The 56,758-nt window shown below is 59.3% G+C and carries 53 protein-coding genes, 6 tRNA genes and 1 riboswitch (2 of these 60 cut by a window edge); of the genes, 46 read left to right on the forward strand and 13 right to left on the reverse strand.

The genetic code is table 11. The features are described from left to right. From ACJ8M3_RS12050 to seqA, 3 genes are all read right to left on the reverse strand, one after another. On the reverse strand, positions 1 to 324 hold the 5' portion of the coding sequence (locus ACJ8M3_RS12050; protein ID WP_033642180.1) for a PadR family transcriptional regulator. It extends 315 nt beyond the left edge of the window; only the first 324 of its 639 coding nucleotides appear in the window; the start codon lies at positions 322 to 324; the stop codon falls past the left edge of the window. A 191-nt stretch (positions 325 to 515) separates the two neighbouring features. Next, entirely contained in the window at positions 516 to 2,159 is a 1,644-nt protein-coding gene (pgm, locus tag ACJ8M3_RS12055; RefSeq protein ID WP_033638690.1) for a phosphoglucomutase (alpha-D-glucose-1,6-bisphosphate-dependent), read from the reverse strand. 77 nt (positions 2,160 to 2,236) lie between these two features. Beyond that, a complete protein-coding gene (gene seqA, locus ACJ8M3_RS12060; protein ID WP_033651164.1) occupies positions 2,237 to 2,779 on the reverse strand; it encodes a replication initiation negative regulator SeqA in 543 nt (180 codons plus the stop codon). Positions 2,780 to 3,003: 224 nt separating this feature from the next. On the opposite strand from seqA, the gene ybfF reads away from it, so the two are divergent. The 4 genes from ybfF to fur all read left to right on the forward strand — a co-directional run bounded on the left by ybfF (position 3,004) and on the right by fur (position 5,899). Next, a complete protein-coding gene (gene ybfF, locus ACJ8M3_RS12065; protein ID WP_096242007.1) occupies positions 3,004 to 3,777 on the forward strand; it encodes an esterase in 774 nt (257 codons plus the stop codon). Positions 3,778 to 4,033: 256 nt separating this feature from the next. Beyond that, the gene (ybfE, locus tag ACJ8M3_RS12070; protein ID WP_004939936.1) at positions 4,034 to 4,321 is read left to right on the forward strand and encodes a LexA regulated protein; all 288 of its coding nucleotides are present in this window, start codon (positions 4,034 to 4,036) and stop codon (positions 4,319 to 4,321) included. 262 nt (positions 4,322 to 4,583) lie between these two features. After that, a complete protein-coding gene (fldA, locus tag ACJ8M3_RS12075) occupies positions 4,584 to 5,123 on the forward strand; it encodes a flavodoxin FldA (RefSeq protein ID WP_004939938.1) in 540 nt (179 codons plus the stop codon). A 329-nt stretch (positions 5,124 to 5,452) separates the two neighbouring features. Continuing rightward, complete coding sequence (fur, locus tag ACJ8M3_RS12080; RefSeq protein WP_019454058.1) at positions 5,453 to 5,899, forward strand: ferric iron uptake transcriptional regulator; 447 nt, start codon at positions 5,453 to 5,455, stop codon at positions 5,897 to 5,899. A 249-nt stretch (positions 5,900 to 6,148) separates the two neighbouring features. On the opposite strand, the gene ACJ8M3_RS12085 is transcribed toward fur, so the two are convergent. The 5 genes from ACJ8M3_RS12085 to nagE form a co-directional block, all read right to left on the reverse strand. Continuing rightward, on the reverse strand, positions 6,149 to 8,806 hold the full coding sequence (locus ACJ8M3_RS12085; RefSeq protein ID WP_047572350.1) for a beta-N-acetylhexosaminidase: 2,658 nt from the start codon (positions 8,804 to 8,806) through the stop codon (positions 6,149 to 6,151). Positions 8,807 to 8,819: 13 nt separating this feature from the next. Continuing rightward, positions 8,820 to 9,146, reverse strand: coding sequence for a ChiQ/YbfN family lipoprotein (gene chiQ / locus ACJ8M3_RS12090; protein ID WP_046686572.1), 327 nt, complete (start codon positions 9,144 to 9,146; stop codon positions 8,820 to 8,822). 45 nt (positions 9,147 to 9,191) lie between these two features. Continuing rightward, positions 9,192 to 10,595 carry a chitoporin ChiP gene (gene chiP, locus ACJ8M3_RS12095; RefSeq protein ID WP_033642176.1) on the reverse strand — a complete coding sequence of 468 codons (1,404 nt, stop codon included), beginning with the start codon at positions 10,593 to 10,595 and terminating at the stop codon, positions 9,192 to 9,194. A gap of 576 nt (positions 10,596 to 11,171) precedes the next feature. Further along, positions 11,172 to 12,836 (reverse strand): glutamine--tRNA ligase, encoded by a 1,665-nt coding sequence (glnS, locus tag ACJ8M3_RS12100; protein WP_033642175.1) that lies wholly within the window; start codon positions 12,834 to 12,836, stop codon positions 11,172 to 11,174. Positions 12,837 to 13,076: 240 nt separating this feature from the next. Further along, positions 13,077 to 15,113, reverse strand: a complete 2,037-nt coding sequence (nagE, locus tag ACJ8M3_RS12105) for an N-acetylglucosamine-specific PTS transporter subunit IIBC (RefSeq protein ID WP_442514686.1) — start codon at positions 15,111 to 15,113, stop codon at positions 13,077 to 13,079. A 334-nt stretch (positions 15,114 to 15,447) separates the two neighbouring features. Here nagE and nagB point away from each other — a divergent pair, with 334 nt between their 5' ends. The 12 genes from nagB to ACJ8M3_RS12165 all read left to right on the forward strand — a co-directional run bounded on the left by nagB (position 15,448) and on the right by ACJ8M3_RS12165 (position 23,872). After that, positions 15,448 to 16,248: a glucosamine-6-phosphate deaminase gene (gene nagB, locus ACJ8M3_RS12110; protein ID WP_004939952.1), complete on the forward strand. Its 801-nt coding sequence runs from the start codon at positions 15,448 to 15,450 to the stop codon at positions 16,246 to 16,248. A gap of 18 nt (positions 16,249 to 16,266) precedes the next feature. Beyond that, positions 16,267 to 17,406: an N-acetylglucosamine-6-phosphate deacetylase gene (gene nagA, locus ACJ8M3_RS12115; protein ID WP_033642173.1), complete on the forward strand. Its 1,140-nt coding sequence runs from the start codon at positions 16,267 to 16,269 to the stop codon at positions 17,404 to 17,406. A 27-nt stretch (positions 17,407 to 17,433) separates the two neighbouring features. Further along, positions 17,434 to 18,654: a DNA-binding transcriptional regulator NagC gene (gene nagC, locus ACJ8M3_RS12120; protein ID WP_019454064.1), complete on the forward strand. Its 1,221-nt coding sequence runs from the start codon at positions 17,434 to 17,436 to the stop codon at positions 18,652 to 18,654. A gap of 67 nt (positions 18,655 to 18,721) precedes the next feature. Then, entirely contained in the window at positions 18,722 to 19,474 is a 753-nt protein-coding gene (locus ACJ8M3_RS12125; RefSeq protein WP_004939957.1) for an HAD-IIA family hydrolase, read from the forward strand. Positions 19,475 to 19,664: 190 nt separating this feature from the next. After that, positions 19,665 to 21,107 (forward strand): carbohydrate-binding protein, encoded by a 1,443-nt coding sequence (locus ACJ8M3_RS12130; protein WP_122004338.1) that lies wholly within the window; start codon positions 19,665 to 19,667, stop codon positions 21,105 to 21,107. Positions 21,108 to 21,390: 283 nt separating this feature from the next. Beyond that, a complete protein-coding gene (asnB, locus tag ACJ8M3_RS12135; protein ID WP_033642171.1) occupies positions 21,391 to 23,055 on the forward strand; it encodes an asparagine synthase B in 1,665 nt (554 codons plus the stop codon). Positions 23,056 to 23,273: 218 nt separating this feature from the next. Continuing rightward, positions 23,274 to 23,350 (forward strand) — tRNA-Met (locus ACJ8M3_RS12140). A 16-nt stretch (positions 23,351 to 23,366) separates the two neighbouring features. Further along, positions 23,367 to 23,451 (forward strand) — tRNA-Leu (locus ACJ8M3_RS12145). Positions 23,452 to 23,481: 30 nt separating this feature from the next. After that, a tRNA-Gln gene (locus ACJ8M3_RS12150) sits at positions 23,482 to 23,556 on the forward strand. Between the two features lie 44 nt (positions 23,557 to 23,600). After that, positions 23,601 to 23,675 (forward strand) — tRNA-Gln (locus ACJ8M3_RS12155). Positions 23,676 to 23,716: 41 nt separating this feature from the next. After that, positions 23,717 to 23,793, forward strand: a tRNA-Met gene (locus tag ACJ8M3_RS12160). A 4-nt stretch (positions 23,794 to 23,797) separates the two neighbouring features. Continuing rightward, positions 23,798 to 23,872, forward strand: a tRNA-Gln gene (locus ACJ8M3_RS12165). An 88-nt stretch (positions 23,873 to 23,960) separates the two neighbouring features. Here the strand turns inward: ACJ8M3_RS12165 and ubiF are convergent. Further along, positions 23,961 to 25,142 (reverse strand): 3-demethoxyubiquinol 3-hydroxylase, encoded by a 1,182-nt coding sequence (ubiF, locus tag ACJ8M3_RS12170; protein ID WP_033642170.1) that lies wholly within the window; start codon positions 25,140 to 25,142, stop codon positions 23,961 to 23,963. Positions 25,143 to 25,339: 197 nt separating this feature from the next. On the opposite strand from ubiF, the gene miaB reads away from it, so the two are divergent. The 12 genes from miaB to ACJ8M3_RS12230 all read left to right on the forward strand — a co-directional run bounded on the left by miaB (position 25,340) and on the right by ACJ8M3_RS12230 (position 37,029). Next, on the forward strand, positions 25,340 to 26,764 hold the full coding sequence (miaB, locus tag ACJ8M3_RS12175) for a tRNA (N6-isopentenyl adenosine(37)-C2)-methylthiotransferase MiaB (RefSeq protein ID WP_033642169.1): 1,425 nt from the start codon (positions 25,340 to 25,342) through the stop codon (positions 26,762 to 26,764). 119 nt (positions 26,765 to 26,883) lie between these two features. Next, positions 26,884 to 27,219, forward strand: a complete 336-nt coding sequence (locus tag ACJ8M3_RS12180; protein ID WP_004939967.1) for a zinc ribbon domain-containing protein YjdM — start codon at positions 26,884 to 26,886, stop codon at positions 27,217 to 27,219. 261 nt (positions 27,220 to 27,480) lie between these two features. Next, positions 27,481 to 28,512: a PhoH family protein gene (locus ACJ8M3_RS12185; RefSeq protein WP_170853105.1), complete on the forward strand. Its 1,032-nt coding sequence runs from the start codon at positions 27,481 to 27,483 to the stop codon at positions 28,510 to 28,512. Beyond that, positions 28,509 to 28,982, forward strand: a complete 474-nt coding sequence (ybeY, locus tag ACJ8M3_RS12190; RefSeq protein ID WP_016928766.1) for an rRNA maturation RNase YbeY — start codon at positions 28,509 to 28,511, stop codon at positions 28,980 to 28,982. The genes ACJ8M3_RS12185 and ybeY overlap by 4 nt, the downstream gene beginning before the upstream one ends. An 85-nt stretch (positions 28,983 to 29,067) precedes the next feature. Further along, positions 29,068 to 29,946 (forward strand): CNNM family magnesium/cobalt transport protein CorC, encoded by an 879-nt coding sequence (corC, locus tag ACJ8M3_RS12195; RefSeq protein ID WP_025301851.1) that lies wholly within the window; start codon positions 29,068 to 29,070, stop codon positions 29,944 to 29,946. A 7-nt stretch (positions 29,947 to 29,953) separates the two neighbouring features. Next, entirely contained in the window at positions 29,954 to 31,483 is a 1,530-nt protein-coding gene (gene lnt / locus ACJ8M3_RS12200; RefSeq protein ID WP_047572360.1) for an apolipoprotein N-acyltransferase, read from the forward strand. A 395-nt stretch (positions 31,484 to 31,878) separates the two neighbouring features. Continuing rightward, on the forward strand, positions 31,879 to 32,775 hold the full coding sequence (locus ACJ8M3_RS12205) for an amino acid ABC transporter substrate-binding protein (protein WP_033642166.1): 897 nt from the start codon (positions 31,879 to 31,881) through the stop codon (positions 32,773 to 32,775). 216 nt (positions 32,776 to 32,991) lie between these two features. Beyond that, positions 32,992 to 33,732 carry an amino acid ABC transporter permease gene (locus ACJ8M3_RS12210; protein WP_004939979.1) on the forward strand — a complete coding sequence of 247 codons (741 nt, stop codon included), beginning with the start codon at positions 32,992 to 32,994 and terminating at the stop codon, positions 33,730 to 33,732. Then, a complete protein-coding gene (gltK, locus tag ACJ8M3_RS12215; RefSeq protein ID WP_015376945.1) occupies positions 33,732 to 34,406 on the forward strand; it encodes a glutamate/aspartate ABC transporter permease GltK in 675 nt (224 codons plus the stop codon). Before ACJ8M3_RS12210 ends, gltK begins: the two co-directional genes overlap by 1 nt. Continuing rightward, on the forward strand, positions 34,406 to 35,131 hold the full coding sequence (locus tag ACJ8M3_RS12220; RefSeq protein WP_004939983.1) for an amino acid ABC transporter ATP-binding protein: 726 nt from the start codon (positions 34,406 to 34,408) through the stop codon (positions 35,129 to 35,131). The genes gltK and ACJ8M3_RS12220 overlap by 1 nt, the downstream gene beginning before the upstream one ends. A 113-nt stretch (positions 35,132 to 35,244) precedes the next feature. Continuing rightward, positions 35,245 to 36,177, forward strand: coding sequence for a pyrimidine-specific ribonucleoside hydrolase RihA (gene rihA / locus ACJ8M3_RS12225; RefSeq protein ID WP_089194384.1), 933 nt, complete (start codon positions 35,245 to 35,247; stop codon positions 36,175 to 36,177). A gap of 147 nt (positions 36,178 to 36,324) precedes the next feature. Beyond that, complete coding sequence (locus ACJ8M3_RS12230; protein ID WP_033651152.1) at positions 36,325 to 37,029, forward strand: FMN-dependent NADH-azoreductase; 705 nt, start codon at positions 36,325 to 36,327, stop codon at positions 37,027 to 37,029. Positions 37,030 to 37,069: 40 nt separating this feature from the next. Here ACJ8M3_RS12230 and ACJ8M3_RS12235 read toward each other — a convergent pair whose 3' ends face one another. Beyond that, a complete protein-coding gene (locus ACJ8M3_RS12235; RefSeq protein WP_025301844.1) occupies positions 37,070 to 37,552 on the reverse strand; it encodes a zinc ribbon-containing protein in 483 nt (160 codons plus the stop codon). A gap of 285 nt (positions 37,553 to 37,837) precedes the next feature. Between ACJ8M3_RS12235 and leuS the strand changes: the two genes are divergently transcribed. The 13 genes from leuS (at position 37,838) to lipA (ending at position 51,339) form a co-directional block, all read left to right on the forward strand. Then, entirely contained in the window at positions 37,838 to 40,420 is a 2,583-nt protein-coding gene (gene leuS, locus ACJ8M3_RS12240) for a leucine--tRNA ligase (RefSeq protein ID WP_089196720.1), read from the forward strand. 14 nt (positions 40,421 to 40,434) lie between these two features. After that, on the forward strand, positions 40,435 to 40,995 hold the full coding sequence (gene lptE, locus ACJ8M3_RS12245) for an LPS assembly lipoprotein LptE (RefSeq protein WP_089196719.1): 561 nt from the start codon (positions 40,435 to 40,437) through the stop codon (positions 40,993 to 40,995). Further along, positions 40,992 to 42,026 carry a DNA polymerase III subunit delta gene (gene holA / locus ACJ8M3_RS12250; protein WP_089196718.1) on the forward strand — a complete coding sequence of 345 codons (1,035 nt, stop codon included), beginning with the start codon at positions 40,992 to 40,994 and terminating at the stop codon, positions 42,024 to 42,026. Before lptE ends, holA begins: the two co-directional genes overlap by 4 nt. After that, positions 42,016 to 42,678, forward strand: a complete 663-nt coding sequence (gene nadD, locus ACJ8M3_RS12255; RefSeq protein WP_015376938.1) for a nicotinate-nucleotide adenylyltransferase — start codon at positions 42,016 to 42,018, stop codon at positions 42,676 to 42,678. The genes holA and nadD overlap by 11 nt, the downstream gene beginning before the upstream one ends. Positions 42,679 to 42,872: 194 nt before the next feature. Next, positions 42,873 to 43,190: a ribosome silencing factor gene (gene rsfS / locus ACJ8M3_RS12260; protein ID WP_004940001.1), complete on the forward strand. Its 318-nt coding sequence runs from the start codon at positions 42,873 to 42,875 to the stop codon at positions 43,188 to 43,190. Between the two features lie 3 nt (positions 43,191 to 43,193). Beyond that, positions 43,194 to 43,664 carry a 23S rRNA (pseudouridine(1915)-N(3))-methyltransferase RlmH gene (rlmH, locus tag ACJ8M3_RS12265; protein WP_004940002.1) on the forward strand — a complete coding sequence of 157 codons (471 nt, stop codon included), beginning with the start codon at positions 43,194 to 43,196 and terminating at the stop codon, positions 43,662 to 43,664. A 38-nt stretch (positions 43,665 to 43,702) separates the two neighbouring features. Next, positions 43,703 to 45,598 carry a peptidoglycan DD-transpeptidase MrdA gene (gene mrdA / locus ACJ8M3_RS12270; RefSeq protein WP_089196717.1) on the forward strand — a complete coding sequence of 632 codons (1,896 nt, stop codon included), beginning with the start codon at positions 43,703 to 43,705 and terminating at the stop codon, positions 45,596 to 45,598. Between the two features lie 8 nt (positions 45,599 to 45,606). Then, a complete protein-coding gene (mrdB, locus tag ACJ8M3_RS12275; RefSeq protein WP_004940006.1) occupies positions 45,607 to 46,719 on the forward strand; it encodes a peptidoglycan glycosyltransferase MrdB in 1,113 nt (370 codons plus the stop codon). A gap of 10 nt (positions 46,720 to 46,729) precedes the next feature. Further along, positions 46,730 to 47,815: an endolytic peptidoglycan transglycosylase RlpA gene (gene rlpA / locus ACJ8M3_RS12280; protein WP_033642159.1), complete on the forward strand. Its 1,086-nt coding sequence runs from the start codon at positions 46,730 to 46,732 to the stop codon at positions 47,813 to 47,815. A 180-nt stretch (positions 47,816 to 47,995) separates the two neighbouring features. Then, entirely contained in the window at positions 47,996 to 49,207 is a 1,212-nt protein-coding gene (gene dacA, locus ACJ8M3_RS12285; protein ID WP_004940010.1) for a D-alanyl-D-alanine carboxypeptidase DacA, read from the forward strand. Positions 49,208 to 49,311: 104 nt separating this feature from the next. Then, positions 49,312 to 49,578, forward strand: coding sequence for a DUF493 family protein YbeD (ybeD, locus tag ACJ8M3_RS12290; RefSeq protein WP_004940012.1), 267 nt, complete (start codon positions 49,312 to 49,314; stop codon positions 49,576 to 49,578). Between the two features lie 134 nt (positions 49,579 to 49,712). After that, entirely contained in the window at positions 49,713 to 50,381 is a 669-nt protein-coding gene (gene lipB / locus ACJ8M3_RS12295; RefSeq protein ID WP_033651147.1) for a lipoyl(octanoyl) transferase LipB, read from the forward strand. Then, the gene (gene lipA / locus ACJ8M3_RS12300) at positions 50,374 to 51,339 is read left to right on the forward strand and encodes a lipoyl synthase (protein ID WP_004940018.1); all 966 of its coding nucleotides are present in this window, start codon (positions 50,374 to 50,376) and stop codon (positions 51,337 to 51,339) included. Before lipB ends, lipA begins: the two co-directional genes overlap by 8 nt. Before the next feature lie 93 nt (positions 51,340 to 51,432). On the opposite strand, the gene tatA is transcribed toward lipA, so the two are convergent. Beyond that, positions 51,433 to 51,648: a Sec-independent protein translocase subunit TatA gene (gene tatA / locus ACJ8M3_RS12305; RefSeq protein ID WP_004940019.1), complete on the reverse strand. Its 216-nt coding sequence runs from the start codon at positions 51,646 to 51,648 to the stop codon at positions 51,433 to 51,435. 218 nt (positions 51,649 to 51,866) lie between these two features. Here tatA and ACJ8M3_RS12310 point away from each other — a divergent pair, with 218 nt between their 5' ends. Then, positions 51,867 to 52,934, forward strand: coding sequence for a diguanylate cyclase (locus tag ACJ8M3_RS12310; protein ID WP_089196715.1), 1,068 nt, complete (start codon positions 51,867 to 51,869; stop codon positions 52,932 to 52,934). A gap of 1 nt (position 52,935) precedes the next feature. On the opposite strand, the gene ACJ8M3_RS12315 is transcribed toward ACJ8M3_RS12310, so the two are convergent. Further along, entirely contained in the window at positions 52,936 to 53,364 is a 429-nt protein-coding gene (locus tag ACJ8M3_RS12315; RefSeq protein ID WP_033651145.1) for a GNAT family N-acetyltransferase, read from the reverse strand. An 83-nt stretch (positions 53,365 to 53,447) separates the two neighbouring features. Then, positions 53,448 to 53,510: riboswitch (Fluoride riboswitch) on the forward strand. Positions 53,511 to 53,588: 78 nt separating this feature from the next. Here ACJ8M3_RS12315 and crcB point away from each other — a divergent pair. From crcB to ACJ8M3_RS12330, 3 genes are all read left to right on the forward strand, one after another. Continuing rightward, positions 53,589 to 53,972 carry a fluoride efflux transporter CrcB gene (crcB, locus tag ACJ8M3_RS12320; RefSeq protein WP_004940022.1) on the forward strand — a complete coding sequence of 128 codons (384 nt, stop codon included), beginning with the start codon at positions 53,589 to 53,591 and terminating at the stop codon, positions 53,970 to 53,972. A gap of 289 nt (positions 53,973 to 54,261) precedes the next feature. Continuing rightward, on the forward strand, positions 54,262 to 54,858 hold the full coding sequence (locus tag ACJ8M3_RS12325; protein WP_033642155.1) for a TetR/AcrR family transcriptional regulator: 597 nt from the start codon (positions 54,262 to 54,264) through the stop codon (positions 54,856 to 54,858). Between the two features lie 6 nt (positions 54,859 to 54,864). Next, positions 54,865 to 56,055, forward strand: a complete 1,191-nt coding sequence (locus tag ACJ8M3_RS12330) for a multidrug effflux MFS transporter (protein ID WP_089194379.1) — start codon at positions 54,865 to 54,867, stop codon at positions 56,053 to 56,055. Positions 56,056 to 56,112: 57 nt separating this feature from the next. Here ACJ8M3_RS12330 and cspE read toward each other — a convergent pair whose 3' ends face one another. Next, positions 56,113 to 56,322: a transcription antiterminator/RNA stability regulator CspE gene (cspE, locus tag ACJ8M3_RS12335; protein ID WP_004940030.1), complete on the reverse strand. Its 210-nt coding sequence runs from the start codon at positions 56,320 to 56,322 to the stop codon at positions 56,113 to 56,115. Between the two features lie 346 nt (positions 56,323 to 56,668). Here cspE and ACJ8M3_RS12340 point away from each other — a divergent pair, with 346 nt between their 5' ends. Next, positions 56,669 to 56,758: the beginning of a M20 peptidase aminoacylase family protein gene (locus tag ACJ8M3_RS12340; protein ID WP_069100251.1), read on the forward strand. It continues 1,074 nt past the right edge of the window; only the first 90 of its 1,164 coding nucleotides appear in the window; the start codon lies at positions 56,669 to 56,671; its stop codon lies beyond the right edge, outside the window.

The following is a 56,758-nucleotide window of genomic DNA, read 5'->3' on the forward strand; positions in this document are numbered from 1 at the left end:
CGGTTCGAGGAAATCCTGCTCTTCCAGCAGCGTCAGCGTGGGGTAAATCACCCCCGGGCTCGGCACGTACAGGCCGGATGACGCTTCCTCGATCGCCTTGATCAATTCGTACCCGTGGCTGGGCTTGCGCGCCACCAGCGCCAGCAGCACCAGGCGCAGATCGCCGTGTTCGAACAGACGATGACGCCCGCCCCGGCCGCCGCGCCCACCCCGGCCGTGCTCTTCGCCTTCGCCGCCGAAGTGATGGCGCCCGCCGCGATGACGACGACCCTCTTCGCATTCATGGTGATGATGATGCCGGTGTAAGCCTAATCGATGAAACATAAGGTGAGACCTCGCTTTAGTAGGGAACATCAATACGAGGTTGTTTAGATATATCTAAACAGCATCGATAGCGCTAATCTAGATCGATATATCTAAATGCGCAAGCGCGTGCCGTGAAAAAGATATATCTAAATAGCGCCCATAAAAAAAGCGCTGTAAAAACAGCGCTTTTTATCAATCAAGAAAAGTGATTACTTGGCGGAAGCCAGCACTTCGCTGACGATCTCGACCGCTTCGTGCTCAATCTTCTCGCGGTGCTCCGCCCCGAGGAAGCTCTCGCAGTAGATCTTGTAAGCCTCTTCGGTGCCGGAAGGACGAGCCGCGAACCAACCGTTGTCGGTCATCACTTTCAGGCCGCCGATCGACGCGCCGTTGCCCGGCGCTGCGGTCAGACGTGCGGTAATCGGGTCCCCGCCCAGCGTACTGGCCTTGACCATCTCCGGCGACAGCTTGGACAGCGCCGCTTTCTGCGCATGGGTTGCCGGCGCCTGGATGCGGTTGTAGCTTGGCGCGCCGAAACGCTTGGCCAGATCGTCATAGTGATGCTGCGGGTTCTCACCGGTTACCGCGGTGATTTCAGCCGCCAGCAGGCACATGATGATGCCGTCTTTGTCGGTCGACCACGGCTGGCCGTTGAAGCGCAGGAACGAGGCCCCGGCGCTCTCTTCGCCGCCAAAGCCCAGGCTGCCGTCGAACAGACCGTCCACGAACCACTTGAAGCCGACCGGCACTTCCACCAGCTTGCGGCCCAGATCGGCCACCACGCGATCGATCATCGCGCTGGACACCAGCGTTTTACCCACCGCAACATCGGCGCCCCACTGCGGGCGATGCTGGAACAGGTAGTTGATGGCTACCGCCAGATAGTGGTTCGGGTTCATCAGACCCTTCGGCGTGACGATGCCGTGGCGGTCGTAATCCGGATCGTTGGCGAACGCCAAATCGAATTTGTCGCGCAGCGCCAGCAGGCCGGCCATCGCCGACTCCGACGAGCAGTCCATGCGGATGATGCCGTCGTGATCCAGGTGCATAAAGCGGAACGTCTGATCGATGGAATCGTTCACCAGCGTCAGATCCAGCTTGTAGTGTTCCGCCACCCGCTGCCAATAGGCGATGCCGGAACCGCCGAGCGGATCCACGCCCAGCTTCAGGCCGGCGCGTTGGATGGCCGGCATGTCGACCACCTCCACCAACCCTTCGACGTAAGGCTGCACCAGATCTTTGGCGTGCAGGTGGCCGCTGTTCCAGGCCTTGTCCAGCGACTGACGCTGCACGCCTTTCAGCTGCTGCGCCAGCAGTTCGTTGGCGCGCTTTTCGATCACCGACGTCAGGTTGGTGTCAGCCGGGCCGCCGTTCGGCGGATTGTATTTGATGCCGCCGTCTTCCGGCGGGTTGTGGGACGGCGTAATGACGATGCCGTCGGCCTGCGCGCCGCCGCGGCGGTTGTGGCACAGAATGGCGTGCGATACCGCCGGCGTTGGCGTGAAGCCGTTGTTTTCCTGCACGATCACATCGACGCCGTTGGCGGTCAGCACTTCCAGCACGGAAATGAAGGCCGGCTCGGACAGTGCATGGGTGTCTTTGCCCACGTAGCACGGGCCGGTAGTGCCTTGCTGATGACGAACTTCGGCGATCGCCTGAGCGATGGCGAGAATGTGCGCTTCGTTGAAGCTGTGGCGCTGCGCGCTGCCGCGGTGGCCGGAGGTGCCAAACTTCACCGCATGTGCGGCATTGCCGGCTTCCGGTTGCAGCACATAGTACTGCGACGTCAGCTGGGCTACGTTGATCAGATCGCTTTGACGGGCGGGCTGCCCGGCACGTGGATTATTCGCCATCGACATATCTCCCTCATCCCTGTCGGTGACCGGGCAAATACGTCGCGCACGGCCATCATGACGGGCTGTTCGCTAAATTAGACGGTACCGCAAACTTTCTCGATCAGTTCCGCCGGGAACTGCATCGCCTGCATGATGTGTTCGATCATGCTGCGTTTGCGGCCGGTATTGGTATTGGTGATCACCCAGTAAGGGGTGCCCGGCACATGCTTCGGCTTGGTATGCGTGCCGTTGGCCAGCAGGGTCTGCTGATCGCCGGCGAAATAGGTGCGGGTACGGCCGGTCAACGCCTCGGTGGCGGCGGCAAAACCGGCGGCATCGAGGGTGTACAGCGTGGACAGCACCAGCATGAAACGGTTGACCGCTTTGTTCTGCTCGGCGTATTCATCCGACAGCAGCAGTTCACGCACGGCGCGTACGCGATCGCGCGGGCGCTGAACCGGCGCCGCTTTTTCCGCTTCGACGGACGGCGACGCACTGGCGGCAGGCAACGCGCGCACCGGCTGACCGGCGGTGAATTTCAACATGCGGCGTAAAATATCGGACGCGCTTTCACCGATGTGTTGCGTGTGGCTGGCAATATAACGGTAAAGCTCTTCGTCGACTTCAATAGTTTTCATCTTTATCCAATACTGTTTTTTCTACTTAGAACCTGAAGCCAGATCCTGCATTCAAGCCATGGGATTATAAGGTTAAAAGCGCTGGGGCGAACACAACAATGTGCCTCCGGACGGCAAATGCAGACTAATACCTATAGCCGGCACTGCCAAGCCCGCGCCGCGAAAATTCCGCATGATTCATCGTGCGATTCAATCATGATACCCTAATCTGAATCTCTCTCAGTATGAACTTCGCCATGAAATTACATTATCAACTGCTGGCCGCCGAGTCAGACGCGCTGCCGGTGCTGCTGATCCACGGGCTGTTCGGCAATCTGGACAACCTGGGCGTGCTGGCGCGCGATCTGCATCAGCGTCACAGCGTAATTAAGGTCGATCTGCGCAACCACGGCCTCTCCCCGCGCGCCGACGAGATGAACTACCCCGCGATGGCGCAGGATCTGCTGGAGCTGCTCGACGAACTGCGGCTTGAGAAAGCGATCGTCATCGGCCATTCGATGGGCGGCAAAGCGGCGATGGCGCTGACCGCCATCGCGCCCGAGCGCGTCGCCAAGCTGATCGTCATCGACGTCGCGCCGGTGAATTACCAGACCCGACGTCACGACGAGATTTTCGCCGCCCTGAAGGCCGTCAGCGCCGCCGGCATCACCCAGCGCCAGGCCGCCGCCCAGCTGATGCGTGATTACCTGCAGGAAGAAGGCGTGATCCAGTTCCTGCTGAAGTCCTTCCATAACGGCGAATGGCGCTTCAACCTGCCGGTGCTGATTGAACGCTATGATGACATCACCGGCTGGCAGGACGTGCCGGCCTGGCCGCACCCGACCCTGTTCATTCGCGGCGGCCTGTCGCCGTACGTGCAGGACAGCTATCGTGCGGACATCGCCCGCCAGTTCCCGCGGGCCCGCGCGCACGTCGTTGCCGGCACCGGCCATTGGGTGCACGCCGAAAAACCGGAGGCGGTGCTGCGCGCCATCCACCGTTTCCTCGACGAAGCCTGAAAAATACGCTCACCTGGTGAAAAAACGCGCTAAAGATAACGGCTTAGCGCGTTTAGCCCGCAGTTAGGCATTGTCGCCGCTCCATCTGCTGGGGTAATATGGCGCGCTATAATTTTGCCGCCGCGCCAGCGCGTTCGCGAACGCCGGGTCGGGGGTGAATTTGGGTTAGGGTTTATTGGCCCGAAGTGTGTTAACCGATGCCTCCGGAAGCGTGCGAGCGCTTTTTGATGCAAACTCCCTTGCAGTACCGCTACCTATGGCAAAAGAACAAACGGATCGCACGACGCTGGATCTGTTCGCAGATGAACGCCGTCCGGGGCGCCCGAAAACCAACCCGCTTTCCCGCGATGAACAGCTTAGAATCAATAAGCGCAATCAGTTACGGCGCGATAAAGTGCGTGGATTGCGGCGCGTAGAGCTGAAAATCAACGCGGATGCGGTGGACGCCCTGAACAAACTGGCGGAACAGCGCAACATCAGCCGCAGCGAACTCATCGAGCAGATGCTGTTGGCGCAACTGGCGGAAGAACAGCCGGAACATTGATCTCTTCGGCCGCACGCGCGGCGCGGCGTTAAGGACAACGCCGGATCGACACGCTTTTCTTCATCTCCGGCATCGCATAAATGCGATAAAACCCCGGCGCCACTTTCTGGCATGATACGCATTTACCGGTAAGAGACTGCGCCTGTCGGCGCCCGCCCCCGCGGCGAACGGCTCTTGCCATGGCATCATTTTAATCGGCGTCAGCGGCGGCAGTGCTGGCATCGAGTAATGCAATTACTTGAATTTAAAGGTTATACGCGATATGGCTACTGTAGGCATTTTCTTTGGCAGCGACACTGGCAATACCGAAAACATTGCCAAAATGATCCAGAAAATTCTCCAGAAACAGTTTGGCGACGACGTCTCTGAAGTGCATGACATCGCTAAAAGCAGCAAAGAAGACCTGGAAGGGTTCGATATCCTGCTGCTGGGCATCCCGACCTGGTACTACGGTGAAGCGCAGTGTGACTGGGACGATTTCTTCCCGACGCTGGAAGAAGTCGATTTCAACGGCAAACTGGTGGCGCTGTTCGGCTGCGGCGACCAGGAAGACTACGCGGAATATTTCTGTGACGCGATGGGTACCATCCGCGACATCATCGAACCGCGCGGCGCGGCCATCGTGGGCCACTGGCCGACCAAAGGCTACCACTTCGAAGCCTCCAAAGGCCTGGCGGACGACAACCACTTCATCGGTCTGGCGATCGACGAAGACCGTCAGCCGGAGCTGACCAACGAGCGTGTCGACGCCTGGGTCAAACAGATCGTCGAAGAGCTGAGCCTGGCCGATATCGTCGGCTAAACGCCGGGACTGGCGAAAGGTTGAACAAAGGCCCTGTAAAGTGCATAGTGTGCCGACAGGGCCGTCATCGGCAACAGGGATTGCTGCGATAGAAGCTACAGATTTGTAACTTCCCACCCCGTCACGGTAGACTGAGATATCGGTTTATCCCATCCATCAAGGCGTTGCATGCAAAACATGCAATAGTGCAATTATATCTTTGTTAACAACCGGCGGTTTCCATTTAGTACAACCGGTTCTATAATGAGACGCATTAACTCTTTGTGCCGACCGATGCCACAGGCGAGTACGCCTCAACTTGATTAGCATAGTAACAGGACTGAATTCGCATGACCGACAACAACATCGCATTGAAGAAGGCCGGCTTAAAAGTCACGCTTCCGCGACTCAAAATCCTGGAAGTACTGCAAAATCCGGAATGCCATCACGTCAGTGCGGAAGATTTGTACAAAAAACTGATTGATATGGGCGAAGAGATCGGGCTGGCGACGGTTTATCGCGTACTGAACCAGTTTGACGATGCGGGCATTGTGACACGTCACAATTTCGAAGGCGGCAAGTCCGTGTTCGAGCTGACCCAACAGCATCACCACGATCACCTGATTTGCCTGGATTGCGGCAAAGTGATCGAATTCAGCGACGAATCCATCGAAGTGCGCCAGCGTGACATCGCCAAGCAGCACGGCATCAAGCTCACCAACCACAGTCTGTACCTGTACGGCCACTGTGAAACCGGTGACTGTCGCGAAGACGAAACGCTGCACGACAAGAAATAAGCCCTGACCGGCTATGAAAAACCGCCTCATTTTGAGGCGGTTTTTTTATGCCCGCCGTACAGCGGGAAAAAAAATCCCCGGACCAGCCGGGGAAAATCATGTCATGAAATACCACAATTGCAGCGGCACAGCGACTCCACGTACTACTCTCACTACAACGTCCGCCTTGCGCCGACACGCGCGGGCGAACGCATTCCCCCTTCGTTATGATGCGGCCCGCCGCCAAAACTGCGGGCCGCACCGCCCTTCTTAGACCTTCTCGGCGCGGCTGTAGCGTTTGCCGTCCGGGCTGACCGAGCGCACCTGTACTTCGCCGGAAACCGCAGGTTTAGCCTTGGCATCATAGCGCTGCCACTGCTTACCGCCGTCGGTGGAGTACTCGATGCCCAACCCCGGCAGCGCGATATTCGCCTCCAGCTTGCCGCCCGCCACGCGAGCGCCCGGCACCGGCAGACGATAAGCCACGCCGCCTTTGTCCAGCTTGGCCAGTTCACGCTGGCCCAGAATATTGGCGAAGCGCAGCCAATCTTTCTCCAGCGTCTTGGTATCGACAAAGTGGGTTTCCCCGCCTTTGTATTCGCGGCCGGCGCGATAGTCCTGCTCCCAACCGGCGCGATGCCAGGCGCGCTCCGCCACCGACAGCGCGCGTGGGAAGATCATGTATTCCATCTGCGGGTCGGTGCGCTGGGTTTCGCTCCACAGCTGAGCGGAAAGTCCATATGCCCCCGGCCACGGCTTGTCGCTCTTGGCGTTGAAGTGGTTGCCGTCTCGGTCAACCGAGGTTTCCGCGTTCTGCGGCATGTTGTCCGGCGCGAAGCTGAACACCTTGCGCTCGTCGCTGAAGCGGGTGCCCCAGTAGTAACCGCGCTCGTCCGGGTTCACCTCGTAAGGGAAGTCCATATAGACGTAGTCCGGGTTGGAGACCACCACTTCATACCCTTTGTTGGCCCAGTCGTTGACGCTGTCGAAACCGCCCCAGTACAGGGTGTCCCAGAAGTTGACCCCCACGCGCGAGGTGGCGAACGCCTTCGAACTCTCGGCGTCTTTCAGGCCGTCTTGCCAGGCCTGCATTCTGTCGATGCCGTGCGCCTTCACCAGCTTGCTGACCTCTTGGCCGAAGTAGCTCGGCAGGTGCTCCATGTCGGCCACTTTGCCCTCTTTGATCATCACCTGGCACACCTGAGACTTGGCCCACGGCTTGTCTTCATTGCTCTGGTCAATGATGCCTTTACCCGGTTCCGGTTTCGCCTTGTCGGTGTAGCCGGCGCCCAGGCGGATGTTTTTCGCTTCGTCGCCGCCAAAGTGCCAGGTCTTAATCGGCTGGCCGGCTTCTTTATGCATCTGGGCAATCTCGCCAATCACCTTGTCGACAAAGCGCTGGGAGGAATCCAGGCACGGGTTCAGGTAACTCTGACGGTTAAAGAACTGCACCGAGGTGGTATTGGAGGTATCGGTCGGATCCACCAGGCGGAACTCGTTGGCCTCCTGCTCTTTGCCGGCGGCATGCAGTTTCTTGTAGCGCGCTTCCATCGAGACCACCGCCGCGCGGGCGTGCGCCGGCATGTCGATCTCCGGGATCACCTCAATCTGGCGCGCCTGGGCGTATTTGATGATGTCGATGTAGTCCTGACGAGTGAAGAAACCGCCGTAGACATCCGGCCCCTGGCCGTACTGCGGCAGCAGGCAGGTGGTTTCGCTCAGATCGTGGCAGCGCTGGCCGCCGACTTCCGTCAACTCAGGCAAGCCGGGAATTTCGATTCGCCAACCTTCGTCATCGCTCAGGTGGAAGTGGAATTTGTTGAGCTTGTAAGCCGCCATCTGATCCAGCAGGCGCAGCACCGCATCCTTCTTATGGAAGTTGCGCGCCACGTCGAGGAAAATACCGCGATACTGGAAGCGCGGCGCATCGCTGGCGTCGAGCGTGGCGATCTTGCCGCTGCCGTCGGTCGGCACTAACGACAGGATAGACTGCAACCCGTAGAACACCCCGGCCTGATCGAAGCCGATCACCCGCGCCTCTTTCTTGCCGATCTTCAGCTCATAAGCGCCCGGCACCGCCATCGCGCCTTTAAACTTGCCCGGCTGGATGTCGGTCTTGATCGGGTAACCGTTGGCCTGAACCGGCACGCCCAGCAGCGCGAAGCGCTGGTTGACGACATCCGCCGCCGGCTTGACCAACGTGCTCAGATCCGGCGATACCCCTTTGCGCAGATCGGCGTCCTGCGCGTGCACTTTCACCTGCATCGGCGTCGGCACGATCTGGCCGCGCAGCGCGCCGGCGGGCAGCGTCTGCAGATCGGCGTTGCTGACAAAACGCGAAGCCGGCGTCATCAGAATATTTTTGTCGTCCTTGGTGCGCTTCCACTGATCGCCGGTAAACGGCGCCACAAACTGATCCAGATTTTCGGTGTCGGTATTCGCCAGCATTTTCGGCTTGGCGTCGCCGGAAGTGGCATACCAGCGGGGCAGGAAGTCGTTTCTGAACAGCTGCCAGTATTCGGCGACCACCGGGATTTCCACCGCCTTACCGGCCGGGAAACCGCTGAATTTGGCGGTCGGCTCCAGCTTGTACAGATCGCCGGTGAGGTGAGCGATCTTGAACTGATCGTTGTCTACCCGCAGAGTCTGGCGCGGGCTGTGGAAATAAATGATCCAGTCTTTGCCGTCGATCGCCTGCCCGTCGTTGCTCAAGGTGAACAACACCCGGTTGCATGAGGCCCAGTCTGCGCCCAGCGCCGCGCAATCCACGCCGTTTTCCCCGGCGCGGTTATCCAGCATTTTCACGTTCAGCTTCAGTTGGCTCAGCTGATCCACCAGCTGTTGATCGGCCATGGCGCTCCCCATGCCGCCCAGGAATCCCATCGTTGCCGTCAAGGCGGCCAGTGCGCTCAGTTTGAATGCGTTCATCTTCTCGTCCTTCTTAATTATTGTTATCGCGAATTTCTTGCCACAGCTTGCCGCACTTGGCGTCGTAAGCCTGACCGTTGCCGCTGTGAACCGCCATAATGCAGTTCTGATAATCCATCACCCGTACCGTTTCCTGCGCGGCGAACTGCTGGTGCTGTTTCTCTTGTTTCAGCACGTTCAGCACCGCCTTGCACGGCTGCAGACGCTCCGGCGAGCCTTCCGCGGTATTGATGCAGGCGCTGTAAGCCTGTTTCAACCTGGCGTCTTCCGGCGGCGCGGCGGGTTGCGCACAGGCGCTCAGGGCCGCAGCGGCCGCCAACATCAGCATGATTTTTTTCATCGTTGAATTCCCTTAACTGCCCCGGCGGCAAGGCCGGGGAACGCATCAGAAGATGGTGAATGGCGCGATGACCATGAACTTGACGTCTTTCTCGTCCTGGAAGATGTTGCCGTAACCGCCGCCCCAGCTCGGAATGTTGGTGTGGTTGTCATACTGGGTGTAATGCAGCTTGAGCAGCGTGCCCTTGGCTCGCCCTTCCTGGATGGTGTACATCGCGTCCAGACTCCAGGCGCTCTCTTTCAGGCGCTGGCTCTGATCGTAGATCGGGTTGGTGCTCGGCTTGGCGTCCCACGCGTAAACGTAAGAGCCGCCGACCGCCATACCCGGAAGGTTCCAGTTGCTGAGGTCATACATCACGCCGGCATACACCGCTTTTTCGCCGTTGGCGTTAAAGTCGGAGCGGTTATCCCACCACACGTCCAGGCGACCGTTTGACGAGGCGTAGGTCGGGGTCATACGTTGCAGGAAGAAGCCCTGATTGCCTTCCGCCTTGACCATGGTGCCTTCCAGACGCCAGTTGAACTGGCCGGTGGTGTAACCGAAGGTCAACGCCTGCAGCCAGGCCAGGCCGTCATAAATGCTGTTCGGATCGTTCTTGTTGCTGATGCGGTCTTCCGCGCCATAGAACTGGTAACTGGTGGTCAGCGGGTTGCCCAGCAGATCGAATTTGTAAGACGCCTTGGTGAAGTACTGATTCACGTACCCCTGGGCCTGGCCGTAAGCGGCTTCCAGCACCAGATCGTTTTTGAAATCGTACTTGGCGCCCAGCGAGTGCAGGTAGGAGACGCGGGTTTTCTTGTCGTTCTGACGGAAGTCGTCCATCTCGATATGCCACGGCGCTTTGTATTTGTCGGCCCACATGTAGGAGAAGCTCAACGCGCCGGCATCGCCGTAGTCGAACTTGGCGCCGGCTTCAGCCCCCTGATAAGTGCCCGGCATAAAGCTCCAGTGCGGCGCCAGCAGGGTTTGGCCGCTCGGCTGAATATAGCCGGCGCGCGCCCAGACCGGGCCGTATTTGAATTTGGCGGCGGCTTTGTACAGGCTGATACCGCCTTTATCACCGGAGTAGTCTTCGTCGTAGGTACGGTTCTTCGAGGAGAACGCGATTTCGTTCGGGTGACCGCTGGCGCTGGATTCAGCCAGTTCGATGGCGGTAAAAGTGCCGACATCCAGACCGAACATGTCCCAGGCGTAGCCCGACGCGAAATCCAGGCTCAGGTTGGCGGTAGAGTGGGACAGGTTGGTGGTGTATTGATTGTAATCCTTGCTGTCCGGATTGAGATCTTTACGGTCACGCTCACGTTGCCAGTAATAAATGCCGCCGGTCAGCGTGGAATCCTCGATAAACCCTGCGGCTTTCGCCTCAGGCGCCATGGCAAACCCTGTTCCCAACAGCGCGCCCGCGACTGCGAGCGCCAGCGTTTTACGCTGAGCACCGTGCGTACCCATATTGAAATTCCTCTTTGACTTAACTTAAAAGTTGCAGCCGCCTGTGTTCACCACTGCCCTGCACGACTGCCAATAAAAAACCCGAACGGGTAAAAAATATTGCCGACGAGATGTTATTCCCACAGCACTAATTGCTACAGACAGACTATTTTTCGCGACGCGAATTATCAAATGAAAAATGCGGAAGATTTGTCAAAGTATGACAAGGAGCACATATCGGTGATAATTTGTTACGCTGGCATTCATGGAAGGTGTCGAATAAAAAATTCAATTAAATCAGAATAAAGACGGATACCAGGTCAACCAGAGACGATTAATGGTTTCAGCCTGACTAAATCCGTCAGTCAGGAGATAAAATTTGAGAGCGCTCTCTAAATGAAATTAATTCGCATCACGAATATATAAGTAAAGATTAAGACTACTAAGCCCAATTAAGAAAACTTATTGATTAACGCACCGCAGTTAATTAAACGCAGCCCGGAAAAACGTGGCGGGAATAGATGATTTACTCAATAGCAGGCATAAAAAAGCGCGGCCTGAGCCGCGCTGATACATTAATTTTCGAGGCGATTAAGATTAGCCTTCGATTTTCGCCCAGGTGTCACGCAGACCGACGGTGCGGTTAAACACCAGGTGCTCAGCCGAAGAGTAATGGCTGTCGGCGCAGAAGTAGCCTTCACGCTCGAACTGATAGGCTTTCTCCGGCTGTGCAGCCGCCAGACTCGGCTCAACGAAACCGTGCTTGATCACCAGCGATTCCGGGTTAATGGTGGAGAGGAAGTCCTCCGCCGCGCCCGGGTTAGGCACGCTGAACAGGCGATCGTACAGGCGAATTTCCGCCGGCAGCGCGTGCGCCGCAGACACCCAGTGGATCACGCCCTTCACCTTGCGGCCGTCGGCAGGATCTTTGCTCAGCGTTTCCGCATCGTAGCTGCAGAAGATGGTGGTGATCTCGCCAGCTTCATCTTTCTCGACGCGCTCGGCCTTGATCACGTACGCGTTGCGCAGACGCACTTCCTTACCCAACACCAGACGCTTGTACTGCTTGTTGGCTTCTTCGCGGAAGTCGGCGCGATCGATATAGATCTCACGGCTGAACGGCACATCGCGGTTGCCCATTTCCGGCTTGTTCGGGTGGTTAGGCATGCTGACCATTTCCACCGCATCGCCCATGTTCTCGATTACGATTTTCACCGGATCCAGCACCGCCATGGCGCGCGGCGCGTTCTCGTTCAGATCGTCGCGGATGCAGGATTCCAGCGCCACCATTTCGACGTTGTTGTCTTGCTTGGTTACGCCGATGCGCAGGCAGAACTCGCGGATCGAGGCGGCAGTATAACCGCGGCGGCGCAGACCGGAGACGGTCGGCATGCGCGGATCATCCCAACCTTCGACGATTTTCTCGGCCACCAGCTGGTGCAGCTTGCGCTTCGACATGATGGCGTATTCGAGGTTGAGACGCGAAAACTCGTACTGGCGCGGGTGGCAAGGAATGGTGATGTTATCCAGCACCCAATCATACAAACGGCGGTTATCCTGGAATTCCAGGGTGCACAGCGAATGGGTGATCCCTTCCAGCGCATCGGAAATGCAGTGGGTGAAATCGTACATCGGGTAGATGCACCATTTATTGCCGGTCTGGTGGTGTTCGGCGAACTTGATGCGGTACAGCACCGGATCGCGCATCACGATAAACGGCGAGGCCATATCGATCTTGGCACGCAGGCAGGCAGCGCCTTCGGCGAATTCGCCGTTGCGCATCTTCTCGAACAGCGCCAGGTTCTCTTCCACGCTGCGACCGCGGTACGGGCTGTCTTTGCCCGGCGCAGTCAGGGTGCCGCGGTATTCACGGATCTGCTCCGGCGACAGTTCGTCGACGTAGGCCAGCCCTTTGCTGATAAGCTCCACCGCATACTGGTGCAGCTGATCGAAATAGTCTGAGGAGTAACGAACGTTGCCGCTCCACTCAAAGCCCAGCCACTCCACGTCGTGCTTGATAGACTCGACGAACTCGATGTCTTCTTTCACCGGGTTGGTGTCGTCGAAACGCAGGTTGCACTGGCCCTGATAGTCCTTGGCGATGCCGAAGTTCAGGCAGATGGACTTGGCGTGGCCGATATGCAGATAGCCGTTAGGCTCCGGCGGGAAACGGGTATGTACCGACGTGTGTTTCCCCGACGCCAGATCTTCATCGACGATCTGACGGATAAAATTGGTTGGGCGGGCTTCAGCCTCACTCATTTCACTGTTCCTCAATGCAAAGCGCTACACATAACCGCCTATGATCCAACAAGCCACGTCTGGAAACAACCGTTTGTTTCATGAAAAATGCGGCGCGTTGCACCATCGGCGCGCAGCGCACCGCCGTGGGGCGAAACGGGATAAAAAAAGCGGGAAGAGATCGCTCTCTTCCCGCCAAGTCGGGGCAAACTCCGCCATGATGCGTGTTCGGCCCCAGGCACTACTCAGGTAAAAACAGCCTTATTTCTGGATCTCATACAGCTTGGTCTGACCGGCGACTACAGAGCCGCTGGCCAGCGCCGCCAGGCCGGCGTACTCGTCAGAGTTGCTGACTACCACCGGGCTTATCATCGAACGCGCATTGGCATTCAGGTAATCCAGATCCAGTTCCAGAATCGGTTGACCGGCTTTCACTTCCGCGCCCTCTTCCACCAGGCGTTTGAAGCCCTGGCCTTCCAGCGCGACGGTGTCGATCCCCATGTGCACCACGATCTCGGCGCCCTTGTCGGTTTCCAGGCAGAATGCGTGGTTGGTATTGAAGATTTTCACCACGGTGCCGTCAGCCGGCGCCACCACGATCTTGTCGGTCGGGCGAATCGCCAGGCCGTCGCCTACCGCCTTGCTGGCGAAAGCTTCGTCCGGCACCTGTTCGAGCGCCACCACTTCGCCGGTCACCGGCGCCAGCAGCGTTTCAAACGCGGCTTTCGGCGCGTTCGGCACCGCCTGCGGTTTGGCTTCCGCGGCAGGCGCCGCCGCCGGGGCCACCGCTGCCGCTACCGGGCCGGCCGCAATCACGTTGCGCATTGCGCTGGCGATAAGTTCGGCACGGGTGCCGACGATCACTTGCACGCTCTGCTTGTTCAGGCGGATAACGCCCGACGCGCCGAGGCGTTTCGCCAATGCGTCGTTCACCAGCGCGGAGTCTTTCACGTTCAAACGCAGGCGGGTGATGCAGGCGTCGATGCCGGTCAGGTTGTCGGAACCGCCGATCGCGCCGACGTAACGACGAGCCAGGGTGGTGGTTTCGTTCTCGTCTTTACCGGCGTTGCTGTCGACGTTGACGTCGTAGCCGTCGGTTTCGTCACCGGCAACCGCCAGCTCGCGGCCCGGGGTCATCAGGTTGAATTTTTTGATGGTGAAGCGGAACACCACGTAGTAGATGACGAAGAACACCAGGCCTTGCGGGATCAGCATGTACCAGTGGGTCGCCAGCGGGTTGCGAGACGACAGCACCATATCCACCAGGCCGGCGCTGAAGCCGAAACCGGCGATCCAATGCAAGCTGGCGGCGATGAACACCGAGATACCGGTCAGCACGGCGTGGATCACGTACAGCACCGGCGCCACGAACATGAAGGAGAATTCCAGCGGTTCGGTAATACCGGTAAAGAAGGCGGCGAAAGCGGCCGCCAGCATGATGCCCGCCACTTTGGCTTTGTTCTCAGGACGCGCGCAGTGGTAAATGGCCAGCGCCGCCCCCGGCAGACCGAACATCATGATCGGGAAGAAGCCCGCCTGATAACGGCCGGTGATGCCGACAACCGCTTTACCGGCTTCGATCGACTGCTGGCCGCCAAGGAAGTTAGGAATATCGTTGATGCCGGCCACGTCGAACCAGAACACCGAGTTCAGCGCGTGGTGCAGGCCGACCGGGATCAGCAGGCGGTTGAAGAAGGCGTAGATGCCCGCGCCGACCGAGCCCATTTTCTGAATGTGTTCACCGAAGTTCACCAGACCGTTGAAGATCACCGGCCAAATGTACATCAGGATGAAAGCCACCAGGATCATCAGGAAGGAAATGAGGATCGGCACCAAACGGCGGCCGCTGAAGAACGACAGCGCCTTGGGCAGCTCGACGCCGCTGAAGCGGTTGTACACTTCGGCGGAGATGATGCCCACCAGAATACCGACGAACTGGTTCTGGATCTTGCCGAACGCGGCGGGCACCTGATCGAGCGGGATCTTCTGAATCATCGACACGGCGGCCGGGGAACAGAGGGTGGTCAGCACCAGGAAGCCGACGAAGCCGGTCAACGCGGCGGCGCCGTCCTTGTCTTTGGACATGCCGTAGGCCACGCCGATAGCGAACAGCACCGACATGTTGTCGATGATAGCGGAGCCGGATTTAATGAAGAAAGCGGCGAGCGCGTTGTCGCCGCCCCAACCAACAGGGTCAATCCAGTACCCGACGCCCATCAAGATGGCGGCGGCGGGCAGCGTGGCGACCGGCACCATCAGCGCCCGTCCCACCTTTTGCAAATAACTAAGAATGTTCACCTTTTCCCCCTATGTTGTCCGCGGACGGACCCTATTAGTAGTTTATTTGAAGCTCTCACTACCTTTTTAGAAACAGCGCTTGGCACGTATCACTCATGCCGAGTGTAAAAAATTTATTTTGTATCGCAAATTAAAACCTCCCTTTTTGTGATAAATATCACCAAAAAGTAGTCTTCACCTCCCAGATTGCTGGCCATCACACAAAACTTATTTTATCATTCAAAAAATCAACCGGACGGACGATTCACGCGAGAATCATAAAGCTGGGTTACGCTTACGACTCCCGCAGGCCCGTACAGTATAGCTTTAGTTTACTTATCCCAAGAGGTGTTAGATGAGACTTATCCCACTGAAAGATACCGCACAAGTCGGCAAATGGGCCGCGCGTCATATCGTTCAACGCATCAACGCATTCAAGCCAACCGCAGAGCGCCCGTTTGTTCTCGGCCTGCCCACCGGCGGCACGCCGCTGGAAGCCTACAAACATCTGATTGCGATGCACAAAGCAGGTGAAGTAAGCTTTAAGCATGTTGTGACTTTCAACATGGACGAGTACGTTGGCCTGCCGCAGGAACACCCGGAAAGCTATCACACCTTCATGTACCGCAACTTCTTTGATCACGTTGATATCCCTCGCGAAAATATCAACCTGCTGAACGGCAACGCCGCGGATGTCGACGCCGAGTGCCGCCAGTACGAAGAGAAGATCAAGTCTTACGGCAAAATTAACCTGTTCATGGGCGGCGTGGGCATCGACGGCCATATCGCGTTCAACGAGCCGGCTTCGTCCCTGGCTTCGCGCACCCGCATCAAAACGCTGACCGAAGACACCCGCATCGCCAACTCGCGCTTCTTCGGCGGTGACGTCAGCCTGGTGCCGAAATATGCGCTGACCGTCGGCGTGGGCACGCTGCTGGACGCGGAAGAAGTAATGATCCTGGTCACCGGCCACGCCAAGGCGCAGGCGCTGGAAGCCGCAGTGGAAGGCAATATCAACCACATGTGGACCATCAGCTGTCTGCAGTTGCACGCCAAAGCGGTAGTGGTGTGCGACGAACCGGCCACCATGGAGCTGAAAGTCAAAACCGTCAAATATTTCCGCGAGTTAGAAGCGGAAAGCGTTAAAAGTCTTTAATCTTTGCAGGGGGCTACGATGTTCGCTTTAACCCACGGCCGAATCTATACCGGCCACGACGTACTTGATGACCATGCAGTCATTATCGCTGATGGGCTGATCGAGAAAGTCTGCCCGGCGGCTGAATTGCCCGCCGGCATCGAAACGCGCGACCTGGGTGGCGCCATCCTGGCCCCCGGGCTTATCGACGTGCAGCTGAACGGCTGCGGCGGCGTACAGTTCAACGATTCGCTGGAAGCGATCTCGGAAGAAACGCTGGAGATCATGCAGCGCGCCAACGAGAAATCCGGCTGCACCAGCTATCTGCCGACGTTGATCACCAGCAGCGACGAATTCATGAAGCACAGCGTCGACGTGATGCGCGCTTATCTGAAAAAGCACCAAAACCAGGCATTGGGCCTGCACCTGGAAGGGCCATACCTCAGCCCGGTGAAAAAAGGCACCCACAATCCGGCGTTCATTCGCAAGCCGACCCAGGAAATGATCGATTACCTGTGCGCCAACGCCGACGTGATCACCAAGGTGACGCTGGCGCCGGAAATGGTTGAACCGCACTTTATCAAGCAGCTGACCGAGGCCGGCATCGTGGTCTCCGCCGGCCACTCGAACGCCACCTACGATCAGGCTCGCACCGGTTTCGCCGCCGGCATCAGCTTCGCCACCCACCTGTACAACGCCATGCCTTATATCACCGGCCGCGAACCGGGGCTGATGGGGGCAATCTTCGATACGCCGGAGGTCTATACCGGCATCATCGCCGACGGCCATCACGTGGCCTGGGCGAGTATCCGTAACGCCAAACGCCTGAAAGGTGATAAATTGGTCTTGGTCACCGATGCCACCGCGCCGGCGGGTGCAGATATTGACCAATTTATTTTCGCCGGTAAAACAATATACTATCGGGATGGGCTGTGCGTGGATGAGAACGGCACTCTGAGCGGTTCCGCGCTGACCATGATCGAAGCGGTGCGAAACAGCGTCGAGCATATCGGCATCGCGCTGGACGAAGCGCTGCGCATGGCGACGCTGTATCCGGCGCGCGCCATCGGCGTCGATCACCGTCTGGGCACCCTCGAAGCCGGCAAGGTGGCTAACCTGACCGCCTTCACCCGTGATTTCAAGATCACCAAAACGCTCGTTAACGGTAACGAGGTTTAATTCAATGAACAGCGAGTAAAATTATTGATGAGCACTGGCGGACAAGCACAAATAGGGAACGTTGACTTAGTCAAACAACTTAACGGCGCGGCAGTTTACCGCCTGATCGACCAGCAGGGCCCGATCTCGCGCATTCAGATTGCCGAACTCAGCCAGCTCGCCCCCGCCAGCGTCACCAAAATTACTCGCCAGCTGCTGGAGCGCGGGCTGATCAAAGAAGTCGATCAGCAGGCCTCCACCGGCGGCCGCCGCGCGATCTCCATCGTGTCGGAAACCCGTCATTTCCATACCGTCGCGGTGCGTCTCGGCCGCCACGACGCCACCATCACCCTGTATGACATGAGCGGCAAGTCGCTCAGCGAAGAACACTATCCGCTGCCGGAACGCACTCAAGAAACGCTGGAGAATGCGCTGTTCGCCGCCATCGCCCAATTCATCGACGCTAACCAGCGCCGCCTGCGCGAGCTGATCGCCATCGCGGTGATCCTGCCCGGCCTGGTGGATCCGGCGCTGGGCGTGGTGCGCTACATGCCGCACATCAGCGTCAGCAATTGGGCGCTGGTGGACAACCTGCAGCAGCGCTTTAACGTCACCAGCTTCGTCGGCCACGACATCCGCAGCCTGGCGCTGGCGGAGCACTACTTCGGCGCCACCCGCGACTGCGAAGACTCGATTCTGGTGCGCCTGCACCGCGGCACCGGCGCCGGCATCATCGTCAACGGGCAGATTTTTCTCGGCAACAACGGCAACGTCGGCGAGATCGGCCATATCCAGATCGATCCGCTGGGGGAACGCTGCCACTGCGGCAACTTCGGCTGCCTGGAAACCGTGGCCGCCAACGCCGCGATCGAACAGCGCGTGCGCCAGCTGCTGAGCCAGGGCTATCCGAGCAAACTGACGCTGGAAGACTGCGGCATCAACGCCATCTGCAAGGCCGCCAACCGCGGCGATCTGCTGGCCAGCGAAGTGATCGAACACGTAGGCCGCTATCTGGGCAAAGCGGTGGCCATCGCCATCAACCTGTTCAATCCGCAGAAGGTGGTGATCGCCGGTGAGATCACCGAAGCGGACAAGGTGCTGCTGCCGGCGATCCAGAGCTGCATCAATACCCAGGTGCTGAAGGACTTCCGCAAAAATCTGCCGGTGGTGACCTCCGAACTCAATCATCGCTCGGCGATCGGCGCTTTCGCCCTGGCCAAACGCGCGATGCTCAACGGCGTGCTCTTGCAGCGATTGCTGGAAAGCTGATCCGCCGCTTCTGGCAGGCGTGTTATCGTCACCCTTCGCCTGCCGTAATCATGAGAAACAGCGACAAATGAAAATCAAAAACGTTATATGCGATATCGACGGCGTGCTGCTGCATGACAATACGCCGGTTCCCGGCGCCGACCTGTTCCTGGCGCGCATCCAGGAACAAGGCATGCCGCTGGTGGTGCTGACCAACTACCCATCACAGACCGCACAGGATCTGGCGAACCGCTTCGCCGCCGCCGGGCTGGAAGTGCCGGAGAGCGCGTTCTACACCTCGGCGATGGCCACCGCCGATTTCCTGCGCCGTCAGGAAGGCAAAAAAGCCTATGTGGTCGGCGAAGGCGCCCTGATCCATGAGCTGTACAAAGCCGGTTTCACCATCACCGACATCAACCCGGACTTCGTGATCGTCGGAGAAACCCGCTCTTACAACTGGGACATGATGCATAAAGCCGCCTACTTCGTGAGCAACGGCGCGCGCTTTATCGCCACCAACCCGGATAGTCACGGCCACGGCTTCTCGCCGGCCTGTGGCGCGCTGTGCGCCCCCATTGAGAAGATCACCGGCCGCAAGCCGTTTTACGTCGGCAAGCCCAGCCCGTGGATCATTCGCGCCGCACTGAACAAAATGCAGGCGCACTCGGAAGAGACGGTGATCGTCGGCGATAACCTGCGCACCGACATTCTGGCGGGCTTCCAGGCCGGCTTGGAAACCGTGCTGGTGCTGTCCGGCGTCTCCACGCTGAGCGACATCGAAACCATGCCGTTCCGCCCGAGCTACGTCTACCCTTCCGTCGCCGATATCACCATCTTCTGATGCGGCCATGGCGGCCGCCCGGCCGCCATTATTTCCTTCTCCCTCAGCGTCAGTTTGAATTTAATTCGTTCATGGCCGTAAAAGGTTTCAGCCTGCCTGCGTTAAAAATCCTCATTATAACGTTACGCCCCGCCAATAGCTGATATTGCCGGCGAGCGGAAAACCCTTACCCCTAATTAATGAGGCTACCATGAGCACAAATAACACGATTAATGCCATCGCCGCCGATGACGCGGCCATTATGCCGTCTATCGCCAATAAAAAGATCCTGATGGGTTTCTGGCACAACTGGGCCGCCGGCGCCAGTGACGGCTATCAGCAGGGCCAGTTCACCAATATGAACCTGACCGACATTCCCGCCGAGTACAACGTGGTGGCCGTCGCCTTTATGAAAGGCCAGGGCATCCCGACCTTCAAGCCTTACAACCTGTCCGATGCCGAGTTCCGCCGCCAGGTGGGCGTGCTGAACAGCCAGGGCCGCGCGGTGCTGATCTCCCTCGGCGGCGCAGACGCGCATATCGAGCTGAAAACCGGCGACGAAGACAAGCTGAAAGACGAGATTATTCGCCTGGTGGAAGTCTATGGCTTCGACGGACTGGATATCGATCTGGAACAGGCGGCGATCGGCGCCGCCAATAATAAAACCGTCTTGCCTGCGGCGCTGAAAAAAGTAAAAGACCATTACGCCGCCCAGGGGAAAAACTTTATTATCAGCATGGCGCCGGAATTCCCATACTTACGTGAAAATGGCACCTACCTGGATTATATCAGCGCCCTCGAAGGCTATTACGACTTTATCGCGCCGCAATATTATAACCAGGGTGGCGATGGCCTTTGGGTTGAAGAAATTAAAACCTGGCTGACCCAAAACGACGATACCAAGAAGGAAGACTTCCTCTACTACCTGACGGAAAGCCTGGTTACCGGCACCCGCGGCTATGCGAAGATCCCGGCGGCGAAATTCGTCATCGGCCTGCCGAGCAACAACGACGCCGCCGCCACCGGCTACGTGATCGATAAACAGGCGGTGTATAACGCTTTCTCACGTCTCGACGCCAAAAACCTGTCGATCAAGGGCCTGATGACCTGGTCAATCAACTGGGATAACGGCAAGAGCAAAGCCGGCGTCGCCTACAATTGGGAGTTCAAAACCCGCTATGCGCCGCTGATTCAGGGCGGCGTCACCCCGCCGCCGGGAAAGCCTAATGCGCCGACGGCGCTGACGGTCGCCGAGCTGGGCGCCACCTCGCTGAAACTGAGCTGGGCCGCCGCCACCGGCGCCTCACCGATCGCCAGCTACACCGTCTACCGCAACGGCAACCCGATCGGCCAAACCGCCGGTCTGTCGCTGGCCGACAGCGGTCTGACGCCGGCAACCCAGTACAGCTACTTCGTTACCGCGACCGACACCCTGGGCAATACCTCCCTGCCGAGCAGCGCGCTGGCGGTCAAAACCGCCAATGACGGTACGCCGCCCGATCCGGGCGCGCCCGAGTGGCAGAACAACCACAGCTACAAAGCCGGCGACGTCGTGAGTTATAAAGGCAAGAAATACACCTGTATTCAGGCGCACACCTCCAATGCCGGCTGGACGCCGGATGCCGCGTTCACCCTCTGGCAGCTCATCGCCTAATCGCTAATCGATTGCCGGTCAAACTGGCCGGCAATCCCGCCATCACGCTAAAAATTGCATAATCGATAATTTTTCACGCCGATAACTGAAAATCCGTTAAAAACCTCAGCTACGCAAACAACTATTTCTCAGCGCAGGGCTAAAACGCTTGCATCCTCTGCAGCTTTTGGCGCATTTTCATAACCACAGCGCAGCAAAACCGCGTTATCGCTGATAAATCGGCAATGCTGCCCATAACAGTAAAAACAACATCACAGTCATAAAAGCCCGTTAGGAGAGTTGTATGTGTTCTATTTTCGGTGTGCTCGATCTGAAGTCCGATCCCGTTGAACTGCGTAAGAAAGCGCTGGAGCTGTCACGTCTGATGCGCCACCGCGGCCCGGATTGGTCCGGCGTTTACGCCAGCGACAAAGCCATTCTGGCTCACGAACGCCTGTCGATCGTCGACGTCAACAACGGCGCTCAACCACTGTACAACGCTGCGCACACCCACGTTCTGGCGGTCAACGGCGAAATTTACAACCACCAGGCGCTGCGCCAACAGCTGAGCGACCGCTATGCCTTCCAGACCGGCTCCGACTGTGAAGTGATCCTGGCGCTGTATCAGGAGAAAGGCCCGGAGTTCCTCGACGATCTGCAAGGCATGTTCGCCTTTGCCCTGTATGACACCGAAAAAGACGCCTACCTGATCGGCCGCGATCACCTGGGAATCATCCCGCTGTATATGGGCCATGACGAACACGGCAACCTGTACGTTGCCTCGGAAATGAAAGCGCTGGTGCCGGTGTGCCGCACCATCAAGGAATTCCCGGCCGGCAGCTACCTGTGGAGCCAGGACGGCCAGATCCGCGAATACTATCGCCGCGACTGGTTCGATTACGACAGCGTCAAGGACAACGTGACCGACGCCGCCGCCCTGCGCACCGCGCTGGAAGAGTCGGTGAAAAGCCACCTGATGTCCGACGTGCCTTACGGCGTGCTGCTCTCGGGCGGGCTGGATTCCTCGGTCATTTCGGCGATCACCAAGAAGTACGCCGCGCGCCGCGTGGAAGATCAGGAACGCAGCGAAGCCTGGTGGCCGCAGCTGCACTCCTTCGCCGTCGGGCTGGAAGGCTCGCCGGATCTGCGCGCCGCGCAGGAGGTGGCCAACCATCTGGGCACCGTGCACCATGAGATCCACTTCACCGTGCAGGAAGGGCTGGACGCCATCCGCGACGTGATTTACCACATCGAAACCTATGACGTCACCACCATCCGCGCGTCGACGCCGATGTACCTGATGTCGCGCAAAATCAAGGCGATGGGCATCAAGATGGTGCTTTCCGGCGAAGGCGCGGACGAAGTGTTCGGCGGCTACCTGTACTTCCATAAGGCGCCGGACGCCCGCGAATTCCACGAAGAGACCGTACGCAAACTGCTGGCGCTGCACATGTTCGACTGCGCGCGCGCCAACAAGGCGATGTCCGCCTGGGGCGTCGAAGCCCGCGTGCCGTTCCTGGACAAGAAATTCCTCGACGTGGCAATGCGCATCAACCCGAAAGATAAAATGTGCGGCAACGGCAAAATGGAAAAACACATCGTTCGCGAATGTTTCGAGTCCTATTTGCCCGCCAGCGTGGCCTGGCGCCAGAAAGAGCAGTTCTCCGACGGCGTCGGCTACAGCTGGATCGACACGCTAAAAGAGGTGGCTGCGCAGCAAATTAGCGATCAACAGCTCGAAACCGCGCGTTTCCGCTTCCCGTACAACACGCCGACGTCGAAAGAAGGCTACCTGTACCGCGAAATCTTCGAGGAGCTGTTCCCGCTGCCGAGCGCCGCCGAATGCGTGCCGGGCGGCCCATCCGTCGCCTGCTCGTCCGCCAAGGCCATCGAGTGGGATGAATCGTTCAAGAAGATGGACGATCCTTCCGGCCGCGCCGTCGGCGTGCACCAGGCCGCCTATAAATAATCGTGCGGCATTTTCCCCGAGGCGGGCCTTTTGGCCCGCCTTTTTGTTGCCTTTTCCGCCCGCCAACTGCCTGAATTGCCGATTTTATCGCCATAATGTTCACAACCCAGACAAACGGCGCTTCCGGGCGCTTTTTCGGGAAAAAACTTGTTGACGCAAATCGGTCATATACGCATAATGCGCCCCGCAACGCCGATGAAGGCAAAGCAAAAAAAGAGGGCTACGTAGCTCAGCTGGTTAGAGCACATCACTCATAATGATGGGGTCACAGGTTCGAATCCCGTCGTAGCCACCATCTCTTTTTTGTATTTGCGGGAGTGGCGAAATTGGTAGACGCACCAGATTTAGGTTCTGGCGCCGCAAGGTGTGCGAGTTCAAGTCTCGCCTCCCGCACCATTTCTCTTCATCGTCGGCGCAGTATGTTGATGGGGTATCGCCAAGCGGTAAGGCACCGGTTTTTGATACCGGCATTCCCTGGTTCGAATCCAGGTACCCCAGCCATATTCTTTCGGGAACGGGGTTTCAACATAAGATTTGTTTGCAGGTGGGGTATCGCCAAGCGGTAAGGCACCGGTTTTTGATACCGGCATTCCCTGGTTCGAATCCAGGTACCCCAGCCATAACAAACTGCTTGCAAATCAAAGAAGTAAAAAGTAACATCGGCTACGTAGCTCAGCTGGTTAGAGCACATCACTCATAATGATGGGGTCACAGGTTCAAATCCCGTCGTAGCCACCATAATTGGGGTGTCGCCAAGCGGTAAGGCTCTGGTTTCTGATACCAGCATACCCAGGTTCGAATCCTGGCACCCCAGCCATATTTAGAAAAGCCCGCTTCGGCGGGCTTTTTGCTGTCTGCCGTTCAGCCAACCTTAAATAGGCCCAGCCACCGCTGAGCCCTGTCGGTTACAATCCCAAAGCGTACTTCAACGCATGCTCTTTCAGCTTACCCGCCCGCTGCGCGGCCATCAGCGCCAGATTGCGCGCCACGGTCAGCGGCGCCAGGTTATTGCTGAAGGCGGTATAGAACAGATCCATGCCGCTCTGCATCAACAGATTGTCGGTACGGCGGCGGCGTTGATAGCGCAGCAGCACCGCCTCGCCGCTCCAGTCTTCTCCCTGCTCCCGCGCCTCGCTCAGCACGTTCAGCAAGGCATCCACATCGCGATACCCCAGATTGACGCCCTGCCCGGCCAGCGGGTTGATGGTATGCGCCGCATCGCCCAGCAGCGCCAGGCCCGGCAGCACGTAGCGCTGCGCATGGCGGCGCGTCAACGGGAACGATCCGGCGGCATGCACCTTGACCGGGCCCAGTCGCGCCGGAAAAGCGGCGGCGATCTCGCGCTCCAGCTGCGCCGGCGGCATCGCCTGCAGTTGGCGAATGCGCTGCGGGCTGTCATACCACACCAGCGACGCCCAGCTGTCGTACAGCGGCAGGAAAGCGCGCGGCCCTGACGGGAAGAAGCGCTGCCAGGTCACATCCTGCTGCGGCGCGCCGGTATCGACGGTGATCAACATGCACGCCTGACGATACTGCCAGCCGTTGGTGCCGATCGCCGCCAGCTTGCGCACCTGCGAGTTGGCGCCGTCGGCGCCGACAACCAGCCGCGCCTGCAGCGTTTCACCGCTGTCCAGCGTCAGTTGCCAGGCCTTGTCCGCCCGCTGCAGCGATTGCAGCCTGGCGGGGCACAGCAGCGTCAAATTGGCGCACTGTGCGAACTGCTGCCACAGCGCCAGCTGCAAAATGCGGTTTTCCACCATAAAGCCCAACTCCGGCAGCCCCAGCGATAGCGCATCGAACGCCACGCGCGACGACGCCCATTCCCAGGTCTCCAGCCGGCGATACGGCACCGTGCGCATCGCCGTCACGGCGGGCCAGGCGCCGAGCTGTTTCAGCAGCCCCACCGAGGTGCAGCCGATAGCGGAAATGCGCAGGTCCGGCGGGCTTTGCGCCTCGAACGCCTGCGGCGCCTGATGTTCCAGCAACGCCACCGACCAGCCCGCCTGCGCCAGGCCCAGAGCCGCCGCCGCGCCGACCATGCCGCCGCCCACCACCACCGCGTCGTACCGATTTTGAGATGTCTTCATATTGGCTATGTTTTCTATGTGAATGCTCGCCATCCCACCCGACATGGCGTTTTGCGCAGTGTACCGGATTTTCGCTTCGGCTTCAGGTTGCATGCCATTTTCCCCCGCGCTGGTCACAACGGCGGCAAATGATTACAATACGCGCCCTGCATGTCGCGTAACGCAACTTTCGCTCCGCACTGAGTAATGGCAAGTCAATGACGAAAAAACTACATATCAAAACCTGGGGCTGCCAGATGAATGAGTACGATTCATCGAAAATGGCCGACCTGTTGAACAGCACGCACGGCTTCGAGTGGACCGACAACGCCGAGGAAGCTGACGTGCTGTTGCTGAATACCTGCTCGATCCGTGAAAAAGCGCAGGAAAAAGTTTTCGCCATGCTGGGGCGCTGGCGCTTGCTGAAAGAGAAGAACCCGTCTGTCATCATCGGCGTCGGCGGTTGCGTGGCCTCGCAAGAAGGCGAACTGATCCGCAGCCGCGCGCCTTGCGTCGACGTGGTATTCGGCCCGCAGACCCTGCACCGCCTGCCGGAAATGATCAACCACGTTCAGGGCACCCGCAGCCCGGTGGTCGATATCAGTTTCCCTGAGATCGAAAAGTTCGACCGCCTGCCGGAGCCGCGCGCCGAAGGCCCGACCGCGTTCGTGTCGATCATGGAAGGCTGCAACAAATACTGCACTTTCTGCGTGGTGCCATACACCCGCGGCGAGGAAGTGAGCCGCCCGAGCGACGACGTGCTGTTCGAAATCGCCCAACTGGCGGCGCAGGGCGTGCGCGAAGTCAACCTGCTCGGGCAAAACGTCAACGCGTACCGCGGCGCCACGCATGACGGCGATATCTGCTCGTTCGCCGAACTGCTGCGCCTGGTGGCCGCCATCGACGGCATCGATCGCATTCGCTTCACCACCAGCCACCCTATCGAGTTCACCGACGACATCATCGCGGTGTACGAAGACACGCCGGAGCTGGTCAGCTTCCTGCACCTGCCGGTGCAGAGCGGTTCGGATCGCATCCTGACCATGATGAAACGCGCCCATACCGCGCTGGAGTATAAGGCGATTATCCGCAAGCTGCGCAAGGCGCGTCCGAACATCCAGCTCAGCTCCGACTTCATCGTCGGTTTCCCGGGCGAGAGCCAGGCCGACTTCGAACAAACCATGAACCTGATCGCCGACGTCAACTTCGACGTCAGCTTCAGCTTCATCTATTCGTCTCGCCCCGGTACGCCGGCGGCAGACATGGTTGACGACGTCAGCGAAGAAGAGAAAAAACAGCGGCTGTATATTCTGCAGGATCGCATCAACCAGCAGGCGCTGCAGTTCAGCCGCCGCATGCTCGGCACCGTCCAGCGCATTCTGGTGGAAGGCACCTCGCGCAGAAGCGTGATGGAGCTGGCCGGGCGCACGGAGTGCAACCGTGTGGTAAACTTCGAAGGCACGCCCGACATGATCGGCCAGTTTGTCGACGTGGAAATTACCGAGGTGCTGACCAACACCCTGCGTGGCGCAGTGGTGCGCACCGAACAGCAGATGGATCTGCGCGTACATGAATCCCCGCAGTCGGTGATCGCCCGTACCCGCAAAGAAAACGCGCTGGGCGTCGGCATTTACCAGCCCTGACGCCGCGGCGGCTCGCATTATCGCCGCCCGTTCGCGCTACTCCTTACCGTTTCTCCGCCGGGCGTCCGCGCCCGGTGATGTTCTTTTTTTATTTTTTATTGTTGAAGAGGCGACATAACATGCAACTCCCACACTGCCCGAAGTGCAACTCCGAATACACCTACCAGGACAATGCCCTGTTCATCTGCCCTGAGTGCGCCCACGAGTGGAGCGACAGCGCCCCGGCGGAAGATCAGGACGCGCTGATCGTCAAAGACGCCAACGGCAACCTGCTGGCGGACGGCGACGCGGTCACCGTGATCAAGGACCTGAAGGTTAAAGGCAGCTCCTCGATGCTGAAGATCGGCACCAAGGTGAAAAACATTCGTCTGGTGGAAGGCGATCACAACATCGACTGCAAAATCGACGGCTTCGGCCCGATGAAACTGAAATCCGAGTTCGTGAAAAAGAACTGATTCTCGGCGGCCTTGTCCTATGATGACGCGGCGGGCTTTGCGCCCCGCCGCGTTTTTTCCTTATCTTCCCTTGAATTCCGCCGACGGCGCACAGATAGATCAGCGGTAAACTTGCGCCGTTGCGGCGCACCATGAATAATTCAAGAAAGAGAGTATTCAGGCTCGCCCTGAACGCGCGCGTCCCGGACGCGCTATGTGACATCAACAACCAGGCCCGATGTGACCTAGAGGAATAGTTTGAACGTCGCAACACAAGAAATTATGTTGGAGCCCGCAGACAACAAGCGTTTGCTCAGCCTGTGCGGCCCGTTTGATGACAACATCAAGCAACTCGAGCGCCGATTGGGCATCGAAATCAATCGTCGCGATAACCGCTTCAAGCTGGTCGGCAAAAACCTGTGCGTGGTCGCCGCCGCCGATATCCTGCGCCATCTGTACGTGGATACCGCGCCGATTCGCGGCGTGATCCCGGATATCGATCCGGAGCAAATCCATCTGGCTATCAAAGAGAGCCGGGTGCTGGAACAGGTGGCGGACAGCGTGCCGGATTACGGCAAGGCGGTCACCATCAAAACCAAGCGCGGCATGGTGAAACCGCGCACGCCTAACCAGGCGCAGTACATCGCCAACATTCTCGATCACGACATCACCTTCGGCATCGGCCCGGCCGGTACCGGCAAAACTTACCTGGCGGTCGCCGCCGCGGTGGATGCGCTGGAACGCCAGGAAATTCGCCGCATTCTGCTGACCCGTCCTGCGGTCGAAGCCGGCGAAAAGCTGGGCTTCCTGCCGGGCGATCTGAGCCAGAAGGTTGATCCTTATCTGCGCCCGCTGTACGACGCCCTGTTCGAAATGCTGGGCTTCGAGCGCGTGGAGAAGCTCATTGAGCGCAACGTGATCGAAGTCGCGCCGCTGGCCTATATGCGCGGCCGTACGCTGAACGACGCCTTTATCATTCTGGATGAGAGCCAGAACACCACCATCGAGCAGATGAAGATGTTCCTGACGCGCATCGGTTTCAACTCGAAGGCGGTCATCACCGGCGACGTCACCCAGATCGACCTGCCGCGCAACCAGAAATCCGGCCTGCGCCACGCGGTGGAAGTGCTGTCGGACGTGGAAGAACTGAGCTTCAACTTCTTCCACAGCGAAGACGTGGTGCGCCACCCTGTGGTGGCCCGCGTGGTCATCGCCTATGAGGCCTGGGAAGCCGCCGAACAGAAACGCAAAGACGCAATTGCCGAACAACGTAAGCGCGAGGCGCTCGCCGCCTCCGAGCAGGAGACACCATGAGTCAGGTGATTTTGGATCTGCAGATTGCCTGTGAAAGCAGCGACGGCCTGCCGGATGAAGCCACGTTCCAGCGCTGGCTGGAAGGCGTGCTGCCGCAATTTCAGGAAGAGGCCGAGGTGACCGTGCGTCTGGTGGACGAAGCGGAAAGCCACGAGCTGAACCTGACCTACCGCGGCAAAGACAAGCCGACCAACGTGCTCTCTTTCCCGTTCGAGGCCCCGCCGGGCATCGAGCTGCCGCTGCTCGGCGATCTGATCATCTGCCGCCAGGTGGTTGAACAGGAAGCGATTGAGCAAGGCAAAACGCTGGAGGCCCACTGGGCGCATATGGTTGTCCACGGCAGTCTTCATCTGCTAGGGTATGACCACATCGAAGACGATGAAGCCGAAGAAATGGAGTCTTTGGAAACCGAAATCATGCACGGACTGGGTTATCCTGATCCGTACCTGGCGGAAAAAGACCCCGTCTGACGTCAGCCGTTTACCCCACAGCCCCCATGCGGGGCTGTCGCTGACGCCCCTTAACTCTGACATGAGTGACAGTAACGAAAACGCCATGAGCGACGACCATTCACAAAGCAATGACAGCCCCAGTCCCAAGAAGGGGTTCTTTACTCTTATCCTTAACCAGCTGTTCCACGGCGAGCCCAAAAACCGTGGCGATCTGGTCGAGCTGATCCGTGATTCCGAACAAAACGACCTGATCGATCCCGATACCCGCGACATGCTGGAAGGCGTGATGGATATCGCCGAACAGCGCGTGCGCGACATCATGATCCCCCGCTCCCAGATGGTGACGCTCAAGCGCAACCAGACGCTGGAAGAGTGCCTAGACGTGATTATCGACTCCGCCCACTCGCGCTTCCCGGTGATCAGCGAAGACAAAGATCACATCGAAGGCATCCTGATGGCCAAGGATCTGCTGCCGTTCATGCGCGCAGACTCCGAGCCGTTCAGCATCGACAAGGTGCTGCGCACCGCAGTGGTGGTGCCGGAAAGCAAGCGCGTCGACCGGATGCTGAAAGAGTTCCGCTCCCAGCGCTATCATATGGCGATTGTCATTGACGAATTCGGTGGCGTGTCCGGCCTGGTCACCATCGAAGATATCCTGGAACTGATCGTCGGCGAGATCGAAGACGAATACGACGACGAAGACGATCTGGATATCCGCCAGCTCAGCCGCCACATGTACACCGTGCGCGCGCTGGCCCCGATCGAAGACTTCAACGACGCGTTCGGCACCCATTTCAGCGACGACGAGGTCGATACCATCGGCGGTTTGGTGATGCAAGCCTTCGGCCATCTGCCTGCGCGCGGGGAAACCATTGAAATCGAAGGTTACCTATTTAAAGTTGCCATGGCAGACAGTCGACGTATCATCCAGGTTCATGTAAAAATTCCGGACGACTCTCCACCACCGAAACTGGAAGATTAAATCCAACATGGCTAAAGCCTCATTACTTGAACGCCAGTGGGTTCGCGCCCTGCTGGCGCTGTTGTCAGGTGCCGGCGGGACGCTGGCGTTCTCGCCCTACGATTTCTGGCCCGCGGCCATCGTCTCCCTGTTCGGCCTGCTGGCCGTTACCCTCAATCGCACCACCAAACAGTCCGCCCTGCTCGGCTTTGTCTGGGGCTTCGGGTTGTTCGGCAGCGGGATCAACTGGGTGTATGTCAGCATCGCCGATTTCGGCGGCATGCCCTTCGCCGTCAACGTCTTCCTGGTGGCGCTGCTCGCCGCTTACCTGTCGCTGTATACCGGGCTGTTCGCCGGGCTGCTGACCCGCCTGTGGCCGGCGACCCGCTGGTGGCGGCTGGCCATCGCCGCGCCGGCGCTGTGGCAGGTCACGGAATTCCTGCGCGGCTGGGTGCTGACCGGCTTCCCATGGCTGCAGTTCGGCTATAGCCAGATCAACGGCCCGCTGAAAGGCATCGCGCCGCTGCTGGGCGTCGACGCCATCACCTTTGTGCTGATGGCCATCGCCGGCCTGCTGGTGTACGCCGTCAATCAGCGCCGCCTCTCGGCGGCGGTGATCGCCGCCGCGCTGCTGTTGTTGCCATGGCCGCTGCGCCAGCTGCAGTGGTTTACTCCGCAGACGGATAAAGCGGTGAATGTCGCCATGGTGCAAGGCAACATCGCTCAATCGATGAAATGGGATCCGAAAGCGCTGGTCAGCACGCTGCAAACCTATCTGGACGAAACCCGTCCCTACATGGGCAAGGCGCCGATCGTCATCTGGCCGGAATCCGCCATCCCGGATTATGAAGCCAATCAGAACGGCTTCCTGACGATGATGGACGACCTGATGCGGGCGAAGAACAGCAGCCTCATCACCGGCATCGTCGACGTGCGCGCCACGCCGCAGGGCCAGCAAATCTACAACAGCGCCATCGTGCTCGGTGAACCGACGCCGTACAGGTACCCGGCCAACGATCGCTACAACAAGCACCACCTGGTGCCGTTCGGCGAGTTCGTGCCGCTGGAGACGCTGCTGCGGCCGCTGGCGCCGTTCTTCGACCTGCCGATGTCCTCCTTCAGCCGCGGCGACTACGTACAACCGCAGCTCAGCGTACGCGGCTACAACCTGACGGCGGCCATTTGCTACGAAATCGTGTTGGGCCAGCAGGTGCGCGATAACTTCCGCCCGGACACCAACTTCCTGCTGACCATCTCCAACGACGCCTGGTTCGGCCACTCCATCGGCCCATGGCAGCACTTCCAGATGGCGCGCATGCGGGCGCTGGAACTGGGCCGGCCGCTGCTGCGCAGCACCAACAACGGCGTCACCGCCGCAGTGGACGCGAACGGCGACGTGATCGCCGAGATCCCGCAGTTCACTCGTCAGGTGCTTGAAGTGAAGGTCACACCGACCACCGGCGTCACGCCTTACGCGCGTTTCGGCGCCACGCCGCTGTGGGTGATCACCCTGTTGCTGGGCGGTTGGGCGCTGATGTTGGGCCTGCGCCGCAAATAGTCCTCTTCGCCGGGGCGCGCCCGCCGCGCCCCGCGTTTGCGTAAACGTTCCCCCACCTCGGTCAGAAAACGTCGTTAAATCAACGCGACTGGCACACTCCTTGCTTTATCTAAGGTGACATCGCACGTCGGCTAACTTTTGCTGACGTTTTGTCGCACCCGTGCACATTTTGGAGGCACCGAACGCACCATGCAGGTGCGTCGGGGTTTGATTGCATTGATTTGGTGCGCGCGGCGTCTCAAAAAATGAAACATTTTAGTTTCAAGATATTCACAATCGGTTATTTTTTAACGGCTATCCGTTCTAAGACTATCTTTATAACCTGAGCAATAAATAGTCGATTTAAACCTGACGCTCTTTAGTCAGAGCCACCACAACAGCAAAGGAGTTGGACCATGCAAATGCGTAAATTGGCGTTATCGTTACTGCTGCTCGGTATGGCAGGTAGCGTGGCGCACGCGGAAGACCTGACCGGTACGCTGAAGAAAATCAAAGACAACGGCGTTATCGTTGTCGGCCACCGCGAATCGTCTGTGCCCTTTTCCTACTACGACAACCAGCAAAAAGTTGTGGGCTACTCTCAGGACTACTCCAACCAAATCGTTGAAGCCGTTAAGAAAAAGCTGAATGCACCGAATCTGCAGGTGAAAATGCTGCCGATTACCTCGCAGAACCGCATCCCGCTGCTGCAAAACGGCACCTATGACTTCGAATGCGGCTCTACCACCAATAACGTAGAGCGCCAGAAACAGGCCGCCTTCTCCGACACCATCTTTGTGGTCGGCACCCGCCTGCTGGTGAAGAAAGGCTCCGACATCAAAGACTTTAAAGACCTGGCCGGCAAACCGGTGGTGGTCACCTCCGGCACCACGTCCGAAGTGTTGCTGAACAAACTGAACGACAGCGACAAAATGAACATGCGCATCATCAGCGCCAAAGACCACGGCGACTCCTTCCGCACCCTGGAAAGCGGCCGCGCGGTGGCCTTCATGATGGATGACGCCCTGCTGGCGGGCGAGCGCGCCAAAGCCAAGAAGCCGGATCAATGGGAAATCATCGGCACGCCGCAGTCGAAAGAAGCCTACGGTTGCATGCTGCGTAAAGACGATCCTGAGTTCAAGAAACTGGTCGATGACACTATCGCCCAGGCGCAAACCTCCGGTGAAGCGGCCAAGTGGTTTGATAAATGGTTCAAGCAGCCTATCCCACCGAAAAACCTCAACATGAACTTCGAGCTGTCGGACGACATGAAGCAACTGTTCAAAGCGCCTAACGACAAAGCGTTGAACTGACTCAATAGAATAAAGCCGGGGCGGCCGCCAAGCCAAACCGGCCCAGTTGATGACTGGGACAGACAGGAATGAGGGGGGCCGTTCCCCTCCCTCATTTTCCCCAAGGCGCGTCACCGATCTCCGCACACAACAAGCCAGCCCGACTGGCCGCGCGGCGATCGGCGCCTATCAAGTCATCACTTTTCGGCGCCCTGCGCCCGTTTATCGGAGTTTGTTATGTCAATAGATTGGAACTGGGGTATCTTCCTGCAGCAGGCCCCGTTTGGGAACACCACTTACCTCGGCTGGATCTGGTCCGGCTTTCAGGTCACGGTGGCCCTCTCCGTCTGTGCATGGATTATCGCTTTCTTCGTCGGTTCGCTGTTCGGTATCTTGCGTACCGTGCCCAACCGCTTTCTTTCCACTCTCGGCACCTGTTACGTCGAACTGTTCCGCAACGTGCCGCTGATCGTGCAATTCTTTACCTGGTATCTGGTGATCCCCGAGCTGCTGCCGGCCAATATCGGCACCTGGTTCAAGACCGAGCTGGATCCCAACGTGCAGTTCTTCGTCTCTTCCATGCTCTGTCTGGGGCTATTTACCGCCGCCCGCGTTTGCGAGCAAGTGCGCGCCGCCATTCAATCCCTGCCGCGCGGCCAGAAAGCCGCCGGGTTGGCGATGGGCCTGACGCTGCCGCAAACCTACCGCTACGTGCTGTTGCCGAACGCCTACCGGGTTATCGTGCCGCCGATGACCTCGGAGATGCTCAACCTGGTCAAAAACTCCGCCATCGCCTCCACCATCGGCCTGGTGGACATGGCCGCACAGGCCGGCAAGCTGTTGGATTACTCCGCACACGCCTATGAATCCTTTACCGCCATTACGCTGGCTTATATCGGCATCAACGCCGTGATCATGCTGTTTATGCGTCTGGTCGAAAAGAAAGTGCAGTTGCCTGGCAACCTGGGGAGTAAATAATGTACGAATTTGACTGGGCGTCGATCGTCCCAAGCTTCCCTTATCTGCTGCAGGGCATGGCGATCACGCTGAAGATCACCGTGACCGCCATCGTGGTCGGCATTCTGTGGGGCACTGTGCTGGCGGTGATGCGTCTGTCGCCGTTCAAGCCCATCAGCTGGTTCGCCACCCTGTATGTCAACCTGTTCCGCTCGGTGCCGCTGGTGATGGTGCTGCTGTGGTTCTATCTGGTGGTTCCAAGCTTATTACAACAGGTTCTAGGCCTGTCGCCGAAAACCGATATTCGCCTGATCTCGGCTATGGTAGCCTTTTCCCTGTTTGAAGCGGCCTATTACTCGGAAATCATCCGCGCCGGTATCATCAGCATCTCGCGCGGCCAATCCTCCGCCGCGTTGGCGCTGGGCATGACGCATTGGCAATCCATGCGGCTGGTGATCCTGCCGCAGGCGTTCCGCGCCATGGTGCCACTGCTGCTGACCCAGGGCATCGTCCTGTTCCAGGATACCTCGCTGGTTTACGTACTGAGCCTGGCCGACTTCTTCCGCACCGCATCGACCATCGGCGAACGCGACGGCACCCAGGTTGAAATGATCCTGTTCGCCGGCTTTGTCTATTTTGTTATCAGCCTCGCCGCCTCGGCGCTGGTAAGCTATTTGAAGAAAAGGACTGTTTGATGATATCCCTGAAAAATGTTTCCAAGTGGTACGGTCACTTTCAAGTGTTGACCGATTGCACCACCGAAGTGAAAAAAGGCGAAGTGGTCGTCGTCTGCGGTCCTTCAGGCTCCGGCAAGTCCACCCTGATCAAAACCGTCAACGGCCTGGAGCCGATCCAGCAGGGAAGCATCCTGGTGAACGGCACGCCCGTCAACGACAAGAAAACCAACCTGGCGCAGCTGCGCGCCAAGGTCGGCATGGTGTTCCAACACTTTGAACTGTTCCCGCACCTGTCCATTATCGACAACCTGACGCTGGCGCAGGTAAAAGTGCTCAAGCGCGACAAGACCGCCTCACGCGAGAAGGGCCTGAAGCTGCTGGAACGCGTCGGCCTGTCCGCCCATGCCAACAAGTTCCCCGGTCAGCTCTCCGGCGGCCAGCAACAGCGCGTCGCCATCGCCCGCGCGCTGTGCATGGATCCGATCGCCATGCTGTTCGACGAACCGACCTCGGCGCTCGATCCGGAAATGATCAACGAAGTGCTGGACGTGATGGTCGAGCTGGCGAACGAAGGCATGACCATGATGGTGGTGACCCACGAAATGGGCTTCGCCCGCAAGGTGGCGAACCGCGTGATCTTTATGGACGAAGGCAAAATCGTCGAAGACCGCAACAAAGACGATTTCTTCAACAACCCCGAGTCCGATCGCGCCAAGGACTTCCTCGCCAAGATCCTGCACTAAGTTCTCGCTATGCGCCCCGCCAGGGGCGCATCTTTTCTCCCGGCACGAAAAGCGCTTGTATCTCCTCGTTTTTGATCCGATGCTCGCCGGATAACAAACAGAGGAGAAAGAACATGCCCCGCCCTATTATCATAGATTGCGATCCCGGCCTCGACGACGCCATCGCGCTGGCTATGGCGCTGCGCTCGCCGGAGCTGGACATCAAAGCCATCACCACCTCCGCCGGCAACCAGACGCCGGAAAAAACCCTGCACAACGCGCTGGGTCTGTTGACCCTGATGCAGCGCGAGGACATCCCTGTCGCCGCCGGCGCCGCTCGCCCGCTGATGCGCGAGCTGGTGATCGCCGACTATGTCCACGGCAAAACCGGCATGGGCAACACCCACCTGCCGACGCCGACAATCAAACCCGATCCCCGCGGCGCCGTCGAGCTGATCGCCGACCTGCTGCGCGCCAGCCCGCAGCCAATCACCCTGGTGGTGACCGGCCCGATGACCAACATCGCCCTGCTGTTGGCCCAGCATGCCGAGCTGAAAAGCCGTATCGAGCGCATCGTATTTATGGGCGGCGGCATGAATGCCGGCAATACCACGCCGGTGGCGGAATTCAATATCTTCGTCGATCCCGAAGCCGCCGAGATGGTGTTGAAATCCGGCGTGCCGCTGACCATGGCCGGGCTGAACGTCACCCATCAAGCGCTGGTGCTGCCGCAGGATATCGAGCGCATTCGCCAGATAGACAATCCGGTCGCGCAGGCGGTGGCGGAGATGCTCGATTTTTACCTGCCGCTGTACCTCAGCCATCCGCGCGGCCTGCCCGGCGCTGCGATGCACGATCCCTGCACCATCGCCTGGCTGCTGGCGCCGCAGCTGTTTACCGGCGTTGAACGCTGGGTCGGTGTGGAAACCAAAGGGGAGTACACCGTCGGCATGACGGTGGTGGACTATTTCCAGCAAACCGGCAACGCGGCCAACGTGGAAGTGCTGACCGGCATCGATCGCGCAGGCTTTATCGATCTGCTGGCCGAGCGCGTCGCGCGTTATTAATCCTCTCGGGGCGCGCTCGCGCCCTCATTCAACTTTTTTGATTTAACTCAGCGAATTTTTGCGCTATCACTGTTGATGGCTTGCCTCTACCATGCGTTTACACCGATTGACATCGTTACCGATTACACTTCGCCTGGAGATAAGCCAATGAGCCGCGTACTGGTCCTGAAATCAAGTATTCTGGGTGAATATTCCCAGTCTGGAAAATTAGTCGATTTTTTTGTTGAACAATGGCGAGAAGCTCACCCGGAAGACACCTTCACCGTGCGCGACTTGGCTAACCCAACGCTGCCGGAGCTGGATGGCGAAGTGATGGCCGGCTTTACCGCAGGCGACAACCCGCTGACGCCGCATCAGCAAAGCACCCTGGCGCTGTCCGATGAGCTGATTGCCGAGCTGAAGTCGCACGACACGCTGATCATCAGCGCCCCGATGTACAACTTCAACATCCCGACGCAGCTGAAGATCTACTTCGATCTGATCGCCCGCGCCGGTCAGACGTTCCGCTACACCTCCGCCGGCGCCGAAGGGCTGGTGACGGGCAAAAAAGCGATCGTCATCTCCAGCCGCGGCGGCATCCACGCCGACACGCCGACGGATCTGATCACCCCGTACGTGAAGCTGTTCCTGGGCTTTATCGGCATCACCGACGTTGAATTCGTGCTGGCGGAAGGCTTCGCCTACGGCCCGGAAGCGGCGGAGAAAGCCGCACAGGACAGCCGCATCGCGGTCGCGCAGAAAATCCCGGCCGGCGTCGCCGTCCCGGCCAGCGCACCGGCGCCGGCAAACGTCGCCCAAGAAGCCGTCAGCGGCGGTTTCCTGAGCAACCTGCTGAAGAAACTGTTCCGTTAACGGTAAACGTCAGCGTTCCCTGCCGTGGCGGGGGACGTCATCAGGGTTCAAATGGCCGACGCTGGAACTGGTCGTGACCGCATTTCGGGCAGAGCGGCAGCACTTCCGGCGTGTAAAACGCCAGGTGGTAGTGACACTGCTCGCAGACCAGATTGCCCAGCCCCACCACTTCACCGCTGTGATACACGCCGTGGTGGCTGACATCCTTGAACACCTCGCGCCACTCCAACTGGGTTTTATCGGTGATATCCGCCAGTTCCTGCCACAGGCTCTCCTTAATCACCCGCATAAACACGCTGTCGGTAAACTCGTCCCGGCTTTCCTGATAGCTGCGGGCGAACTCTTCCAGATCGCGCCTCACCGCCTGCGTCACCTGCCGCACCTCGTCGCGCGTCAGATCTTCGGCCTCGTTCAACCGCCGCTCCGCGCTGGCCACAAGTTCGTCGATATCGCGTTCGCCGTTTTTCAGACGTTCGGTCAGCGATGCCACCAATTCGCGGTAATACTGAGCAACCTTGTTCATAGACTCTCCTCGATAAACGCTGCGCCGGACTTGGCCATGGGGATACCCTTAAGCTACTTGTTCTTATTTTAGCCGTAAATGACTGATGTCACTTGGCAAGACGCGGGATCCGCAGGTTGTGAGCCGCGTCATGGCGGCGTTTTTTTTAAATGCGCCGAGTCAGGCGCTTGGAGTTGTTGCCGGGAGGTCTTATCAGCTATGCTATGCGGATCTACGAATACTAAATGTTCATTGCGTTGCCTCTGACCGGGGCAACGGTTTACACCTACAGGACCACCGGCCGCCATGCAAGAGCAATACCGTCCAGAAGACATAGAATCGAACGTACAGCTTCACTGGCAAGAGAAGCAGACTTTCAAAGTTACCGAAGACGACAGCAAGGAAAAGTACTACTGCCTATCCATGCTGCCTTACCCGTCCGGCCGACTGCACATGGGCCACGTTCGTAACTACACTATCGGCGACGTGATCTCGCGCTATCAGCGCATGCTGGGCAAAAACGTACTGCAGCCGATCGGCTGGGATGCGTTCGGCCTGCCGGCGGAAGGCGCGGCGGTGAAAAACAACACCGCGCCGGCCCCGTGGACCTACGACAACATCGAATACATGAAGAACCAGCTGAAACTGCTGGGCTTCGGCTACGACTGGGATCGCGAAATCGCCACCTGCCAGCCGGAATACTACCGCTGGGAACAGTGGTTCTTCACCAAGCTGTATGAAAAAGGCCTGGTCTACAAGAAGACCTCGGCGGTGAACTGGTGTCCGCACGATCTGACCGTGCTGGCCAACGAACAGGTTATCGACGGCTGCTGCTGGCGCTGCGACACCAAGGTCGAGCGTAAAGAGATCCCGCAGTGGTTCATCAAAATCACCGCCTACGCCGATCAGCTGCTGAACGATCTGGACACGCTGGAAAGCTGGCCGGAGCAGGTGAAAACCATGCAGCGCAACTGGATTGGCCGCTCCGAAGGCGTGGAAATCACCTTCGACGTGGCTGGCAGCGAAGAGAAGCTGACGGTTTACACCACCCGTCCCGACACCTTCATGGGCGCCACCTACGTGGCGGTCGCCGCGGGTCACCCGCTGGCGCAACAGGGCGCGCGCAACAACCCGGCGCTGACCGACTTCATCGACGAATGCCGCAACACCAAAGTGGCCGAAGCCGAAATGGCGACGATGGAGAAGAAAGGCATGCCGACCGGCCTGTTCGTTGTCCATCCGCTGAGCGGCGAGAAGCTGCCGGTGTGGGTCGCCAACTTCGTGCTGATGGAATACGGCACCGGCGCCGTGATGGCGGTGCCGGCGCACGACCAGCGCGACTGGGAATTCGCCACCAAATATGATTTGCCGATCAAACCGGTGATCCTGAACCTCGACGGCAGCCAGCCTGACGTGAGCGCCGAAGCGATGACCGACAAAGGCGCGCTGTTCAACTCCGGCGAGTTTGACGGTCTGGACAACGAAGCGGGCTTTAACGCCATCGCCGACAAACTGGTCGCCAAAGGCGTCGGCCAGCGCAAGGTCAACTACCGTCTGCGCGACTGGGGCGTTTCCCGTCAGCGTTACTGGGGCGCGCCAATCCCGATGGTGACCCTGGAAGACGGCACCGTGATGCCGACGCCGGAAGACCAACTGCCGGTGATCCTGCCGGAAGACGTGGTCATGGACGGCATCACCAGCCCGATCAAGGCCGACCCTGAGTGGGCGAAGACCACCGTCAACGGCCAGCCGGCGCTGCGCGAAACCGACACCTTCGACACCTTTATGGAGTCCTCCTGGTACTACGCGCGCTATACCTGCCCGCAGTACGACCAGGGCATGCTGGATCCGGCCGCCGCCAACTACTGGCTGCCGGTCGATCAATATATCGGCGGCATCGAGCACGCCATCATGCACCTGATGTACTTCCGCTTCTTCCACAAGCTGATGCGCGATGCGGGCCTGGTGGATTCCGATGAGCCGGCCAAGCGCCTGCTGTGTCAGGGCATGGTGCTGGCCGACGCCTTCTACTACACCGGCAACAGCGGCGAGCGCGTCTGGGTATCCCCGGTTGACGCCACCGTCGAGCGCGACGACAAAGGCCGCATCATCAAGGCCACCGATCCGCAAGGCCGTGAACTGGTCTATGCTGGCATGAGCAAAATGTCGAAGTCGAAGAACAACGGCATCGACCCGCAGGAGATGGTGGAAAAATACGGCGCGGACACCGTGCGTCTGTTCATGATGTTCGCTTCACCGGCAGAAATGACGCTGGAGTGGCAGGAATCCGGCGTGGAAGGGGCTAACCGCTTCCTGAAACGCGTATGGAAACTGGCCTACGATCACATGGAAAAAGGCGCGGTGCAGCCGCTGGACGTGGCGTCGCTGAACGAAGAGCAGAAAGCGCTGCGCCGCGATCTGCATAAAACCATCGCCAAAGTGACCGACGATATCGGCCGCCGCCAGACCTTCAACACCGCGATCGCCGCCGTGATGGAGCTGATGAACAAACTGGCCCGCGCGCCGCAGGAGAGCGAGCAGGATCGCGCGCTGCTGCAGGAAGCGCTGCTGGCCGTCGTTCGCATGCTGTATCCGTTCACCCCGCACGTGTGCTTCGCCCTGTGGCAGGCGCTGGGCGGCGAAGGCGACGTGGACACCGCGCCATGGCCGGTTGCCGACGAGCAGGCGATGGTCGAAGACTCCAAGCTGGTGGTGGTGCAGGTGAACGGCAAGGTTCGCGCTAAAATCACCGTATCTGCCGATGCGACCGAAGAGCAAGTGCGCGCGCGCGCTGCCGAAGAGCATCTGGTGGCTAAATATCTGGACGGCGTCACGATTCGCAAAGTGATCTATGTTCCGGGCAAACTGCTTAACCTGGTTGTGGGTTAACACAAGGAGGAGTTGTGCGACAACGTATTCTGACGCTGTTGCTGGGGTTGGCGGTGCTGGTCACCGCCGGCTGCGGTTTTCACCTGCGTGGCACCACGCAGGTGCCTAATGAAATGAAAACGCTGATCCTGGACAGCGCCGACCCTTATGGTCCGTTGACGCGCGCGGTGCGTGAGCAATTGCGTCTGAACGACGTGACCATCGTCAGCGATCCGAAGCGTAAAGACGTGCCTTCTCTGCGCATCCTCGGCGCGACGGAAAGCCAGGATACCGCCTCGATCTTCCAGGACGGTAAAACCGCCGAGTATCAGCTGGTGCTGACCGTGCAGGCCCAGGTGCTGCTCCCGGGCCACGACCTGTATCCGCTGTCGGTGAAAGTGTTCCGTTCGTTCTTCGACAACCCGCTGACCGCGCTGGCCAAAGACTCCGAGCAGGAGATCATTCGCCAGGAAATGCGTGAGCAGGCGGCGCAACAGCTGGTGCGCAAACTGCTGACCGTGCACGCGGCGGAAGAAGAAAACCGGCAGAAAGCCGCTGCCGTCGGCGAACGAGCGGCAAGCCAAACCGCACAATGATCCGCATTTATCCGGAACAACTTGCCGCGCAGCTCCGAGAGGGGCTGCGCGCTTGTTATTTATTGAGCGGCAATGAACCGCTGCTGCTGCAGGAAAGCCAGGATCTGCTCCGGCAGGCCGCGCAACAGCAGCAGTTCAGCGAGCACTACAGCATTTCCCTCGACGCCCACACCGACTGGGACGCCATCTTCGGCATCTGCCAGGCGATGAGCCTGTTCGCCAGCCGCCAGACGCTGCTGCTGATTTTCCCGGAAAACGGCCCGACGGCGCCGATCGGTGAACAGCTGACCAAGCTCGCCACCCTGCTGCACGACGACATCCTGCTGATCTTGCGCGGCCCGCGCCTCACCAAAGCGCAGGAAAACAGCGCCTGGTTCAAGGCGCTCAGCCCGCACGGCGCCCTCGTCAGTTGCCAGACGCCGGAGCAGGCACAGCTGCCGCGCTGGGTCGCCGCGCGCGCCAAGGCGATGAAGCTGGAGTTGGACGACGCCGCCAATCAGCTGCTGTGCTACTGCTACGAAGGTAACCTGCTGGCGCTGTCGCAGGCGTTGGAGCGGCTGTCGCTGCTGCACCCGGACGGCAAGCTCACCCTGCCGCGCGTCGAGCAGGCGGTGAACGACGCCGCCCACTTCACGCCGTTCCACTGGCTGGACGCCTTGCTGGCCGGCAAGAGCAAGCGCGCCTGGCATATTTTGCAGCAGCTGCAGCAAGAGGACGTCGAGCCGGTGATCCTGTTGCGCACCCTGCAGCGCGAACTGCTGCTGTTGCTGACGCTGCAGCGCCGCATGGCGTCCGCGCCACTGCGCACGCTGTTCGATCAGCACAAGGTCTGGCAGAACCGCCGCCCGCTGGTGACCCAGGCGCTGCAACGCCTGTCCAGCGCCCAGCTGCAGCAAGCGGTACAGCTGCTGACGCAAATAGAGCTGACCCTCAAGCAGGACTATGGCCAGTCGGTCTGGCCGGAACTGGAAACCCTGTCGATGCTGCTGTGCGGCAAACCCCTGGCCACGAGTTTTACCGATGCCCACTAATCCGGAACACCCCACCGTATTGCACGCGCTGTTTGGCGGCACCTTTGATCCGATCCACTACGGCCATCTGCGGCCGGTGGAGGCGCTGGCCGCCGAAGTGGGCCTGAATCGCGTCACGCTGCTGCCTAACCACGTGCCGCCACACCGCCCGCAGCCCGAGGCCAACGCACAGCAGCGCTTGAAGATGGTCGAGCTGGCGATCGCCGGCAATCCGCTGTTCGCGGTCGACGATCGCGAACTGCATCGCACCACCCCCTCCTACACCATCGAGACGCTGGAAACGATTCGTAAAGAGCGTGGCGCCGCCCAGCCGCTGGCGTTTATTATTGGCCAGGACTCGCTGCTGACGCTGCATAAATGGCATCGTTGGCAGGCGCTGTTGGACGTCTGCCATCTGCTGGTGTTGGCGCGCCCGGGCTATAACGATCGCATGGACACGCCGGAACTGCAGCAGTGGCTGGAACGTCATCGCACCGCCGACCCGGCGCTGCTCAGCCGCCGCCCGCACGGCCATATCTATCTGGCCGATACGCCGGAGCTGGAAATTTCCGCCACCGAGATCCGCCAGCGCCGCCATCAGGGCCTCAACTGCGACGATCTGCTGCCGCGCCCGGTGCAGCGCTATATCGAGTTGCAGGGTTTATATCGCTAGCGAAAGGTGCGTGATATACTGCGCCGCTATTTTTCAGGTATCCGCTGAAAACCCCGGAAACCTTAGCTGGCCGGGCAGTCACCAGTTAGCTGGCTTTCAGCGGCAGCCTGCCGAAACCTTTATCCGGTTACGCCGCGGCGCGCGCATTTTGCCCGCCGCAGCCGACTGAACAGAACACACCCGAGGGGGAACCTTTGCAAGGTAAAGCGCTCCAAGATTTCGTCATCGATAAAATCGATGACCTCAAAGGCCAAGACATTGTCGCTCTGGACGTACAGGGCAAATCCAGTATCACCGATTGCATGATCATCTGCACCGGCACGTCGACTCGCCACGTGATGTCGATCGCCAGCCACGTGGTGCAGGAATCCCGCGCCGCGGGCATGGAACTGTTTGGCATGAAAGGCCAGGAAGCCTCCGACTGGATCGTGGTCGATCTGGGCGAAGTGATCGTGCACGTGATGCAGGAAGAAAGCCGTCGCCTGTACGAGCTGGAAAAACTCTGGAGCTAAGCGGTGAAACTGCAATTGGTGGCGGTCGGCACCAAAATGCCAGACTGGGTGCAAACCGGCTTTATGGATTACCTGCACCGCTTTCCCAAAGATATGCCGTTTGAGCTGACCGAGATCCCGGCCGGCAAACGCGGCAAAAACGCCGACATCAAACGCATTCTGGACAAGGAAGGCGAACAAATGCTGGCGGCGGTGGGCAAAGGCAACCGCATCGTTACGCTGGATATCCCAGGCACGCCGTGGGAAACGCCGCAGCTGGCGCAGCAGCTTGAGCGCTGGAAGCAGGATGGCCGCAACGTCAGCTTGCTGATCGGCGGCCCGGAAGGGCTGGCGCCCGCCTGCAAAGCCGCTGCCGAGCAGAGTTGGTCGCTTTCTCCGTTGACACTGCCGCATCCTTTGGTGCGCGTCCTGGTGGCCGAAAGCCTCTACCGCGCCTGGAGTATTACTACAAATCATCCTTACCACCGGGAATAGCCGGTGGTGACCGTGACAGAGTGAAATAAAGCAGCGGGATGAAAATAGAACGTAACCCTTTTCGCGACTATACGGCTGAATCCGCCCTGTTTGTACGCCGCGCCCTGGTGGCGTTCTTGGTCATCCTGGTGCTGTCCGGCATCCTGATCGCCAACCTGTATAATCTGCAAGTGGTCCGCGTCGAGGATTACCGCACCCGCTCCAACGAAAACCGCATCAAGCTGGTGCCCATCGCGCCCAGCCGCGGCATTATCTACGATCGCAACGGCACTCCGCTGGCGCTCAACCGCACCATTTATCAGCTGGAACTGATGCCGGAAAAGGTCGACGATCTCAAAGCCACGCTGCAGGCGCTGCGCCCGGTGGTCGACTTGACCGATGACGACATCACCAATTTCGAAAAAGAGCGCAAGCGCTCGCGCCGTTTCGTCTCCATTCCGGTGAAAACCGCGCTGACCGAGGTGCAAGTCGCCCGTTTTGCGGTCAATCAGTTCCGCTTCCCGGGCGTGGAAGTGAAAGGCTACCAGCGCCGCTACTATCCCTACGGCTCCGCCCTCACCCACGTCACCGGCTACGTGTCGAAGATCAACGACCGCGACGTCGAGCGGCTGGACAAAGACGGCAAACTGGCCAACTACGCCGCCACCCACGATATCGGCAAGCTGGGCATCGAACGCTATTACGAAGACACGCTGCACGGCAAAACCGGCTATGAAGAGGTCGAGGTCAACAACCGCGGCCGGGTGATCCGCCAATTGCACGAACAGCCGCCTTCCGCCGGTCAGGACGTCTACCTGACGCTCGATCTTAACCTGCAGCGCTATATCGAACAGCTGTTGGTCGGCAGCCGCGCCGCGGTGGTGGTGAGCGATCCGCGCACCGGCGCCATCCTGGCGATGGTCTCCAACCCGAGCTACGATCCGAACCTGTTCGTCGACGGCATTTCCAGCAAGGACTATCAGGGGTTGCTGAACGATCCGAATCGCCCGCTGATCAACCGCGCCACCCAGGGGGTCTACCCGCCCGCCTCGACGGTGAAGCCTTATATCGCGGTGTCGGCGCTGAGCGCCGGGGTGATCACCAAAAACACCGTGGTGTTCGATCCCGGCTGGTGGCAATTGCCCGGCTCGGAAAAACGCTTTCGCGACTGGAAGAAATGGGGCCACGGCCGCCTGAACGTCACCAAGGCGCTGGAAGAGTCCGCAGATACCTATTTCTACCAGGTCGCTTATGACATGGGGATCGATCGGCTGTCGACCTGGCTGACCAAATTCGGTTACGGCCAGTACACCGGCATCGATCTGTCCGAAGAGCGCTCCGGCCTGATGCCGACGCGCGAATGGAAGCAGAAACGCTATAAAAAACCGTGGTATCAGGGCGACACCATTCCGGTAGGCATCGGCCAGGGTTACTGGACCGCGACGCCGATCCAGATGGCCAAGGCGCTGAACACCCTGATCAATGACGGCACCGTCAAAACGCCACACCTGCTGCAGAGCACCCGCATCAACGGCGCGCTGGTGCCGTTCAAACAGGAAGAAAACACGCAGATCGGCGATATTCACTCCGGCTTCTGGGAAATTGCCAAAGACGGCATGTACGGTGTGGCCAACCGTCCGAATGGGACGGCGCGCAAATACTTTGCGGACGCACCTTATAAAGCCGCGGCGAAATCGGGTACCGCACAGGTATTCGGCTATGAAACCTACAACGCCCACAAACTGGCGGAGCACCTGCGCGATCACAAACTGATGACCGCCTTTGCACCGTTCAACAACCCGACGGTGTCGGTCGCCATCATTCTGGAAAACGGCGGCGCCGGTCCGGCGGTGGGGACCATCACCCGCCAGATCCTCGACCACATTCTGCTGGGCGACAACAATACGCAATTGCCAAGCGAGGCCCCGCTGCCGCCTGGCGTAGAAGGTGACTAAGGTAGAACATGACTGAAAGCCAACAAAAAGGCTCGATCTGGACCAAAATCCACATTGACCCGACGTTCCTGCTGCTGATCCTTGCCCTGTTGGTCTACAGCGCCTTCGTGATGTGGAGCGCCAGCGGCCAGGACATCGGCATGATGGAGCGCAAGATCGGGCAGATCGTCATGGGGCTGATCGTGATGGCCGTCATGGCGCAGATCCCGCCGCGCGTGTACGAAAGCTGGGCGCCCTATCTGTATATCTTCTGCGTGATTTTGCTGATCCTGGTGGACGCCTTCGGGCAGATCAGTAAAGGCGCGCAGCGCTGGTTGGATCTCGGCGTAGTGCGCTTCCAGCCGTCGGAAATCGCCAAGATCGCCGTGCCGCTGATGGTGGCGCGCTTTATGAACCGCGACGTTTGCCCGCCTTCGCTGAAAAACACCGCCATCGCGCTGGTGCTGATCTTCCTGCCGACGCTGCTGGTGGCCGCGCAGCCGGATCTGGGCACCTCTATCCTGATCGCCGCTTCCGGCCTGTTCGTACTGTTCCTGTCCGGCATGAGCTGGAAGCTGATCGCCGTCGCCGCCGTCGCGCTGGCGGCCTTCATCCCGGTGCTGTGGTTCTTCCTGATGCACGGCTATCAGCGCGACCGCGTCATGATGCTGCTCGATCCGGAGAGCGACCCGCTCGGCGCCGGTTATCACATCATTCAATCCAAGATCGCCATCGGCTCCGGCGGCCTGTCCGGCAAGGGCTGGCTGCACGGCACCCAGTCACAGCTGGAGTTTCTGCCGGAGCGCCATACCGACTTTATCTTCGCCGTCCTGGCCGAAGAGCTGGGGCTGATCGGGGTGCTGGTGCTGCTGGCGCTTTACCTGCTGGTGATCATCCGCGGGCTGATGATCGCCGCCAAGGCGCAAACCACCTTTGGCCGCGTCATGGTCGGCGGCTTGATGCTGATTTTGTTCGTTTATGTCTTTGTTAACATCGGTATGGTCAGTGGCATTTTGCCGGTAGTTGGCGTACCTTTGCCTCTGGTCAGTTACGGGGGTTCGGCGCTGATAGTGTTGATGGCGGGTTTCGGCATCATCATGTCGATCCACACGCATCGGAAAATGCTGTCTAAAAGTTTATAAGAGGTGAGTAATGCGTAAGGAATGGCTTTGGATCGGCGTCGCGGCGGTGTTGCTCTCCGCCTGTACCGCCCCGACCACGGAACAGCAAGCCCCTCCGCAGCCGTACAACGGCCCGGTGGTGGAAATCGGCGGCGTCGAGCCTCAATATGAACCCTATAACCCTAATAACATGCAGGATTATAAGGTTAATGGCGATACTTACCGCATCGTAAAAGATCCGCAGAACTTCTCGCAGACCGGCCTGGCGGCCTGGTATGGCGAAGAGGCCAACGGCAACACCACGGCGCTGGGCGAGCAGTTTGACCCCAACGGCCTGACGGCGGCGCATCCGACCCTGCCAATCCCAAGCTATGTGCGCGTCACTAACCTGGCCAACGGCCGTCAGCTGGTGGTGCGCGTCAACGATCGCGGGCCATACACCAAGGGCCGCATCATCGATCTGTCGAAAGCCGCCGCCGACCGCCTCAACCTGTCCAACAACACCAAGGTCAAGGTAGATTTCATCAACGTGGCGCCGGACGGCACGCTGAGCGGCCCCGGCACCATCGGCACCATCGTGGCGAAACAGAGCTACGCCCTGCCGGCGCGCCCGGATCTCGGCTCCAGCGGCATGGGCACCCCTATTCAACAGGAGGCGCCGATCGCCAGCGGCGCGGCGGTGCGCCCGATCGATAACAGCACTCTGCGCACCGACGACAACAGCGCCCCAGCTGCCGGCGGCAATGCCGCCAACGGCCGCAGCGGTTTCCTCGGCGCGCCGAGCGCGGTGCCGGCCGGGGTGCTGGAAGGTTCCGAACCTGAAGCCGCCGCGGTAGCCGCACCGGTCGCGGCCGGCGCTGCGGCTGTCGGCACGGCTGCTGCCGCCTCTTCCGGCGGCTACGTGGTGCAGGTCGGCGCGCTGAGCAGCGCCGAACGCGCCCAGAGCTGGCAACAGAGCCTGAGCCAACAGTTTGGCGTGCCGGGCAAAGTGGCGGCTAACGGCAACGTTTACCGCGTCCAGCTTGGCCCGTTCAGCAGCCGTCAACAGGCGGCCCAGCTGCAGCAACGCCTGGCGAGCGAAGCGCAACAACAGTCTTTCGTTACTGCTGCACCCTGAGCGTTAAGCCCGGCGGGCATTCACGGCCGATAAGCGGTTATTTAGCTGAAACATTTTCTTGCAGCTAAAAGGGCACTAACCGCAATTAGTCAGATGAATGGGTAATGCCTGCCGGGATCGCATCTGCTATAGTGTGGCTCGTTTTTTAACTTTACTTTCACGGATGTTGTAGTCCCGATCATGAAACAAGTAACTTCTTTTCGCTTAATCAAAAGCATCGCCCTCGGCACCGTTATCGCAATGAGCGCAGCCTCCGTTGCGCACGCCGATGACGTTAACATCAAAACCATGATCCCAGGTGTCCCGCAGATCGATGCGGAAGCGTACATCCTGATTGATTACAACTCCGGCAAGGTGCTGGCCGAGATGAACGCCGATGCGCGTCGCGATCCGGCCAGCCTGACCAAAATGATGACCAGCTACGTCATCGGCCAGGCGCTGAAAGCGGGCAAAATCGGCCAGGACGATCTGGTGACCGTCGGCCAGGACGCCTGGGCGACCGGCAACCCGGTGTTCAAAGGCTCCTCGCTGATGTTCCTGAAGCCGGGCGATCGCGTGCCAGTCTCCAAACTGACCCGCGGCATCAACCTGCAGTCCGGTAACGACGCCTGCGTGGCAATGGCCGACTACGTCGCCGGCAGCCAGGACGCGTTCGTCAACCTGATGAACACCTACGTCAGCAAGCTGGGCCTGCAGAATACCCACTTCCAGACGGTGCACGGCCTGGATGCGCAGGGCCAATACAGCTCGGCGCGCGACATGGCGCTGATCGGCCAGGCGCTGATCCGCGACGTGCCGGAAGAATACGCGATCTACAAAGAAAAAGAGTTCACCTTCAACAATATCCGCCAGATGAACCGCAACGGTCTGCTGTGGGATAACAGCCTGAACGTCGACGGCATCAAAACCGGCCATACCGACGCGGCGGGCTACAACCTGGTGGCTTCGGCGACCGAAGGCCAAATGCGCCTGATCTCCGCCGTGATGGGCGGCCGCACCTACAAAGGCCGTGAAGCCGAAAGCAAGAAACTGCTGACCTGGGGCTTCCGCTTCTTCGAAACCGTGGCGCCGCTGAAAGTCGGTAAAGAGTTCGCCTCCGAGCCGGTCTGGTTCGGCGATGCCGACCGCGTTGAGCTGGGCGTGGACAAAGACGTCTACCTGACCATTCCGCGCGGCCGCATGAAAGATCTGAAGGCCAGCTACGTGCTGAACACGCCGGAAATTCACGCGCCGCTGGCGAAAAACCAGGTGGTGGGCAGCATCAACTTCCAGCTGGACGGCAAAACCATCGACCAGCGTCCGCTGGTGGTCATGAACGAAGTGAAAGAAGGCGGCTTCTTCAGCCGCATCGTGGACTACATCAAACTGATGTTCCACCACTGGTTCGGTTAACGGTTGAAACGGGCGAAATCGTCCCCATATAGTGAATAACACTAACTCCCGCCCCGGCGGGAGTTATACTTTATAGATTAGCTAGCACTCTGGAGCGCACGCACATGCAAAAAACTAAACTGAACGAACTGCTCGAATTCCCTTGCTCGTTTACCTACAAGGTAATGGGCCTGGCGCAGCCTGAGCTGGTTGACCAGGTGGTTGAAGTGGTGCAGCGCCATGCGCCGGGCGATTACAACCCGCAGGTCAAGCCAAGCAGCAAAGGCAACTACCACTCCGTCTCCATCACCATCAATGCCACTCACATCGAGCAGGTCGAAACCCTGTACGAAGAGTTGGGCAACATTGAAATTGTTCGCATGGTGCTGTAATTCCAGCATAAACCCCTGCTTATCAACCCGGGATGGCGCAGCGTCTTCCCGGGTTGCGCATTTTTGGTCAGCGAAAGGCTGGTCGCAGGCCGGAGCGCCCGGTATAATGGCTTTACCACTTCTGTAACCTGACGATGACTCTTTTGCAACCAGACAAGATCATTTTGCGTCAGCTGGGGTTGCAGCCCTACGCGCCTGTATCCCAAGCCATGCATAACTTCACCGACAGTCGTACCGAGACCACGCCGGACGAGCTGTGGCTGGTGCAGCATCACCCGGTGTTCACCCAGGGTCAGGCCGGCAAAGCCGAACACGTGCTGATGCCCGGCGACATCCCGGTTGTCCAGAGCGATCGCGGCGGCCAGGTGACCTACCACGGGCCGGGTCAGCAGGTGATGTACGTGATGGTCGATCTGAAACGCAACAAGGTCGGCGTACGTCAATTGGTCACGGCGATAGAAGATACGGTTATCAACACCCTCGCCCACTTCCGCCTCACATCGCGCGCCCGTCCGGATGCGCCCGGCGTGTACGTGGGGGAGCAAAAAATCTGTTCGTTGGGTTTGCGGATCCGCAAAGGCAGCTCATTCCACGGCCTGGCCCTGAATGTGGCGATGGATCTCAGCCCCTTCCAACGCATCAACCCTTGCGGTTACGCCGGTATGCAGATGACGCAGGTCAGCGCGCTGGCGCCCGGCGTTGGCATTGAAGACATACACCCAATCCTGGTACAGGAATTTGTTCATTTACTCGGCTACCAGACGGTCGAGCTTCGTAACTGGAACCTGCACGATTATGAGTAAACCAATTCAGATGGAACGCGGCGTCAAATACCGCGATGCTGACAAAATGGCGCTGATCCCGGTCAAAACGGTGGTCACCGAACGGCAGGAGCTGTTGCGTAAACCCGAGTGGATGAAGATCAAACTGCCTGCCGACTCAACGCGCATTCAGGGCATCAAAGCCGCGATGCGCAAGAACGGCCTGCACTCCGTCTGTGAGGAAGCCTCGTGCCCTAACCTGTCCGAGTGTTTCAACCACGGTACCGCTACCTTTATGATCCTCGGCGCCATCTGCACCCGCCGCTGCCCGTTCTGCGACGTGGCCCACGGCCGCCCGATCGCGCCGGACGCCAACGAGCCGGAAAAGCTGGCGCAAACCATCGCCGACATGGCGCTGCGTTACGTGGTGATCACCTCGGTTGACCGTGACGATCTGCGCGACGGCGGCGCTCAGCACTTTGCCGACTGCATCTCCGCCATCCGCGCCAAAAGCCCGAACATCAAAATTGAAACGCTGGTGCCGGACTTCCGCGGCCGTATGGACCGCGCGCTGGAGATCCTCACCGCCACGCCGCCGGACGTATTCAACCACAACCTGGAAAACGTGCCGCGCGTCTACCGCCAGGTGCGTCCGGGCGCCAACTACGAATGGTCGCTGAAGCTGCTGGAGCGCTTTAAAGAAGCACACCCGGATATCCCGACCAAATCCGGCCTGATGGTCGGCCTGGGCGAAACCAACGCGGAAATCATTGAAGTGATGCGCGATCTGCGTCGCCACGGCGTGACCATGCTGACGCTGGGTCAGTACCTGCAGCCGAGCCGCCACCACCTGCCGGTGCAGCGCTACGTCAGCCCTGCCGAGTTTGACGAGATGAAAGAAGAAGCGATGGCGATGGGCTTCACCCACGCCGCCTGCGGCCCGTTCGTGCGTTCGTCTTACCACGCCGATCTGCAGGCCAAAGGGATGGAAGTGAAATAACGCGTAATAGTTTGTTACGCTATAGACGGCGGAAACGCCAAAAAACGGATGTCCACAAGGCATCCGTTTTTTATTGCGCGCGGCCAGACGGGGTTAAACGTCTTTCTTTTCGACGCTCTGCTGAGCGGACTGGCTTTCGGCGGCGTTGTTGCCGGCGGCCGGCGGCGTGCTGTCATCGCCCACGGCTTTTTTAAAGCCTTTCAGCGCCGCGCCAAGATCGGCGCCGAGCGTACGCAGTTTGCTGGTGCCGAACAGTAAAATCACCAACACCGCAATCACCAGAAGTTTGGTAATGCTGATACCTTCCATACTCACCTTCTTATCATAGAGCGCTGCGTGAACAGCGAGAAAAACTGACCTTGCCTGCGAATATTTAGCGACTTTCCTTCGGCTCGCACAACCGCAACATGTAACAGAGTGAGATCGGTCGCAGGAATGCCACAGGGCCTCTGGACGTGAATCCAAGACTATTCTTAGTTTATCACCCGCATGATACGCTGCCATGATACTCATCAGGGAGATGCCGGATGTATATTGCCCCACCCATTTTCGATGCCCGAAAATCCGGCCTCAGCTTCGCCAAACGCACCTACCTGCCCCGCGTCGTCGGTCTGGGGCTCGGCTTTATCTGCGTCTGCGCCGCGCTCTACCCCCTGGCTCCGCCCGCGGCGGTCTGGCTATTGCTGGCCTTTCACGGCTTTCTCTGGCCACATCTCGCCTACCGCCTGGCCCGCCGCGCCAAAGATCCGTTCAAAGCCGAAATTCGCAACCTGTTGATCGACTCCGCTTTCGGCGGCTTCTGGGCGGCGATGATGGCGTTCAACGCGCTGCCCGCCATCGTCATCCTGTCGATGATGAGCATGAATAACATCGCTTCAGCCGGCAAAACGCTGTTTGTAAAAGGATTGGCCATGCAACTGGCCACGGCGGCGTTCACCGCCGCGCTGCTCGGCTTCCCGTTTCACCCCTACAGCACGCCGTTGCAGGTCTATCTGTGCCTGCCGATGATCTACCTTTACCCGACGCTGCTCGGGCTGGTGACTTACCGCACCGCCAAGCGGCTGGCGGAAAAGAAACAGGAGCTGCAGCGCATCAGCACCCACGATGGGCTGACCGGCTTATACAACCGTCGCCACTGGGAGCATCTGCTGCATCGTCAGTTCGACAGTTGCCGTCGCTACCAGGATAAGGCCACGCTGATCCTGATGGATATCGACCGCTTCAAAACCATCAACGACACCTTCGGCCATGCTTTGGGGGATGAGGCCCTGGCGGCGCTGGCGGAAGAGCTGCTGATCGGCTTGCGTAACGTGGATATCGTCGGGCGCTACGGCGGCGACGAGTTTGGCGCGGTGCTGCCGAACACCAACGCCGAGCAGGCGGAAATCGTCCTGCGACGCATCCAGCAGCGGCTGGATGCGGTCAGCTTCAAGGAGGCGCCGCAACTGCGGCTGCAGATCAGCGCCGGCATCGCCAACTACCACCCCGCGTTGGGCGGCTATCTGGACTGGCTGAAAGCGGCCGACAGCGCGCTCTATCGGGCGAAGCAAAACGGCCGCAACCGGCTGGAAACGGCAGTGCCGCCAGGGGAGTAACTTACTGACTTAATAACTTGGCAAAATACTTCGGCGCTTCAACAAAGCCTTCGCGCAGGTAAAACGCATGGGCCCGCTCGCGGCGACTGTGGCAATGAACCTCCAACCGATCGCAGCCGCGACGGTGCGCCAACGCCTCTCCCTCCGCCAACAACCGCCGCCCCACGCCCGCGCCGCGCGCCCGATCGTCGACGCAAAAATAGCTGATGCGGCCAATGTCGCCGGCCAACGCCAGCTGCGGCAGGAAATGCAGCGACAACACGCCCAGCACTTGCGCCCCGTCCGCCGCCACCAGCAGCGCCTCGTCCGGGTGCGCCAACAGTTGCTGCATGCGCTGCGTCAGAAACGCCTCGGTGCCGGGATAGCCCAACGCCGTCATCAATTCGGCGATAGCGTGCCGGTCGCCCAGACGCGCCGCTCTGATTTCCATCGGTTTTACCTCGCAGGGGGTCGATACTACAAAATAGACGGCGTTAGGTGTAACATCCATCGGGTACGGTGAAAAAGGCCGTGCGGCACGCTGGAGATGACATTCCTCCCTAACCGCCTTCACAGGCTGATGATGTCTACGTAACCTCTCGGAGAGAGGCGCGTAGCGTTACGCCTGTCCCTTACCGAGCCCGTGAATTTCTCTGTTTGAAAGGGAGTTGCCCCATGTTGAGTTCTTTACTGGCCGTCTTTATCGGCGGCGGCGTCGGCAGCGTTTTGCGCTGGGCGGTAAGCATGAAAATGAATCCGCTGAACGCCCACATTCCGCTAGGGACGCTGATGGTCAATCTGATCGGCGGTTTTATCATCGGTCTGGCGATGGCGATTTTCACCCGCATGACACACCTGGATCCCACCTGGAAACTGCTGATCACCACCGGCTTCTGCGGCGGCCTGACCACCTTCTCCACCTTTTCGCTGGAGGTGGTGTATCTGATGCAGGACGGCCGCTTCGGCTGGGCATTGGCCAACATGTTGCTTAACCTGGCCGGCTCGCTGGCGATGACGCTGCTGGCCTTCATGCTGGTGATGTGGGTCAACGGGCGCTAAGCCCTTAATGTTTCCTTAATCTTGCATGCGCATAATCTCATCCAGAACTCCTGACTGGATGAGAAATCGCTATGTTTAGCCTGCCGAAAACCACCGCCGAAGCGATCGCCGTTGCGCTGTGCGTGCTGATCGTCGCCGCCTTTATCAACGCCTACCTGTTCGCCTAAACACCTTTTCCCCGCAACGCGCGTTCATCTTGCGTCCTCCCCATCCGTTACACTACAATTGAGAATGAACGTTCACACCCAAAATTGTGAACCCGGCTCACGCGCAGCAAAGGATCGGGCAGATGCTCTCCCCCAACGACAGTAAACAGGCCAAAGTGCAGGCGCGCCGCGATCAGATCGTCGAAGCGGCGAAAACCAGCTTCCGCCGCCACGGCTTCCATGCCGCCAGCATGGCGGAGATTGCCCAGGGCTCGCAGCTCAGCGTCGGGCAAATCTATCGCTATTTCGCCAATAAAGACGCGATTATCGAAGAGATCGTCAATCGCATCATCACCAGCAAGATGCAGCGCCTGGAAAACCTTGGCGATCACATCAACCTGATCGCCGGCACGCTGGCGGCGCGCACGCTGTTTCAGCAACCGGGCGAGAGCGAAACCGATCACATGCTGATGCTGGAAGTGACCGCCGAGGCCACGCGCAACCCGGTGGTGGCCAAACTGCTCAGCGATGCGGAGGCGCGGCTGTTTCGCCACGTGTGCCACAACCTGCAGCGGCTGTATCCCGATTTCAGCGCGGAAGAGATCGCCGCGCGGGTGGAGTTTATCGCCGTCATGAGCGAAGGCACCGGTTACCGTATCCTTACCACGCAAAAAGCCGATGCGTCCCTGCTGCGCGATCTGTATCAGCAGGCCATTTCTCACCTGTTCAGGAAATCTTAATCTCCCATGACCAAACACTTAGCCAGACAACGTCTGGTGTACGCCGTCGTGCTTGGCCTGTTGGCCGCGCTGGGGCCGCTGTGCACCGATCTCTATCTGCCCGCCCTGCCGGAAATGGCGGGCGAGCTGAATACCTCCACCGCCGCCGCGCAGCTCAGCCTGACCGCCGGGCTGCTCGGCCTGGGCGTCGGCCAGCTGATTTTTGGCCCTTACAGCGACAAACTGGGCCGTATGCGCCCGCTGCTGCTGTCGCTGATCCTGCTGCTCGGCGCTTCGCTGTGGTGCGCGCTGGCGCCCACCATTGACCAACTGCTGATCGCCCGCCTGCTCCAGGGCATCGCCGGCGCCGGCGGGGCGGTGATTTCCCGCGCCATTGCTCGCGATCTGTACGCCGGCCACGAGCTGACCCGTTTCTTCGCCCTGCTGATGCTGGTTAACGGCCTGGCGCCGATCGTCGCGCCGGTGCTGGGCGGCGTCATGCTGCAGGTGATGAACTGGCGCGGCATCTTCGGCGTGCTGGCGGCCATCGCCGTGCTGCTGTTCAGCCTGTCGGCGCTGAAGCTGCGCGAATCCCTGCCGGTCGAGCGCCGCAGCCAGGGCGGCATTCTGGCGATGCTGATGTCGCTCGGCGGGTTGCTGACCCAGCGCTATTTCATGGGCCTGTGCCTGACGCAGGGCTTCGTAATGGCCGGCATGTTCGCCTATATCGGCGCTTCGCCTTTCGTCTTGCAGCAGATCTACGGCCTCAGCCCGCAGATGTTCAGCCTGTGCTTCGCCATTAACGGCGTCGGGCTGATCATTGCGGCGCAGCTGGCCAGCCGTCTCAGTTCACGTTGGGGGGAACGCCGGGTATTGAGGGGCGGGTTAACGCTGGCGGCCGTCGCATCGCTGTTGCTGCTGTTGGCCGCCGCGCTGCATGCGCCGCTGGTCGTGTTGCTGGTGCCGCTGTTCTTCTCGGTGGCGGTGATCGGCATCGTCGGCCCGACCGCCTCGTCGCTGGCGATGCAAAGCCAGGGGGACAAAGCCGGCAGCGCGTCGGCCTTGATCGGCGTGTGCATGTTCGCGCTCGGCGCCTGCGCCGTGCCGCTCACCGGGCTGGGCGGCACCTCGGCTCTGTCGATGGCGCTGACCATCGTCGGCTGCTACGCCATCGCCATCCTGCTGTTCAGCCTGTTGGCCCGCCGCAGCGACGCATAACGCGCCCAATAAAAAACCCGCTCAATGAGCGGGTTTTAAGAAATTCAGCTACGCAGCTTAGATAGCAGTAACGTTAGCGGCAGATGGGCCTTTGGCACCGTTCGTGATTTCAAATTCTACACGCTGGCCTTCAGCAAGCGTTTTGAAACCGTTGCTAACGATGGCAGAGAAGTGAACGAAAACGTCCTTGCTACCATCTTCCGGAGTAATGAAACCGAAGCCCTTGGATTCATTAAACCACTTAACGCTACCTTTAATCTTAGACATCAAACTTACCTTTAACGTGAATGAAAGACACAAAACCTGTGTCGATTACAGTACAGCAAGCAGGCAGGATTTTGTCCACCACCGCGATCACAGAAATCCGATAAAGAGTGAAAAAATCCGTGTTGTCCGGTGTAAATGGATTGCACCGGTTGCGATAAGTTACCGTTCCAGGTCAATCCTCTCCCTGCGCCGGCGAACAACGCGCGAACGCCCAAACCCGCCCGCTTACCCCAGCGTTGACGCCCCCATGCAGACGCAATCGCTATGAAATATAACCAGATGGTCTTTTTGCTTCGGCGGCCCCTGCACTAGGGTTAGGGTTTATTTCCCACTGTGAGCCAAGCCTATGACCAGCCAGTTGGCAGACAAAATCATCGCCTATCGGCGTGAACTGCACCAAAACCCGGAGCTTTCCAATCACGAATTCGCCACCACC

This window comes from Serratia sp. CY55921 (genome assembly GCF_052167655.1).
GTDB lineage: Bacteria > Pseudomonadota > Gammaproteobacteria > Enterobacterales > Enterobacteriaceae > Serratia > Serratia ureilytica.

Coding starts and splice junctions, on each gene's coding strand:
- rihA (WP_089194384.1), top strand. CDS start 35,245: ATGCCCCGCCCTATTATCATAGATTGCGATCCCGGCCTCGACGACGCC.
- rlpA (WP_033642159.1), top strand. CDS start 46,730: ATGCGTAAGGAATGGCTTTGGATCGGCGTCGCGGCGGTGTTGCTCTCC.
- ACJ8M3_RS12130 (WP_122004338.1), top strand. CDS start 19,665: ATGAGCACAAATAACACGATTAATGCCATCGCCGCCGATGACGCGGCC.
- cspE (WP_004940030.1), bottom strand. CDS start 56,322: ATGTCTAAGATTAAAGGTAGCGTTAAGTGGTTTAATGAATCCAAGGGC.
- ACJ8M3_RS12315 (WP_033651145.1), bottom strand. CDS start 53,364: ATGGAAATCAGAGCGGCGCGTCTGGGCGACCGGCACGCTATCGCCGAA.
- ACJ8M3_RS12205 (WP_033642166.1), top strand. CDS start 31,879: ATGCAAATGCGTAAATTGGCGTTATCGTTACTGCTGCTCGGTATGGCA.
- mrdB (WP_004940006.1), top strand. CDS start 45,607: ATGACTGAAAGCCAACAAAAAGGCTCGATCTGGACCAAAATCCACATT.
- ACJ8M3_RS12210 (WP_004939979.1), top strand. CDS start 32,992: ATGTCAATAGATTGGAACTGGGGTATCTTCCTGCAGCAGGCCCCGTTT.
- ACJ8M3_RS12185 (WP_170853105.1), top strand. CDS start 27,481: ATGTTGGAGCCCGCAGACAACAAGCGTTTGCTCAGCCTGTGCGGCCCG.
- ACJ8M3_RS12180 (WP_004939967.1), top strand. CDS start 26,884: ATGCAACTCCCACACTGCCCGAAGTGCAACTCCGAATACACCTACCAG.
- ACJ8M3_RS12325 (WP_033642155.1), top strand. CDS start 54,262: ATGCTCTCCCCCAACGACAGTAAACAGGCCAAAGTGCAGGCGCGCCGC.
- fur (WP_019454058.1), top strand. CDS start 5,453: ATGACCGACAACAACATCGCATTGAAGAAGGCCGGCTTAAAAGTCACG.
- tatA (WP_004940019.1), bottom strand. CDS start 51,648: ATGGAAGGTATCAGCATTACCAAACTTCTGGTGATTGCGGTGTTGGTG.
- chiP (WP_033642176.1), bottom strand. CDS start 10,595: ATGGGTACGCACGGTGCTCAGCGTAAAACGCTGGCGCTCGCAGTCGCG.
- mrdA (WP_089196717.1), top strand. CDS start 43,703: ATGAAAATAGAACGTAACCCTTTTCGCGACTATACGGCTGAATCCGCC.
- lipB (WP_033651147.1), top strand. CDS start 49,713: ATGACTCTTTTGCAACCAGACAAGATCATTTTGCGTCAGCTGGGGTTG.
- ACJ8M3_RS12085 (WP_047572350.1), bottom strand. CDS start 8,806: ATGAACGCATTCAAACTGAGCGCACTGGCCGCCTTGACGGCAACGATG.
- fldA (WP_004939938.1), top strand. CDS start 4,584: ATGGCTACTGTAGGCATTTTCTTTGGCAGCGACACTGGCAATACCGAA.
- crcB (WP_004940022.1), top strand. CDS start 53,589: ATGTTGAGTTCTTTACTGGCCGTCTTTATCGGCGGCGGCGTCGGCAGC.
- asnB (WP_033642171.1), top strand. CDS start 21,391: ATGTGTTCTATTTTCGGTGTGCTCGATCTGAAGTCCGATCCCGTTGAA.
- chiQ (WP_046686572.1), bottom strand. CDS start 9,146: ATGAAAAAAATCATGCTGATGTTGGCGGCCGCTGCGGCCCTGAGCGCC.
- nagB (WP_004939952.1), top strand. CDS start 15,448: ATGAGACTTATCCCACTGAAAGATACCGCACAAGTCGGCAAATGGGCC.
- dacA (WP_004940010.1), top strand. CDS start 47,996: ATGAAACAAGTAACTTCTTTTCGCTTAATCAAAAGCATCGCCCTCGGC.
- nagC (WP_019454064.1), top strand. CDS start 17,434: ATGAGCACTGGCGGACAAGCACAAATAGGGAACGTTGACTTAGTCAAA.
- pgm (WP_033638690.1), bottom strand. CDS start 2,159: ATGGCGAATAATCCACGTGCCGGGCAGCCCGCCCGTCAAAGCGATCTG.
- ACJ8M3_RS12220 (WP_004939983.1), top strand. CDS start 34,406: ATGATATCCCTGAAAAATGTTTCCAAGTGGTACGGTCACTTTCAAGTG.
- ACJ8M3_RS12230 (WP_033651152.1), top strand. CDS start 36,325: ATGAGCCGCGTACTGGTCCTGAAATCAAGTATTCTGGGTGAATATTCC.
- nadD (WP_015376938.1), top strand. CDS start 42,016: ATGCCCACTAATCCGGAACACCCCACCGTATTGCACGCGCTGTTTGGC.
- ACJ8M3_RS12235 (WP_025301844.1), bottom strand. CDS start 37,552: ATGAACAAGGTTGCTCAGTATTACCGCGAATTGGTGGCATCGCTGACC.
- holA (WP_089196718.1), top strand. CDS start 40,992: ATGATCCGCATTTATCCGGAACAACTTGCCGCGCAGCTCCGAGAGGGG.
- ACJ8M3_RS12330 (WP_089194379.1), top strand. CDS start 54,865: ATGACCAAACACTTAGCCAGACAACGTCTGGTGTACGCCGTCGTGCTT.
- ubiF (WP_033642170.1), bottom strand. CDS start 25,142: ATGAAGACATCTCAAAATCGGTACGACGCGGTGGTGGTGGGCGGCGGC.
- ACJ8M3_RS12310 (WP_089196715.1), top strand. CDS start 51,867: ATGTATATTGCCCCACCCATTTTCGATGCCCGAAAATCCGGCCTCAGC.
- glnS (WP_033642175.1), bottom strand. CDS start 12,836: ATGAGTGAGGCTGAAGCCCGCCCAACCAATTTTATCCGTCAGATCGTC.
- lipA (WP_004940018.1), top strand. CDS start 50,374: ATGAGTAAACCAATTCAGATGGAACGCGGCGTCAAATACCGCGATGCT.
- nagA (WP_033642173.1), top strand. CDS start 16,267: ATGTTCGCTTTAACCCACGGCCGAATCTATACCGGCCACGACGTACTT.
- lnt (WP_047572360.1), top strand. CDS start 29,954: ATGGCTAAAGCCTCATTACTTGAACGCCAGTGGGTTCGCGCCCTGCTG.
- ACJ8M3_RS12125 (WP_004939957.1), top strand. CDS start 18,722: ATGAAAATCAAAAACGTTATATGCGATATCGACGGCGTGCTGCTGCAT.
- miaB (WP_033642169.1), top strand. CDS start 25,340: ATGACGAAAAAACTACATATCAAAACCTGGGGCTGCCAGATGAATGAG.
- leuS (WP_089196720.1), top strand. CDS start 37,838: ATGCAAGAGCAATACCGTCCAGAAGACATAGAATCGAACGTACAGCTT.
- gltK (WP_015376945.1), top strand. CDS start 33,732: ATGTACGAATTTGACTGGGCGTCGATCGTCCCAAGCTTCCCTTATCTG.
- ybfE (WP_004939936.1), top strand. CDS start 4,034: ATGGCAAAAGAACAAACGGATCGCACGACGCTGGATCTGTTCGCAGAT.
- ybeY (WP_016928766.1), top strand. CDS start 28,509: ATGAGTCAGGTGATTTTGGATCTGCAGATTGCCTGTGAAAGCAGCGAC.
- ybeD (WP_004940012.1), top strand. CDS start 49,312: ATGCAAAAAACTAAACTGAACGAACTGCTCGAATTCCCTTGCTCGTTT.
- seqA (WP_033651164.1), bottom strand. CDS start 2,779: ATGAAAACTATTGAAGTCGACGAAGAGCTTTACCGTTATATTGCCAGC.
- corC (WP_025301851.1), top strand. CDS start 29,068: ATGAGCGACGACCATTCACAAAGCAATGACAGCCCCAGTCCCAAGAAG.
- ybfF (WP_096242007.1), top strand. CDS start 3,004: ATGAACTTCGCCATGAAATTACATTATCAACTGCTGGCCGCCGAGTCA.